Annotated in this window: 39 protein-coding genes and 1 pseudogene (1 of these 40 running past the window's edge); 11 read left to right on the forward strand and 29 right to left on the reverse strand. The window is 71.8% G+C overall.

All coding sequences use genetic code 11. The annotated features are described in order from the left end of the window. Positions 1-180, reverse strand: partial view of a phage tail sheath family protein gene (locus tag ACIRSU_RS05825; RefSeq protein WP_403789462.1) — the start only. The gene continues 1407 nt to the left of window position 1, outside the view; 180 of the gene's 1587 nt are visible here — the first part of the coding sequence; it begins with the start codon at positions 178-180; the stop codon falls past the left edge of the window. Between the two features lie 211 nt (positions 181-391). Here ACIRSU_RS05825 and ACIRSU_RS05830 point away from each other — a divergent pair, with 211 nt between their 5' ends. Continuing rightward, a complete protein-coding gene (locus ACIRSU_RS05830) occupies positions 392-4378 on the forward strand; it encodes a hypothetical protein (protein ID WP_403789463.1) in 3987 nt (1328 codons plus the stop codon). A gap of 3 nt (positions 4379-4381) precedes the next feature. Here ACIRSU_RS05830 and ACIRSU_RS05835 read toward each other — a convergent pair whose 3' ends face one another. From ACIRSU_RS05835 to ACIRSU_RS05855, 5 genes and pseudogenes are all read right to left on the reverse strand, one after another. After that, positions 4382-4936, reverse strand: a complete 555-nt coding sequence (locus ACIRSU_RS05835) for an SUKH-4 family immunity protein (protein WP_403789464.1) — start codon at positions 4934-4936, stop codon at positions 4382-4384. A 380-nt stretch (positions 4937-5316) separates the two neighbouring features. Further along, on the reverse strand, positions 5317-7320 hold the full coding sequence (locus ACIRSU_RS05840; RefSeq protein WP_403789465.1) for an AAA family ATPase: 2004 nt from the start codon (positions 7318-7320) through the stop codon (positions 5317-5319). 8 nt (positions 7321-7328) lie between these two features. After that, positions 7329-7913, reverse strand: a pseudogene (locus ACIRSU_RS05845) (DUF4255 domain-containing protein); the annotation flags it as partial. Positions 7914-7920: 7 nt separating this feature from the next. Next, positions 7921-9939: a VWA domain-containing protein gene (locus tag ACIRSU_RS05850; protein WP_403789466.1), complete on the reverse strand. Its 2019-nt coding sequence runs from the start codon at positions 9937-9939 to the stop codon at positions 7921-7923. Positions 9940-10087: 148 nt separating this feature from the next. Next, positions 10088-10717 (reverse strand): response regulator transcription factor, encoded by a 630-nt coding sequence (locus ACIRSU_RS05855; protein WP_403789467.1) that lies wholly within the window; start codon positions 10715-10717, stop codon positions 10088-10090. A gap of 248 nt (positions 10718-10965) precedes the next feature. On the opposite strand from ACIRSU_RS05855, the gene ACIRSU_RS05860 reads away from it, so the two are divergent. Next, entirely contained in the window at positions 10966-12309 is a 1344-nt protein-coding gene (locus ACIRSU_RS05860) for a hypothetical protein (protein ID WP_403789468.1), read from the forward strand. A gap of 21 nt (positions 12310-12330) precedes the next feature. Here ACIRSU_RS05860 and ACIRSU_RS05865 read toward each other — a convergent pair whose 3' ends face one another. From ACIRSU_RS05865 to ACIRSU_RS05895, 7 genes are all read right to left on the reverse strand, one after another. Beyond that, the gene (locus tag ACIRSU_RS05865; protein ID WP_403789469.1) at positions 12331-13161 is read right to left on the reverse strand and encodes a DUF4157 domain-containing protein; all 831 of its coding nucleotides are present in this window, start codon (positions 13159-13161) and stop codon (positions 12331-12333) included. Between the two features lie 159 nt (positions 13162-13320). Further along, on the reverse strand, positions 13321-15501 hold the full coding sequence (helR, locus tag ACIRSU_RS05870; RefSeq protein ID WP_403789470.1) for an RNA polymerase recycling motor ATPase HelR: 2181 nt from the start codon (positions 15499-15501) through the stop codon (positions 13321-13323). Between the two features lie 120 nt (positions 15502-15621). Further along, positions 15622-16608 (reverse strand): methylmalonyl Co-A mutase-associated GTPase MeaB, encoded by a 987-nt coding sequence (meaB, locus tag ACIRSU_RS05875; protein WP_403789471.1) that lies wholly within the window; start codon positions 16606-16608, stop codon positions 15622-15624. Between the two features lie 4 nt (positions 16609-16612). Continuing rightward, positions 16613-18787, reverse strand: a complete 2175-nt coding sequence (scpA, locus tag ACIRSU_RS05880) for a methylmalonyl-CoA mutase (protein WP_403789472.1) — start codon at positions 18785-18787, stop codon at positions 16613-16615. Beyond that, entirely contained in the window at positions 18787-20604 is a 1818-nt protein-coding gene (locus tag ACIRSU_RS05885; protein ID WP_403789473.1) for a methylmalonyl-CoA mutase family protein, read from the reverse strand. The genes scpA and ACIRSU_RS05885 overlap by 1 nt, the downstream gene beginning before the upstream one ends. 92 nt (positions 20605-20696) lie before the next feature. After that, positions 20697-22058, reverse strand: a complete 1362-nt coding sequence (locus tag ACIRSU_RS05890) for an SMI1/KNR4 family protein (RefSeq protein WP_403789474.1) — start codon at positions 22056-22058, stop codon at positions 20697-20699. 117 nt (positions 22059-22175) lie between these two features. Next, positions 22176-23204 carry a DNA gyrase subunit B gene (locus ACIRSU_RS05895; RefSeq protein WP_403789475.1) on the reverse strand — a complete coding sequence of 343 codons (1029 nt, stop codon included), beginning with the start codon at positions 23202-23204 and terminating at the stop codon, positions 22176-22178. 106 nt (positions 23205-23310) lie between these two features. Between ACIRSU_RS05895 and ACIRSU_RS05900 the strand changes: the two genes are divergently transcribed. Further along, on the forward strand, positions 23311-24156 hold the full coding sequence (locus ACIRSU_RS05900; RefSeq protein ID WP_403789476.1) for a hypothetical protein: 846 nt from the start codon (positions 23311-23313) through the stop codon (positions 24154-24156). Here the strand turns inward: ACIRSU_RS05900 and ACIRSU_RS05905 are convergent. Next, entirely contained in the window at positions 24050-25156 is a 1107-nt protein-coding gene (locus tag ACIRSU_RS05905; RefSeq protein ID WP_403789477.1) for a LacI family DNA-binding transcriptional regulator, read from the reverse strand. The two genes, ACIRSU_RS05900 and ACIRSU_RS05905, sit on opposite strands and share 107 nt — an antisense overlap. Before the next feature lie 184 nt (positions 25157-25340). On the opposite strand from ACIRSU_RS05905, the gene ACIRSU_RS05910 reads away from it, so the two are divergent. Beyond that, positions 25341-27647, forward strand: coding sequence for an RICIN domain-containing protein (locus tag ACIRSU_RS05910; protein ID WP_403789478.1), 2307 nt, complete (start codon positions 25341-25343; stop codon positions 27645-27647). 4 nt (positions 27648-27651) lie between these two features. Here ACIRSU_RS05910 and tatA read toward each other — a convergent pair whose 3' ends face one another. Continuing rightward, positions 27652-27843: a Sec-independent protein translocase subunit TatA gene (gene tatA / locus ACIRSU_RS05915; protein WP_403789479.1), complete on the reverse strand. Its 192-nt coding sequence runs from the start codon at positions 27841-27843 to the stop codon at positions 27652-27654. Between the two features lie 91 nt (positions 27844-27934). On the opposite strand from tatA, the gene ACIRSU_RS05920 reads away from it, so the two are divergent. Continuing rightward, positions 27935-28162, forward strand: coding sequence for a hypothetical protein (locus ACIRSU_RS05920; protein ID WP_403789480.1), 228 nt, complete (start codon positions 27935-27937; stop codon positions 28160-28162). Here ACIRSU_RS05920 and mgtA read toward each other — a convergent pair. From mgtA to ACIRSU_RS05940, 4 genes are all read right to left on the reverse strand, one after another. After that, positions 28141-30753: a magnesium-translocating P-type ATPase gene (mgtA, locus tag ACIRSU_RS05925; protein WP_403789481.1), complete on the reverse strand. Its 2613-nt coding sequence runs from the start codon at positions 30751-30753 to the stop codon at positions 28141-28143. The genes ACIRSU_RS05920 and mgtA overlap by 22 nt on opposite strands. Next, positions 30737-31105, reverse strand: coding sequence for an ArsR/SmtB family transcription factor (locus ACIRSU_RS05930; protein WP_403789482.1), 369 nt, complete (start codon positions 31103-31105; stop codon positions 30737-30739). The genes mgtA and ACIRSU_RS05930 overlap by 17 nt, the downstream gene beginning before the upstream one ends. A gap of 58 nt (positions 31106-31163) precedes the next feature. Beyond that, positions 31164-33035, reverse strand: a complete 1872-nt coding sequence (locus ACIRSU_RS05935; protein ID WP_403789483.1) for a potassium transporter TrkA — start codon at positions 33033-33035, stop codon at positions 31164-31166. 133 nt (positions 33036-33168) lie between these two features. Next, positions 33169-37446 carry a phosphatidylinositol-specific phospholipase C domain-containing protein gene (locus ACIRSU_RS05940; RefSeq protein ID WP_403789484.1) on the reverse strand — a complete coding sequence of 1426 codons (4278 nt, stop codon included), beginning with the start codon at positions 37444-37446 and terminating at the stop codon, positions 33169-33171. 238 nt (positions 37447-37684) lie between these two features. On the opposite strand from ACIRSU_RS05940, the gene ACIRSU_RS05945 reads away from it, so the two are divergent. Continuing rightward, positions 37685-38956, forward strand: coding sequence for an NAD(P)/FAD-dependent oxidoreductase (locus ACIRSU_RS05945; RefSeq protein WP_403789485.1), 1272 nt, complete (start codon positions 37685-37687; stop codon positions 38954-38956). Positions 38957-38960: 4 nt separating this feature from the next. On the opposite strand, the gene ACIRSU_RS05950 is transcribed toward ACIRSU_RS05945, so the two are convergent. From ACIRSU_RS05950 to ACIRSU_RS05970, 5 genes are all read right to left on the reverse strand, one after another. After that, on the reverse strand, positions 38961-39158 hold the full coding sequence (locus ACIRSU_RS05950; RefSeq protein WP_403789486.1) for a hypothetical protein: 198 nt from the start codon (positions 39156-39158) through the stop codon (positions 38961-38963). A 564-nt stretch (positions 39159-39722) separates the two neighbouring features. Continuing rightward, positions 39723-40637, reverse strand: a complete 915-nt coding sequence (locus ACIRSU_RS05955) for an alpha/beta fold hydrolase (protein ID WP_403789487.1) — start codon at positions 40635-40637, stop codon at positions 39723-39725. Positions 40638-40783: 146 nt separating this feature from the next. Next, positions 40784-42517, reverse strand: a complete 1734-nt coding sequence (locus ACIRSU_RS05960) for a LuxR C-terminal-related transcriptional regulator (RefSeq protein ID WP_403789488.1) — start codon at positions 42515-42517, stop codon at positions 40784-40786. 43 nt (positions 42518-42560) lie between these two features. Continuing rightward, positions 42561-43514 (reverse strand): NmrA/HSCARG family protein, encoded by a 954-nt coding sequence (locus tag ACIRSU_RS05965; protein ID WP_403789489.1) that lies wholly within the window; start codon positions 43512-43514, stop codon positions 42561-42563. Positions 43515-44067: 553 nt separating this feature from the next. Continuing rightward, a complete protein-coding gene (locus tag ACIRSU_RS05970; RefSeq protein ID WP_403789490.1) occupies positions 44068-47082 on the reverse strand; it encodes an NB-ARC domain-containing protein in 3015 nt (1004 codons plus the stop codon). Positions 47083-48289: 1207 nt separating this feature from the next. Here ACIRSU_RS05970 and ACIRSU_RS05975 point away from each other — a divergent pair. Continuing rightward, positions 48290-48604 (forward strand): hypothetical protein, encoded by a 315-nt coding sequence (locus ACIRSU_RS05975; RefSeq protein WP_403789491.1) that lies wholly within the window; start codon positions 48290-48292, stop codon positions 48602-48604. Beyond that, complete coding sequence (locus ACIRSU_RS05980) at positions 48601-48780, forward strand: integrase (protein ID WP_403789492.1); 180 nt, start codon at positions 48601-48603, stop codon at positions 48778-48780. The genes ACIRSU_RS05975 and ACIRSU_RS05980 overlap by 4 nt, the downstream gene beginning before the upstream one ends. Before the next feature lie 61 nt (positions 48781-48841). Here the strand turns inward: ACIRSU_RS05980 and ACIRSU_RS05985 are convergent, their stop codons facing one another. From ACIRSU_RS05985 to ACIRSU_RS05995, 3 genes are all read right to left on the reverse strand, one after another. Then, entirely contained in the window at positions 48842-49471 is a 630-nt protein-coding gene (locus ACIRSU_RS05985; RefSeq protein WP_403790180.1) for a restriction endonuclease, read from the reverse strand. Positions 49472-49524: 53 nt separating this feature from the next. Next, the gene (locus ACIRSU_RS05990; protein ID WP_403789493.1) at positions 49525-49818 is read right to left on the reverse strand and encodes a hypothetical protein; all 294 of its coding nucleotides are present in this window, start codon (positions 49816-49818) and stop codon (positions 49525-49527) included. A gap of 318 nt (positions 49819-50136) precedes the next feature. After that, a complete protein-coding gene (locus ACIRSU_RS05995; protein ID WP_403789494.1) occupies positions 50137-51228 on the reverse strand; it encodes a magnesium and cobalt transport protein CorA in 1092 nt (363 codons plus the stop codon). A 211-nt stretch (positions 51229-51439) separates the two neighbouring features. Here ACIRSU_RS05995 and ACIRSU_RS06000 point away from each other — a divergent pair, with 211 nt between their 5' ends. Further along, complete coding sequence (locus ACIRSU_RS06000) at positions 51440-52597, forward strand: winged helix DNA-binding domain-containing protein (RefSeq protein WP_403789495.1); 1158 nt, start codon at positions 51440-51442, stop codon at positions 52595-52597. An 88-nt stretch (positions 52598-52685) separates the two neighbouring features. Here the strand turns inward: ACIRSU_RS06000 and ACIRSU_RS06005 are convergent, their stop codons facing one another. After that, positions 52686-53486 (reverse strand): LuxR C-terminal-related transcriptional regulator, encoded by an 801-nt coding sequence (locus ACIRSU_RS06005; protein ID WP_403790181.1) that lies wholly within the window; start codon positions 53484-53486, stop codon positions 52686-52688. A 190-nt stretch (positions 53487-53676) separates the two neighbouring features. On the opposite strand from ACIRSU_RS06005, the gene ACIRSU_RS06010 reads away from it, so the two are divergent. Together ACIRSU_RS06010 and ACIRSU_RS06015 are read left to right on the forward strand one after the other, a co-directional pair. Further along, complete coding sequence (locus ACIRSU_RS06010) at positions 53677-55443, forward strand: AMP-binding protein (RefSeq protein WP_403789496.1); 1767 nt, start codon at positions 53677-53679, stop codon at positions 55441-55443. Further along, the gene (locus tag ACIRSU_RS06015; RefSeq protein WP_403789497.1) at positions 55440-57062 is read left to right on the forward strand and encodes an AMP-binding protein; all 1623 of its coding nucleotides are present in this window, start codon (positions 55440-55442) and stop codon (positions 57060-57062) included. Before ACIRSU_RS06010 ends, ACIRSU_RS06015 begins: the two co-directional genes overlap by 4 nt. Here the strand turns inward: ACIRSU_RS06015 and ACIRSU_RS06020 are convergent. Beyond that, positions 57004-57612 carry a GNAT family N-acetyltransferase gene (locus ACIRSU_RS06020; RefSeq protein WP_403789498.1) on the reverse strand — a complete coding sequence of 203 codons (609 nt, stop codon included), beginning with the start codon at positions 57610-57612 and terminating at the stop codon, positions 57004-57006. The two genes, ACIRSU_RS06015 and ACIRSU_RS06020, sit on opposite strands and share 59 nt — an antisense overlap. Positions 57613-57671 lie beyond the last annotated feature (59 nt).

A 57671-nucleotide genomic window follows, 5' to 3' on the forward strand; every position in this document is an offset into this window, starting at 1 on the left:
GACGAAGCCACCGAAACGACTCACGAACTGGCTCCAGTTCGTGATCAGGGTCGGCTCGTCGAACGGCCCCTTCTCCGCGAAGCCGACGAAGGCGGCGACCGAAGTGCCCACCCCTTCGATGGGCCGGGACCCCGATTCGACCTCTTCGACGTAGACGCCGGGGGACAGGTACGACGGCATACGGCGCGCTCCCTCCTGGAATGACGGCCATTCTTGTGACGCCGACGATCACCGGGAACGGAGGGAGGGCCGCCGGGCGGGCATGGCGGGCTGCCCGATCGTGCAAGGCGCCGGGTCCGGTCGTCCGCACGCACGGCCTGGGTACGGGGCGGCCGGCCCCGGCACGCTGACGACACCGCGTACGCCGTCGGCACGGGCCCCGGGAGGACGGATGAAGGACGTCCCGGAGAAGAAGCCCTCGATGCAGAAGTCTTCGACGCAGCAGACTTCGACCCAGCGGCCTTCGACGCAGCAGCCCTCGACGCAGCAGCCCTCGACGCAGCGCCCGGAGCGCGGGACCGCGCGGCCCGGCGACTCGGGTGTACGAAGTCTCCAACGGCTCCAGGGAGCGGCGGGCAACGCGGCCGTGGCGCGGCTCGTCGCCCAGCGGTACACCGCCCCCGTGAAGACGCCGCCGTCGGCCGCGCCCGGGTTCCGCCGGGTCGGGGCCGACGTGGCCGCCAAGAAGCGGACCCTGGCCGCCCACGCCCCCGCCGCCACCGAGTCGAAGTCGGCGCAGGACGCGGCAGTGGCGCCCCCGGACGACAAGGAGGCGCAGGGCAAGGCCGCGAACGCGGAGAAGATGAACGCGGCGAAGCCGGGCGAGTTCAACAAGGCCGCGTTCATCGAGGCCGTGAACAAGGCCATCGACGCGCAGGCGCCGAAGAACCTCGACGAGGCGGACAAGTTCTCGTCGTCGGGGAAGGCCGAGAAGGTCAAGGGCGAGGTCGACGGCAAGGTCAAGGACGGCAAGAGCGCCTCCGCCAAGGACATCGAGACGACGACGAAGGCGCCGCCGGACACCTCCGCGGCCAAGGACAAGCCGGTCACCCCGATGACCCCCGACCGGCCGCCGGCCAACCCGGGCGCGCCGAACGCGGCCGACGCGGTGCCGGACAAACAGCCCGCCGCCGTCACGGACTTCTCGCAGGGTCCGGCGGAGAACGACAAGGCGATGGCCGACGCCGAGGTCACGGAGGAGCAGCTCGCCAAGGGCAACGAGCCGGAGTTCGACCAGGCCCTGAAGGCGAAGAAGACGGCGGAGGCGGACTCGGCGGCGGCGCCGGGGAAGGCCCGCGCGGGCGAGCAGACGCAGCTCACGACGGCGAAGGCGGGCGCGGCGGCGGCGGGCACACAAGCGATGAACGCGCTCACCGCGACCCGGGGGGCGGCCGGGAAGGCCGTGGACGGCGGCAAGGGCGAGACGAAGTCGAAGGACGAGCGGAAGCGCGCCGAGGTCACGGGGAAGCTGCAGAAGGTCTTCGACGCGACGAAGAAGGACGTCGAGGCGACGCTGACGGGCCTCGACAAGAAGGTCGACGACGCCTTCACGGCCGGGGAGAAGGCGGCGCGGGACGCGTTCACCGCGGACCACAAGGCGCGGATGAAGAAGTACAAGGACAAGCGCTATTCGGGCTTCTTCGGCAAGGCGCGGTGGGTCAAGGACAAGTTCGCCGGAATGCCGAAGGAGGCGAACGACCTCTACCAGGAGGCCCGGAAGCTGTACGTCTCCAAGATGCAGGCGGTCATCTCCTCGGTGGCCGACCTGATCGGGGCCGAACTGGGCCGCGCGAAGGCGAGGATCGCGCAGGGCCGGGCGGAGCTGAAGGCGGAGGTCGACCGGCTGCCGGGGGACCTGAAGCAGTTCGGTCAGGAGGCGGCGAAGGACTTCGCCGGAAAGTTCGACGACCTCGAGTCGTCCGTGAACGAGAAGTCCCAGCAACTGGTCCAGGACCTGGCGAACAAGTACACAGCGGCGCTGAACGCGGTCGACGAGGAGATCAAGAAGCTCCAGGAGGCCAACAAGGGCCTGATCGACAAGGCGAAGGACGCGATCGTCGGCGTCATCAAGACCATCAACGAGCTCAAGAACCTGCTCCTTGGCATCCTCGCGAAGGCCGCCTCGGCCATCATGAAGATCATCAAGGACCCGATCGGCTTCCTGGGCAACCTGGTGCGGGCGGTGGGCGCCGGCCTCCATCTCTTCATCACCAACATCGCCGACCACCTGAAGAAGGGCCTGGTCTCCTGGCTCCTCGGCACCGCGGTCAAGGCCGGCCTCACCCTCCCGGAGCGCTTCGACCTCCGAGGCATCATCTCCCTGATCACCTCCCTCCTGGGTTTGACCTGGGCCAACCTCCGCACCCGCATCACCAGCAAGGGCGTCCCCGACCAGGCCCTGACCGCCGTCGAATCCTCCCTCCCCCTCGCCCAGGCCCTGGCCAAGGAGGGCCCGGCGGGCGCGGTGAAGGAGATCGAGGCGGAGGTCGGCGACCTCAAGTCCACGATCCTCTCGAAACTGACGGAATACCTGATCCCCACGGTCATCGTCGCCGGCATCACCTGGATCCTCTCCCTCCTCAACCCCGCCTCCGCCTTCGTCCGCGCCGTCAAGGGCATCATCGACATCGTCTCCTTCGTGGTGAACCAGGGCGCCCAGATCGCCGCCTTCGTCAACTCCGTCCTCGACGCGGTCATCGAAATCGCGAACGGCGGCGCGGCAGGCGTCCCGAAAATGGTCGAAACGGCCCTGGCTGGCAGCATCCCGGTCCTGATCGGCTTCCTGGCCTCACTGCTGGGCATCGGCAACCTGGCGAACAAGGTGAAGTCGGTGTTCCAGTGGGTGGCGAAGCCGGTGAACAGGGCGATCGACAAGCTGGTCGACTTCATCGTGAGGAAGGGCAAGGCCCTCTGGCAGAAGCTCAAAAGCAAGTTCGGCAAGGACAAGCCCGCCCAGGACGGCAAGCCGGTCACACCGCAGCAGAAGGAGAAGGCCCTCGACGCCGCCTCGACCGAGGCACACCGCCGGCTCGCCGGAGGCGCGTCTGGTGCGGACATGCACGGCATCCTTGAGCAGGTCTACCGCAAGTACCAGCCGCAAGGCCTGTCCTCGCTGCGTCTGGAGCGTACCGCCGAGCACGAGTTCCAGGTAGTTGCCACGGGTAGCCCGGCCAAGGTGAAGAAGGGCCTGCACGCGAAAGCGCCGCAAGAGGCCGAGGGCGACGAGAGTGCGCTCCCGCTCGGTCCGCAACTGGAGAGCGACTGGCAGGCGCAACAGCAGAAGAAGGCCCTGCAGGCGCAGCTCAAGGTCAGCGACGAGGCCCAGCACGACCTGCAGAACGTGCTCAACGCCACGGTGGAAAAGAAGCAAGAGCAGGGCAGCGCCCGCAACGACACGACCTGGGCGCGCGGCGTCCTGAAATACCAAGTCCCAGAGAAGGACGGCATCCAGGTACGCCTCGGTGCCAGCGGCGCGCGGCTCATGGACCACAGCGACGTGCACGATGCCAAGGGAGCCCACGCCGAGGAACAGGTCACCCTCCACCATCGGGAGGTCGACCTCCCGGCCATCACGGCTGCGCCCCAGGACGTCAAGAACATGTCGATGCGCTACGAGATCAGCAAGAGTCCCTGCGTCAACTGCGCGACATTCATCGCCGACTTCCACGACCGGAACTTGAGCCCCAAGAGCAGTTCGAGGGTGAAGACCACGGTCGCAACCAGCTCGCTGTACCAGGGCGAGACTGTGTTCACGGGTGAGATCATGCGGCGCTACTCCAAGATCTTCGAGAAGTTCGCCAGGCCCGAGAAGGTGCTCCTGCTCGCCGACTACAAGCAGGAGCTCCAGGCGAAGATCGACGCCGAGATCAAGCAGGATGGCGAGGCGACGACGAAGATGATCAAAGATGAGAAAATGCGATTCTCCGGGTCGCCGGGCTCCCACACGGCGAAGCGGGGACAGGCTTATGCCGATCGCAAGGCTCAGTGGCAGGACATCCCCGTCCAGGGTGAGGACGTCCGACCCGATTGGTTCTACATCCGGAACACCACCGACCACGGCCGACTGGGCCTGGCGATCCTGCGGGCGCACGGAATCACCGTCACCCCGCTGGGCGGCGCCGCACTCGGCCTCGGCCACCCCAACCCGACGGACGCGGCCGACCGCCCGCTGACTGAGGAGGAGGCGAAGGCGATGTCACAGACTGACCGGGACAACCGCGAATTGTTCCTCAACGACCTCAACGCCAGAGGCAAGGTCATCGTGGCCGAGATCAACAGGATCGACGCGAAGCTGACCGAGGGTATGGGCAACTCCCCCAAGCAGAGCGAAATCCACGACAAGTGGGTGGAGGAGCATGGGTACGTCGGCTCGCGGTAGGCCCTACTCCGCGGCGATCGAGCGCAGGCTGAACAACAGCAGCAGCTGCCAGTACTGGACCGGGCTCTCAAGCGACGGCGGGTCGATCACGCTGATCTTGGGGATGAGCGCCCGAAGCGACTCGCCGACCTCCGACTCGTCCCCGGGGTGCAGGTCGGCCAGGAGCAGTGAGACCTGGTACAGCGTCTCGACGAACAGCTCGAGCGTGCTGTTGATCAGAGCGCCGTTGCGCTTCGCGTCGCCCGGCTTGTACCAATAGATACGGCCGTCGTTGCCCGACAGGCAAGTGAGGCCCCCCATGCCGCTGGCGACCACCAGGTCGTCCCCGAAGTTCACCCGCTCCTCAGCGACGCTCGAAAAGATCGAGGCCACCGTACGCGGCTCGCCGGCCGAGATGTCGCCGAAAACCAGCAGATCAGTGAACATCTTCGGCAGTCCGACCTCGGTCAGGACGCGCCAGTCCGCCTCGCCGGAGCCATGCCGCCTGGCCACCTCGGGCGGCATCCGCATGACCCAGTCGTCGCCGAACGCATCGACCATTTCCTCGTGCGTGACCATCGCGGGCTCCTCAGCCGGGTGTCGTCCGAATCACGGTAGCAACTCCAGCCCGCGCTGGTCGGTCGCTCGAGGTTACGCGGATCGGCTGCGCCTTGCTGACTGAAACAACTTCTGAGGCGACCACACCTGACACTGTCGACCTCGACGCCCCCGCCAATCACCGAACTGGTGCCCGCGTCCCTGCGGGCCTCGACGCCCTCCTTGCCCTGAACGGCAACGGCGTCACAATCCACTACGCCGCCGACATCCTCGCCGAGCAAATCGTGCACATCTGCCGCCCGGGCAAGCCGAGATCGGTCGAGTGCTCGCCGATCCCAGGTTTCCGACCGCCGCTCCCGAGGCGCCGGCGCCGCCTCCCATGGCAGGTGGGCGGGACGACATTACCCGCTTGCCTGCAGCAACTCCGCGTACCGCCCGAACTCCGACTCCAGCGTCAGTCGTCCCAGCTTCTGGTACTCCCGCTGCACCGCATGGATCAGCATCCCCATCGTCACCGCCCCACCCGCCTCCGCCGCCAGATACGCCGCCGTCACCGCGATCGACCTGATGTTTCCTCCCGCCAGTTCGAACGCCTCGGCGCAGAACTCCAGGTCCAGGTCGACGCCCCTCGGCAGGTGGGGGCCCAACGACCGGTCCCACAGCAGCAGCCGCTGAGGGGGGTCGGGGACCGGGAAGTCCACGATGAGATCCAGGCGGCGGGTGAAGGCGTCGTCCAGGTTGGCGCGGAGGTTGGTGGCGAGGATCGCGAGGCCGTCGAAGGACTCCATGCGTTGGAGGAGATACGCGGACTCCACGTTCGCGTAGCGGTCGTGGGCGTCCTTCACCTCCGAGCGTTTGCCGAAGACGGCGTCCGCCTCGTCGAAGAGGAGGACGCCGTTGACGCCCGCCGCCTCCGTGAAGATGCGTTCGAGGTTCTTCTCCGTCTCGCCCACGTACTTGTCGACCACCGTCGCCAGGTCCACCGTGTACAGGTCGAGCCCCAGGTCCGCCGCGATGACCTCCGCCGACATCGTCTTGCCGGTGCCGGAGTCGCCGGCGAAGAGCGCGGCCACGCCGCGGCCGCGGCCGCCGCCCGGGCGCATGGACCAGGTGCCGAGGACGTGGTCGCGGTGACGCGCGCGCGAGGTGAGTTCGCGGAGTTGCGCCGAGGTGTCGGGCGGCAGGACCAGGTCGGTCCAGCCGACCGTCGGCTCGATGCGGCGGGCCAGCCGGTCCAGGCCCGCCGCGTTCTGGGCGCGGGCGCCGGCGCGGACGTGCGCGGCGGTGACCTCGCCGCCCTCCAGGCGGGCTGTCTGGACGGCCGCCCTCGCCGAGCGGACGACCTGCTCCGGGGTGAGGAGGAAGGGGGACAGGAGGGACTCGACGTCCAGCGGCACCATTACGCCCGCGCTCCGCGCCCACAGCTCCGCCCGCGCCCCCGGCTCCACCCGCGGGGCCCGCACAAGCAGCGGGGGCCCGGACGACCAGCCGGCGTCCCACGGCATCCGGCCCACCAGGAGCAGCGGTACGGGCGCCTCCGTCAGGGCCCGCAGCAGCGCGGGCCGCTCCCGGGCCACCGCGTCCAGCGGCGCCGCCACCAGGCCCGCCCCGGTCAGCCGCGCCTCCCGCACCAGTGACCGGATCGCCTCCGCAGGCGCCGGGTCCTCCGCGAGCCGGGCCAGGTCGACTCCGAGGGTCCGCCGTCCGGCCGCCGTGAGCGCGGAGGCGGCCAGGGCCGTGCCCGCCCCGCCTCCCTGGTCCTCCTGGAGGTAGACCAGCCGGACACCGTCGCCGAGGACCCGCGCCAGGGCGGCAGGGTCGCCCACTCCCCGTAAAGGTTCCAGCGGCGCCACGTGCTCCGCGAGCCGCGGGTCAGGGGTGTCGTCGCCGAGGAGGTGCGCCGTCACCCGGTCCGGCACCCGCAGCGCGCGGCTCAGGAACGGCCGGTCCAGGTCCTCCATGAGCAGCAGTCCGCCCGCCCGCAGCGGCGCCCGCGCCCCGAGCCGGGCCCGCGCCTCCCGGTCCGCCGCCGGCACCCCGCACAGCCCGAGCGCGAGCCCGGTCGACGGCCGCCGCCGCGTCACGTCGTCGTTCAGATAGCCGTAGAACGATTCGAAACGGTCGTCCAGGTCCGGCAGCAGGGCGATCAGGAGGATGTCGACGTCCAGGGGCGTCAGGCCGAACTCCTCGGCCAGCCGTGCCAGCAGGCCCTCAGACGGCGGCGGCAGCGGCGGCTCCGCCGGCAGCACGCGCGGTCCCGCGAGCAGCCGCTCCACCGCCTCCTCCGTCAGATACAGGCCCCGGAACGCGTCGTCGGGATCCGGGTCCACCGCCCGGCGCGCCTCCACCGCGCGGCGGATCCGCAGCTCCAACTCCTGTGCGCGGGCCAGTAGTTCTGCCGTCACTCCGCCGTTCCTCCACGAGGTTTCTCGCCGACCCGTACGTCCATGCCGCCGTCGCCGACCGGCGGGCCCGCCTCGTACCGCGGCGACGCCGTCAGCGGCACGCTCACCACCAGGTCGAGCGAGGGCTTCAGCTCCCCGCCCAGCGCGCTCCACACGTCCGCGAAGGACCGGTCCTCCGGCGGCGGCAGCGCGATCGACATGGGTACGGGCGCGCCGATCTCCTCCAGGGTGCCGGTCAACCGGGCCGGCGGCAGCGCGTCATAGCGCAGCAGGCACGCCAACAGGGAGGAGAGCAGCCGGTGTTCGTCCTCCGGGCGCTTGGTCCAGGCGGTGATCAGGTACGAGAGCTTGAAGAAGCGCGGCGGGCGGTGCCGGGCCACCACCGTGCCTCGCTCGTCGTACTCGTTGTGCAGGCCGCGCGAGCGGCGCTTCATGTCCTCGCGGATGTCGTACAGGTACAGGTTGACCATCGGCGCGTTGACCTTCGCCGCCCACTCGCGGGTGGGCGCGTCGAAGACCACCGCCACCTGACCGCCGCCCAGGACCTCGGCGCGGATCAGCGACCGCAGCACGTCGTCGACCTCGTGGATCACCGGACCGTCACCCCCGCTCCGCGAAGTCCGGTGGCTGCAGGGCGTGTTGGACGACGAGTACCGGGGCCTCCAGGCGCGGCAGCCGCGGCACCTCCGCCCACAGCTCCCGCGGCCCGAGCCGGTCCCTGCGCAGTACGAGCACCTGCGCCTCGAAGGTGCCGTCGGGGTCGATCCGTACCGGAGAGGTGTCCGCCGTGAGACCCACCGACCACACCAGGCGGGCGGTCTCGCCCGGCGGGTAGTCCGCGCCCCGCACCACGACGGTCTCGCCGGGCCGGAGGACGCGCGGGGTGACGTCGAGCCGTGGCTGGAGCACCTGCAGTCGGGCCCTGGCCGCGTTGTTGCCGTACCTCGGGTCGAGCAGCGCCCCGCGCACCCTGCCCCGTACGTCGCCGGTCAGCGCGGAGCCGTACGTCGCCGTCTGCGTCACCGTGAGCCGTCCGCTGGGCGGGATCGAGCAGGGCGCGGCGGCGGTGCAGCGGCCGACGGCACCGAGCAGGCGGCCCGGAGACTCCGGCCACGTGGTGTCGAGGACCACGCCACGGGCCGGGTCGGGGCCGGCGTTGGTGAGCGTGTACGTGGCGACGGTGGCGCGGCCCGTGTACGTACGGGCCGGGGCGAGGCTCAGGGTGACGGCGAGGTCCGCCGACGGCGGCACCGGCGGCGGCAGCACCCGGAAGACCGCGGTGTCGGTCCCGGTGTTGCCCGCCTTGTCGGTCGCGGTGCAGGTGACCGTGGTCTCGCCGACCGGGAACAGCGATCCGGAGGCCGGGGTGCACTGCGGCGTGAGCGGGCCGTCCTGGGCGTCGACGGCGGTGGCCGTGTAGTCGATGCGGGTGCCGGAGGCGGAGATCGCGCGGGCCGTGCGGTCGTCGACGGTGACGACCGGCGCGGTCACGTCCTTCACGGTGATCGAGATGGATTCCGTGTACGCCGGGTCGGCGGCGGCCGCGGGGCCGAGGTTCGGCGAGTTCGGTGGCCGGGTGCCGAGCAGGAACTCGACCGTGCAGGTCAGCGTCCGGCCCTGCGGCGCGTCCGGGTGGACGGTGATCGTCTCGGCGAAGTCGGCGACCTGCCCGCTGACCACGTCCCGCACCGGCGGGTCGAGCGCGACGGTCAGCCCCGGGTCGCAGGCGGTGAGCTGGTGGCCCACGCTGGTGGGCAGGTTGGTGAGGCCGCGGACGACGGCCTCGGCGACCTGGTCGGGCACGATCCCGGAGAGCTTGGTGCCGCCGGTGGCCTGGATGATGCGGGTGGCGTTGTCGGGAGTCGTGTGGTCCTGGTAGCCCGGGTCGCCCGCGTCCCCGGTGCCGTCGAGGCCGTCGCCGATCTTCGTGTCGACGTCGACGCCGACCACGCGGACGTTCTTCTCCTGCAGCGCGGCGATCGTGTCCTCGAGGGTGTGCCCGTTGCTGGGGTTGTGGCTGGAGGCGTCGCCGACGAGGACGATGACGGGGCTGGAGTTCTCGCGGAACACGGTCTGGCCGTCGGCGCCCTGGGAGACGTTCCACAGTCCGTTGATGAAGTCCTCGGTCGGGCCGGGGCCGCCGCCCATCTTGTCGTCGAGGGCGTTCACCCCGGCCTGGATCTCGTTGTCGTTCTGGGTGAGCGCGGCCGTCACGCGGAAACCGGCGTTCGGCGGGTCGCCCAGCTGGTCGCCGTAGGTCGCCACGGCGAACCTGGCGTCCGGCTGGGAGTCGCGGACTCTCTGGACGATCTGGGGCAGGCCGCCGCGTACGTCCTGGATGGCGTCGCCCATGCTTCCGGTGCCGTCCACCAGGAGCACCACCTCGGGCATGGGCGGCACGGGCGGGGTGAGCACCTGTTTGGCCACGGGCAGCGACTGGCCCGGGGCGAGCTCCGCGGTGACGACGGCCGGCGTCACCGGACCGGCCGGACCGTCCTCGGCCGGGCGGAGCGCCGGCACGGTGCCGGCCGTCCCGGCGGCGACCAGCAGCAGCGCGAGGGCGACGATCCGCCCCCGCCGCGGTTCCCCGTTCCACCGGAACGGCGGTGACCAGCGCACAGTGCAGCTCCCTACGCCTCGCCCACGACGACCCTTGCGACCACGCGAGGATCCACCCGCACGCTCCGGATGTCACGGCCCCCGCGTCCCCTGCCGGGGAAGGAAGGACTGCCCCAACGGGCAAGTGTGCGAGGCGGGTTGGCCTCGGTCAGATGAGTCCCTGCCGCATCGCGTACGCCACCGCGTGCGAGCGGTTGCGCAACTGCAGCCGGGTGATCACGGCGTGCAGCACGTTCTTGATGGTGCGCTCCGAGTACGACAGCTTCGCGGCGATGTCCGCCGTGTCGTACCCCTCCGCCACCAGGCGCAGCACGTCCACCTCGCGCGCCGCGAGCCCCGTGAAGTGCAGCCCGCGCGGCGCGAGGACCTGGCCCTGGAGCCGGCCGACCTCCTCCAGGAGGCGTCCCACCAGGTCGGCCGGGAGATGTCCGGCGCCCTTCGCGACCGTGCCGATCACCTGCACCAGATGCTCCGGGGTCGCCTCCGACCGCCGGATCACCCCGGCGACCCCGCACTCCGCGGCGGCCACCAGCTTCTGCTCGTCGATGTCCCGCGTCACGAGCACGGCCCGCGCGGTGCTCGTTCGCCTGATGTGCCGTAAGAGTCGCAGCAGTTCGTCGTCGACGGCGTCCACGACGAGCACCACGACCTCGGGTTTCGGATCCACGTCCGCGCCCCAGTCCGTCACCAGGATCTCGGGCCTGGTCCTGAGCTGACTCGTCACCCCCGCCTGGGATATCGGGTCCTGGGCCCGCAGTGCCACGGCTGTCCGCTCCATGATCTCTCCCCCCGGAGAAAGAGACCGAGCCGGTGTCACGAGGGCCCCGGTGTACTCGGTCGCAAGAGTGAGAACGCGATAGAACGCAGGCAACGCCTGCAGACGTCAACCTCACACGTCGTCAGGTGGCTTGGAAATGCACCTACCCACCCCGGCGGAAACGGAATCGTCGCGAGGGCACGGTATCTGCCCGAAAGTGTTCCTCCCCGGTCGCTGCCGCACGGGCGGGCCGCTTCTACGGTGCGCCCATGAGTCTTACGGCACACCTCGACGCCGCGTCCGTCACCGCCGCACCGGGCGAGGAGACGCGCCTGCCCCTCCAGGTACGCAACTCCGGCTCCACCGTGGAGGAGTACCGCTTCGAGGTGGTCGGGGCCTGCGCCACCTGGACGACGGTGGAACCGGCGACGCTCTCCCTCTACCCCGGAAGCTCGGAAACAGCCACCGTCATATTCCAGCCACCCCGTGATCCCTCCGTGCCCGCCGGCGAGACGCCGTTCGGCATACGGGTGGTCCCGACCAGCGGCCACGCCGAGCCGGTGGTGCCCGAAGGCCGGGTCGCCGTGTCGCCGTTCGCGGAGGTCACGGCCGAGCTGGTGCCCCGTGGCTCGCAGGGCGCCCGGGCCGGCCGGCACAAGGCCGCGGTCGACAACCGCGGCAACGCGCCCCTCACCGCCACCCTCTCGGCCGTGGCCGCCACCGAGCAGACCCAGGTCTCCTTCACCCGCAAGGAGCTGCGGATCGAGCCCGGCCGGGCCGCGTTCACCGAGCTGCGTGTCAAGTCCACCAAGCGCCTGTGGCGCGGCACGCCCCTGACGCACACCTTCCAGGTGCTCGTCACCCGGGCCGTCCCCGAGGGCGAGGAGCCGCCGGCCCCGGTCGTCCTCGACGGCACCTACCAGCAGCAGCCGCTGCTGCCCCGCTGGCTTCCCCGGGCGCTCGTCCTCGCCTGTGTGCTCGTCCTCGCCCTGGTGGGGGCCTGGTACGGGCTGCTGCGGCCGGCCGTGAAGTCGGCGGCACGCGAGGCGATCACGCCCGAGGTCATCGCCTCCGCGACGGCGAGCGCGAGCCCGGGCAAGGGCGGGGGCGGGGCGTCGGGCGGCTCGGGCGGATCGGGCGGCAAGGACGGTGCGCCGAGCCCGGCGCCGCCCACCTCGGCCGCACCGACCCCGTCCGTCACGGGCAGCGCCAAGCCCAAGCCCGTGGCCAAGCCGCCCGCCCCGCCGGCGCCGACCAGCGCCCAGGTCCAGGTGCGGGACGCGGTCGGCGGCGGCGCCGAGAGCGGCACGGCCCTCACGGTGGCGGACGGCAGGACCTTCCGGCTCACCGACATCGTGGTGCAGAACCCGCAGGGCGACGCGGGCACGGTCGTGGTCCGGGCGGGCGACCGCCGGATCCTGACCCTCGCCCTGGAGAACTTCCGTGACTCCGACTACCACTTCGTCACCCCGGTCCTGGTGTCCGCCGGAGACGCGGTCACCCTGACCGTGGACTGCCGCAAGGTCGGCCGCCCGGTCGGCGCCCCGCAGCCCGACCGGTGCTCGACCTCGCTGTTCCTCGGCGGCACCCTCCAGGGCAACAAGTCCTCGTGACACTCCGAGTCTGACGGGCGGTCAGGATCCGGGCGCCGGCTCTTCCTCCTCCTCGGCGCCCGAATCCGCCTGTCGCTGCACGAACGAGCCCTGCACGTCCGCAGGTTGCTCGTCCTCGTCCTCCGTCGCCGCCCGCTGCACGGAGGGGCCCGCGGGGGCCGCGGGAGCACCGGCCGGCGCCGTCTCGGCCACGGGCGCCGGGGCGGCCAGGACCCGGTCCGCGTTGGCGACCGCCTCCCGCTCGTGGCGGTCCGAGGGGTCGCTCACCCGGATCCCGCCCGGCGCCTCGGTGCCCTCGACCGGGCCGCTGCGCTGCTGGATCACATGGGTCAGCTCGTGCGCCAGCGTCGTACGGCCCTGCGGCGAGGCCGGGTCGTACGCCTCCCGCTGGAACACCACGTTGTTGCCGACCGTGTAGGCGTGCGCCCCGATGCCCTTGGCGGAGGCGTCGGCGGCCGAGTCGGTGTGGATCCGTACGTCGGAGAAGTCGGCGCCCATCCGGGACTCCATGTCGGCGCGGGTCTCCGTGTCGAGCGGCTGCCCGCCCGAGGTGATCACGTCGTGCACGGGGGAGCGCTCGTCGGCCCGCTCCTCCGTCTCCCCGGCCGCCGCCCGGCTGCGCTGCACCATCGCCCCGACGGCCCCGTTGCCCACGGCCCGCTGGAGCGCCCCGAGCCCGGACGCGCCGACGACGTCCGTACGGCCGGCCGCCGCGGCCTCGTACAGCCGGGCCGTTCCGGGGCCGGCGCCCTCCTGTTCGTGCTCGTGCCGGTGCTCGTGGTCGGCGTGCTCCAACTGGTGGTCGCGCTCCGGCTGGTGCTCGTGGTCGTGGTCGAATTCGTAGGCGCTCATCGTCGGCTCCCCGAGGACAGAGGACAACGGAAGGTGGTCACCGCCGGGGCCGGCCGGCCCCGGCTTCCAGCCTCGCCACCCGCCGCTGCCCCGTCCAGGTCCCTCCCGGGCCGCCGGGGGCAGGAAGCGCTGCCCGTTCGCGCACCACCACGCGTGCCGTCAGGCGCTGGTGAGCACGACCAGCCGCTGCGTGGCCCGAGTCATCGCCACGTACCGGTCCACCGCGCCCTCGATGCCCGTGCCGAACCGCTCCGGGTCGACGAGCACCACCAGGTCGAACTCCAGGCCCTTCGACAGCTCGGGCGTCAGCGACCGGACCCGCGCCCGCTCCCGGAAGTCCGGCGCGCCGATGACACACGCGACGCCCTCGGCGTGCTCCGCGAGCCAGCCGTCGAGCACCGCGTCCAGGTCGGACACTGGGCCGTGCGTGACGGGGATGCCGCTGCTGCGCACGGAGGTCGGCACGTTGGCGTCGGGGAGCGCGGCCCGGATGGCCGGCTCGGCCTCCGCCATGACCTCCTCCGGCGTGCGGTAGTTGATGCCGAGCGAGGCCACCTCGATCCGGTCGAGGCCGACCCGGTCGAGCCGCTCCCGCCACGACTCCGTGAAGCCGTGCCGGGCCTGGGCGCGGTCGCCCACGACGGTGAAGCTGCGGGACGGGCAGCGCAGGAGCAGCATCTGCCATTCGGCGTCGGTGAGTTCCTGCGCCTCGTCGACGACGATGTGCGCGAACGGACCCGCGAGCAGGTCGCGTTCGGCGTCCGGCAGTTCGGAGTCGTCGACCAGGCTGACCTTCGCGTCCTCCCCGCGCAGCATGGTCACCAGGCCCTCGCCGTCGTCACCGTCGGCACCGGAGGAGGACACGGCCTGGATCAGGTTGTCGACGACCTTCGCCATCTGCTCGCGCTGCGCGGCCAGGGCCGCCGCCCGCCGGCGCTGCCGCAGTCCCGCCTCCGGGTCGCCGAGCCGCTGCCGCGCCGCGTCCAGGAGCGGCAGGTCGGACACCGTCCAGGCGTGCGGCTCCGCGCGCTGCAGCTTCCGTACGGCGTCGGGGCCGAGCCACGGCGCGCACAGCCGCAGATACGCGGGTACGGACCACAGGTCGCCGACCAGGTCGCGCGGATCGAGGACCGGCCACGCGGCATGCAGGGTGCCGGCCAGCTCGCGGTCGGCGCGCAGCGCCCTGCGGAACAGTGCCTCCGGCACCTCCACGTCGGGCCCGGCGAGGCCGATCTTGTCGAGCAGGATCGTGCCCAGCTCCTCCCAGATCCGCTCGCGCGCCTCGTTGTGCGGGGTGCCCGGCTCCGGCGCCCCGAACGCCTCGGCCCAGTCGTCGGCGGTCACCCGCACATCGGACCACGGGGTGCTGACCGTGATCGTCTCGGTCGGCGGCTCCTCGTAGAACCGCACGCCCACCTCGATCGCGTGCACCATGCGCGCGTCCGCCTTCAGCCGGGCCACGTCCGGGTCGCTCTCCGGTACCGCGTCCGCGCCCTCCGGTACGAGGTCGCGCACCGTGCAGGTCCGCACGCCCTCCTCGCCGAGGCTCGGCAGGACGTCGGAGACGTAGTCCAGATAGGGCTGGTGCGGGCCGACGAACAGCACGCCGCCGCGCCGGTGGCCGAGCCGCGGGTCGGAGTAGAGCAGATACGCCGAGCGGTGCAGCGCGACCACCGTCTTGCCCGTGCCGGGGCCGCCGTCGACGACCAGGGCGCCGCGCGAGCCGGCCCGGATGATCGCGTCCTGGTCGGACTGGATGGTCGCGAGCACGTCCCGCATCTTCGCCGAGCGGTTCCCGCCGAGGCTCGCGATGAAGGCCGACTGGTCGTCGAGCGCGGCATGCCCTTCGAGGCCCTCGGCGGTGAACACCTCGTCCCAGTAGTCGGTGATCCGCCCGCGGGTCCAGCGGTAGCGGCGGCGGCTGGCCAGGCCCGACGGCCGGGCGTGGGTGGCGGCGAAGAACGGCTCGGCGGCCGGCGCGCGCCAGTCGAGCAGCAGCCGGCGCCCGGTGCTGTCGGTGAGCCCGAGCCGGCCGATGTAGACGGGCTCGCCGCCGTCCGCGCCGACCACGCGCCCGAGACACAGGTCCAGGCCGAAGCGGCGCAGGGTGCGCAGCCGGGCGGAGACGCGGTGGATCTCCTGGTCCCGCTCCAGCGCCTCCCGGCCGCTGCCGCCGGGCGCCCGGCGCAGGACGTCGAGCTGCTCGGACAGCTCGGCGACGGCCTGCTCCAGGCTCTCCGCCACGGCGGCGAAGTGCTTCTCGTCGGCGGCGATCAGAGCCGGGTCGTTCTTGGCGGAGAGGTCGTCGGACAGGGCGAAAACGCTGGTGAGGGCGGTCATGGTGGTTGATTCTGAGCCACGAGGGGGGCCTTGCGGCAAGGCCCCCCATGCGCTATACGTTAAGAAGGGCGAGGAACGGTGGACCGTTCTCGCCCTTCGTGTTGTCGCGCTCGCACCGGGCTATGGCCGCCCGTCCCCGAACGCCCCCAGGATCCGCTCCGCCGCGAGCGTCGCCGTCAGCTCCCCGTCCCGCACCTGCCGCTCCACCTCCGGCGTGAGCGCCCGTACGGCCGGATCGGCGTGGAGCCGCGCGAGCAGCTCGTCGCGGACCATCTGCCAGGTCCAGTCGACCTGCTGCTCCCGGCGCCGGGCGGCGAGCCGGCCGGTCGCGTCGAGCAGCGTACGGTGCTGTTCGAGCCGCGCCCACACCTCGTCGAGCCCGGTCGACTCGCGGGCGCTGCAACTGAGCACCGGAGGCGTCCAGACGGCGTCCCGGCCGTGCATCAGCCGCAGCGCGCCCGCCAGTTCGCGGGCGGCGGCCCGGGCCTCCGGCGCGTGCGCGCCGTCCGCCTTGTTCACGGCGACCACGTCCGCGAGCTCCAGGACACCCTTCTTGATGCCCTGCAGCTGGTCGCCGGTGCGGGCGAGCGTGAGCAGCAGGAAGGTGTCGACCATGTCGGCCACGGCCGTCTCCGACTGCCCGACGCCGACCGTCTCGACGAGGATCACGTCGTACCCGGCGGCCTCCATCACCACGATGGACTCGCGGGTCGCCTTGGCGACGCCGCCGAGCGTGCCGGCGCTGGGCGAGGGCCGCACGAAGGCGGCCGGATCCACCGCGAGCCGTTCCATCCGCGTCTTGTCGCCGAGGATCGAGCCACCGGTGCGGGTGGAGGACGGGTCGACGGCGAGGACCGCGACCCGGTGCCCGAGGCCGGTGAGCATGGTGCCGAAGGCGTCGATGAAGGTCGACTTGCCGACGCCGGGCACGCCGCTGATCCCGATCCGCCGGGCCCGGCCGCCGTACGGCAGCAGCCGGGTCAGCAACTCCTGGGCGAGCACCCGGTGCTGGGGCCGGGTGGACTCCACGAGGGTGATGGCGCGCGCCACGAGGGCGCGCCTGCCGTCCCGTACACCCTGTTCGTACGTGTCGATGTCGATGGCCATGGGATCAGGCGTCGTGCCCCAGGCCGGCCGCGAGCCGGCGCACCAGGTCCGCGGCCGCGTCCGGGATGACCGTGCCGGGCGGGAAGACCGCGGCGGCGCCCATTTCCAGGAGGACCGGCACGTCCTGGGGCGGGACGACCCCGCCGACCACGATCATGATGTCCTCCCGGCCCTCCGCGGCCAGCTCGTCCCGCAGCGCGGGGACGAGCGTGAGGTGGCCGGCCGCGAGGGAGTTGACGCCCACGATGTGGACGTCCGCCTCGACGGCCTGCCGGGCCACCTCGGCCGGCGTCTGGAAGAGCGGGCCGACGTCGACGTCGAAGCCCAGGTCGGCGAAGGCTGTCGCGACCACCTTCTGGCCGCGGTCGTGCCCGTCCTGGCCCATCTTGGCGACCAGGATGCGGGGCCGCCGGCCCTCGGCCTCCTCGAAGGCGTCCACCAGGGCCCGCGTGTCGTCCACGTTCGGGGACGCGCCTGTCTCGTTCCGGTACACGCCGGAGATCGTACGGATCTGCGCCGAGTGCCGCCCGTACACCTTCTCCAGGGCGTCCGAGATCTCGCCGACCGTGGCCTTCGCGCGGGCCGCGCGCACGGCCAGTTCGAGCAGGTTGCCCTCGCCGCCGGCGGCCCGGGTGAGGTCGTCGAGCGCGTCCTGGCAGGCGCGCTCGTCGCGCTCGGCGCGCAGCCGGCGCAGCTTGTCGACCTGCTGGGCGCGCACGGAGGAGTTGTCGACCTTGAGCACCTCGATCTGCTCGTCGCCGTCGACGCGGTACTTGTTCACGCCGATCACCGGCTGCCGGCCCGAGTCGATACGGGCCTGGGTGCGGGCCGCGGCCTCCTCGACGCGCAGCTTCGGGATGCCCGCGTCGATGGCCTGCGCCATGCCGCCGGCCGCCTCGACCTCCTGGATGTGCTGCCAGGCCCGGCGCGCCAGGTCGTACGTGAGCCGCTCCACGTACGCGCTGCCGCCCCACGGGTCGATGGTCCGGGTCGTGCCCGACTCCTGCTGGATGAGCAGCTGGGTGTTGCGGGCGATGCGCGCGGAGAAGTCCGTCGGCAGGGCGAGCGCCTCGTCGAGGGCGTTGGTGTGCAGCGACTGGGTGTGGCCCTGGGTGGCCGCCATCGCCTCCACGCAGGTGCGGGTGACGTTGTTGAAGACGTCCTGGGCGGTGAGCGACCAGCCGGAGGTCTGCGAATGGGTACGAAGCGAGAGCGACTTGGGGTTCTTCGGGTCGAACTGCCTGACCAGCTTCGCCCAGAGCAGCCGGGCCGCCCGCAGCTTGGCGATCTCCATGAAGAAGTTCATGCCGATCGCCCAGAAGAACGACAGGCGCGGCGCGAACGCGTCGACGTCCAGGCCCGCTTCGCGCCCTGCCCGCAGGTACTCGACACCGTCGGCGAGGGTGTACGCCAGCTCCAGGTCGGCCGTCGCGCCGGCCTCCTGGATGTGGTAGCCGGAGATGGAGATCGAGTTGTAGCGGGGCATGTTCCGCGAGGTGAAGGCGAAGATGTCGGAGATGATCCGCATCGACGGCTTCGGCGGGTAGATGTAGGTGTTGCGGACCATGAACTCCTTGAGGATGTCGTTCTGGATGGTCCCGGCCAGCTTGTCGGCGGAGACGCCCTGCTCCTCCGCCGCCACGATGTAGAGCGCGAGCACGGGCAGCACCGCGCCGTTCATCGTCATCGACACCGACATCCTGTCCAGCGGGATGCCGTCGAAGAGCTGGCGCATGTCGTAGATCGAGTCGATCGCCACGCCCGCCATGCCGACGTCGCCCGTGACCCGCGGGTGGTCGCTGTCGTAACCGCGGTGTGTCGGCAGGTCGAAGGCGACCGACAGGCCCTTCTGGCCCGCCGCCAGGTTGCGCCGGTAGAAGGCGTTGGACTCCTCGGCGGTGGAGAAGCCCGCGTACTGCCGGATCGTCCACGGCTGGTTGACGTACATCGTCGGGTACGGGCCGCGCAGGAACGGCGCGACGCCCGGGTACGTCCCGAGGAAGTCCAGGCCCTCCAGGTCACGGCCGGTGTAGAGCGGCTTGACCGGGATGCCCTCGGGCGTCTCCCACGTCAGGTCGGCCCCGTCGGACGCCCGCTTGAGGGCGGCCCGCCACTCCTCGGCGCTGCCCGCCGCGGACGGGGACCCGAGGCCGATCCCGGTGAAGTCGGGGATTCCCATCACGACACTCCCATGCGGTCGAGGGCGGCGGAGAGGACGGCGACGGCGTCGCACCCCGCGAAGACGTACGAGTCGACACCGGCGTACGAGGCCGGGCGGCCGGCCAGCGACACGTGCCCGGCCCCGGCGGCACGCAGCGCGGCGGCCTCGGCCTCGGCGCGCTCCTCGTACAGGGCGTCGCTGGAGCACAGGCACGCCTCGGTGGCGCCGCTGTCCGCGAAGGAGCCCTCGGTGACGGGCTCGATGCCGCCCGCCTGGAAGAGGTTGGCGGCGAAGGTGAGCCGGGCGGTGTGCGCGGCGGCGGAGCCGAGCGCGGCGAGGTAGACGCGCGGGCGGGCGCCGGTCGCGGCGAGATGGGCGTCGGAGCGGGCGCGCAGCGCCTCGTACGCCTCGTCGCGGCGGACGCGGGGGAGACCGCCCGTCGGCGCGGCGGGGGCGGGTGCGCGGACCACCGGCTTCTCGCCGAGGTGCGGGAACTCGCTGACGCCGGTAACGGGTTCGCGGCGCTTGGCGAGCTGCCTGGTGCGCGCCTCCCAGGTCGCGGCGAGCCGCTCGCCGAGCCGGCCCGAGCGCAGCGCGGCCGCCTGGCCGCCCGAGCGCTCGATCTCCTGGAAGAACTCCCAGGAGGCGTGGGCGAGTTCGTCGGTCATCCGCTCCACGTACCAGGAGCCGCCTGCCGGGTCGATCACCCGCGCGAGGTGCGACTCCTCGACGAGGATCGTGGAGGTGTTGCGGGCGATCCGGCGCGCGAAGGCGTCCGGCAGGCCGAGCGCGTGGTCGAAGGGGTGGACGGTGACGGACTCGGCGCCGCCGACCCCGGCGGCCAGCGTGGCGACCGTGGTCCGCAGCATGTTCACCCACGGGTCCCGGGCCGTCATCATGACGGGCGAGGTCACCGCGTGCTGCAGCTGCGCCCCGGCCGCCGGAGCGCCGCAGGCCTCGGCGACCCGCGCCCACAGCCGGCGCGCGGCGCGCAGCTTGGCGATCGTCAGGAACTGGTCGGCGGTGGCCGCGTACCGGAACTCCAGCTGCCCCAGGGCCTGCTCGACGGTCAGTCCGCCGTCGGTGAGCGCCCGGAGGTATGCCACACCGGTGGCGAGCGAGCAGCCAAGCTCCTGCGCGGCCGAGCCGCCGGCCTCGTGGTACGGCAGGGCGTCCACGGTCAGGGCGCGCAGCCCCGGGTACGACTCGGCGCTCAGCCGGGCCAGCGCGACCGTGGCGGCGAACGTGTCGCCGTCGTACGCCGAGCCGGTCCGCGCCTCGGTGCCGAGCGGGTCGGCGCCGAGGTTGCCCCGGGCGGTCTCGGGGGCCACCCCGCGCCGCTCGTAGAGGCCGAACAGCTCCGCGGCCGCGGCGGCGGTGTCGGCTCCGGCGTCCAGGACGACCGGCGCCAGGTCCAGGTACACGCCCTGCAGCGCTCGGTCGAGGTCGGCGACGGGGATCCCGCCGGCGCCGACGGCCAGCCACAGCGACGTGACGCCGTTCTCCAGGTCCGTGAGCACCGCCTCGGCGTCGGCCACGGCGTGCCGCTGCCGCACGTCCCAGCCGCCGGCGGTGTTGCCCTCGGCGCGCCCCGCCCGTACGAACGGGGCGAATCCGGGCAGTCCGGCGTCCGGCGCCGCGTCCCCGGCCGTGTACAGCGGCCGGGCACTCAGCCCGTCCTCCAGGGCGCTCGCCAGCGCCTCTTCGGCGTCGCTCTCGGGGACGTCCCTGCCCGACCTGCTCAGCACGCCCGCCACGAGGCGCTGCCACTGCGCATGGGTCGCTGCGGGGAAGTCGGCGGCCAGCGAAAGGCCGTCGTCAGGCAGCACAGTCATGTCCGGATGCTAGCCAGATGCACAAAGGAGCAGTACGCCGATCAACTGTGACCTTGACCTCCTTGATTGCGCGCGGGACTCCGTGCATACGGTCAGGCCGCGGGGCCCAGGTCGCCGTCGAGGAGCGTCTGCGTGATCCGGGGCCGGTTCCGGAGCGCCAGGATCTCGTTGGCGAGGTCCACGACCGGCAGGTGGTCCTGGTCCCGCACGTCGACGGCGGCAGCCTTCAGGCCGCGCGGGACGGCTCCGGCGTCCAGGAGGGCGCGCCATTCCCGCGCGCCGAGTTCCAGGAACTCAAGACCGGTGAGGCCGGAGACCTCTAGGGGGTCGGCCAGCGCGCCGGGCGAGGCGGTCAGCGTGCGCAGGCGGGGCAGCCCGGCGAGGGGCGCGAGACGGAACGGCGCTCCGTCGCCGTCCGGGGCCTCGACGGTCAGGACCTCCAGGGCGGGATGGGCGGCGGCCTCGACGGTCTCCAGACCCCCGGTGCCGACCCTGGCCACGGCCGGCCACTGGTCCCCGCGGCTGCCAGGACCTTCCTCCCGCAGCCGGCCCAGCACGAAGTCGGTGAGGGAGTCGGCGACGAGTTCGGCGCCGAGGCTCTGCTCGTGGTCGACCAGGACGACCTGCCCGAGATGTCCGCCGGGGCCGGGTGTCAGGTCGATCGCGAACGTGTCGCCGCCGTTGCTGCCGAAGCCGATCCAGCCCGGTGATCCGGCCAGAGCCTGCACCGCGGCGTCGGGTGTGGTGCGGACCGCTGTCGTCGCGCCGAGGTCCCAACCCGGGTTCCGGACCGCCGCGTCGACGATGTCCAGTTCGTGCAGGCCGGAGAGTTCGCAGCCGACCGCCGCACCCGCGCCGACCGCCCCGTCGAAGTCGTCGCCCCACTCCACCCGCGCCACCCGGTAGAGCACCTTGAGCTCCTCGGGCAGTGTGAGCCCGAGGCGCGTCTCGGCGGCGGCGATCTCCTCCTCCGTCACGCCGACGGCATCGGGCAGCCGTTCGCGCAGCGTCCGCTCCAACAACTCCGGATCCGCCGACGGCGCCGGCACCGCCCCGGGCACCGGATCGGGACGGCGGAGCCAGGGCTCGGGAACAGCGCCGTCGACCAGGACAAGGACCCCCAGGTCCGGGTAGCCCACAGCCGGTTCCACGACCGGACTCGGCCAGACCAGCCCGAGCGTGGTCCCCCCGTCCGGCCGGACCTCCGCCCGGAACGCGACCTCCTCGACGCCGCCGCGCGCGAGCCCCCGCTGTATCTCCTGCACCGCGGCCCGCGCCGTCGCCGACGTGCTCCCCCGATGGGCAAGACTCCAGCCGTACCGACCCACGCGCCCCGCCACCCGGGCCGACCGGCCGGCACGCCGCTCCGTGTCCTCGCCCAGCATGAGCCGCAGCACGGGCTCCCAGGTCGCGAAGGCGTGCAGCGACGACGAAGGGAGTGTCTGATTCACCATGCGACAGACCGTATGCGGAGCCACTGACAGTGAGGTGAACGAGAGTGGAGGGCCGCGGGACCCCAGGGCCCGTCGGGCGGATCGTGGCCGGGGCCGCCCTGCTCCGCCGGACACCCCCTAGCCCTGGCGGGCGGCCCGAACGATCCGGCCCACGACGGCCGCGGCCTGCTCCGGATGCCGCCCCAGCCATGCGCCGAGTTCCTCCCGCACGGTCTCCGCGACGCGGTCGCGCACCGCGGTCCCGCCGAGCGCCCCGTGCGTGGCACCGTGGAACTCGGGTGCGTCCAGCTTCACCGACACGACCGCCGTGAGGCCCACGCCGACGTGCGCGGCGCCCGGTCCGGGATCCGCCGGGCCGATCAGCCGCTGCTCGCGCGCGTACGCGCCGACGGCGGCCGTCATGCCGTCGCGGAAGCCCTCCTCATGCGTGCCTCCTTGAGGGGTGGGCCTGCTGTTGGCGAAGCTTCGGATCTGTTCCTCGGGGGAGTCGCTCCATCGCAGGGCCACCTCGACCGTGCCCGCCATGCGCGGATCGTCGCGCTCGAAGCCGATGATGCCGGGCTGTGCCCCGGCCCTCCCGCCCAGGAACGCGACGAAGTCCCGCGCGCCGGCCGGGTACCGCAACCGCTCCGAGCGCAAAGCGCCGCCCGGATCGCGTTCGTCGGTGAGTGTGATGTCCAACTCTCGGTTCAGGAACGCCAGTTCTCTGAGGCGCTCCCCGAGTGCGTCGTAGGAGAACTCGACGGTCTCGAAGATCTCCGGGTCGGGGCGGAAGGTGATCTCGGTTCCGCTTCCGCTCGCCGGACCCGCGGCGGCGGGCGGGGCGAGCGCGACGCCTCGCGCGTATTCCTGGACCCAGCGCGTCCCGCCACGCCGCACCTCGGCCCTGAGGTGACTCGCCAGGGCGTTGGTGACGAACGGCCCGACGCCGAAAAGCGACACGGGCACGTCATGGCGGCCGCGCGGCCGCGCCCCGGCGTAGAACGTGGTCAACAGGGCTTCCAGGTCGCGCCCGTCGGATTCACCATCGGTGTCCGCGTCATCGGCCACGCGTACGCCGCCGTCGGTGAGGAGGGTGACCGCGACCGAGCCGGCGCGGCCCGCGACGACCTCGTTCACGGCCCCGAAGTCGGACGGAATCCGCATGCGGTGGCAACCTCGCGTTCCTTCCCCCACCCGGGCGAGTGATCAGCCCCCGCCAGGGTCCGCGGGAGCGCTCCGCCCGGGCCCCGCGTACCTAGACTCCCGTCACATGTCCCTCTGGCTGCTCAACCACTTCAGCACCTTCACCCTGACGGTCTGCACCGTCGGTGCCACGGTCGTCCTCGCCGTCGTCGGCAGCCTGCTGCTCCGGCGCCGGTACCCGTCGCTGGCGGAGGGGGAGCACAACGACATGGTCGGGGTGACGCTGGGGATGTTCGGAGCGATCTACGGGATCATCCTCGCGTTCGTGATCGTCACGCTCTGGACGCAGCTGGACAACACCCAGACCATCGTCGCCACCGAGGCCACCGACGTCGCCCTCATCGCCCGGGACGGCGCCGCGTTCCCGGCCCCCGTCCGGGAGAACCTGGACAGCGCGCTCAGTGGTTACGTGCACGCGGTGGTGGACAAGCAGTGGCCCAGGATGCGGGCGGGGCAGCCGAGTTACGGGGCCACCGAGAGCTATCTGGTGAACGCGTTCGAGGTGCTGCAGACGTACGACCCGAAGGGGCCGCGCGAGGAGGTGTTCTACGAGCAGGCCGTCGGCCACCTCAACGACGTCGCCGGGCAGCGGCGGGCCCGACTGAACATGGCCGAGCAGGAACTCCCGCCGCTGCTGCAGATCCTGGCGTTCGGTGGCGCGATCGTGCTGATCCCGCTCACCTTCCTCTACGGCATGCGCAAGCTGCGGATCCAGTTGCTCTTCGTCGCCTCGGTCGCCGGGCTCATCGGCTTCAGCCTGCTCCTGGTGGTGGTCCTCGACCGCCCGTTCGCCGGCGACCTCAGCGTCAGCCCGGCGCCGTACACGGAGGGAGCGCTGGCCCGCTACTGGGATCCGGCGCGGACGGGCGCGGGCGACGTGGGGCCGGTGGCCGGGAAGCCCGTACACCGGTGACCGGAGGCGCGACCGCCGTACTGTCGCCCTTCACCAACTCCGGCAGGAGCAGCCGCGGTTCACGGGCCGTGGGGGCTGCGTTCCCGGTCGTCCGCAGGAGCAACTCCACTGCCTGCCGGGCCATCTGACGCTTCGGCAGCACCACGCTCGTCAGCGGAGACCGGGACAGCAGGCCCTCGGGCGTGTCGTCGTAGGCCACGACCGACAGGTCCTGCGGCACGCGCAGTCCCGCCGCGCGGGCCGCCTCCACGGCCGCGGCCGCGAGCACGTCGTGGGTGGCGAAGAGGGCCGTCGTGTCCGGGGCCGCGCGCAGGGCCGCGCGGGCCGCCGCGAGGCCGCCCTGGAAGGTGGGGGCGGCGGCGGTGTGGACGGCGCTGTCCGGCACGGCGATGCCGTCCTCGGCGAACGCCCTCCGGAAGCCCTCCACCCGTACGGTGTGCGCGGGGCTGGCCAGGACCGCAACGCGCTCGTGCCCGAGCTCGCGCAGATGGCGGCCGGCCAGGCGCCCGCCGTGCGTGTAGTCGAACGTGACGACCGGGAACCCCTCGGGCAGCGCCGCCTCCCACGCGCACAGCACCACAGGGAAGCGGGCGCCGGCCAGCAGCGGCAGATGGTCCGTCAGGTCCTGGTCGCCGGCGATGAGGAGGGCGTCGACGGAGCGGCTGGTGAGGCTCGCCAGATGGCGGCGGGCCCGCTCGCCGTCGAGCCGCGTGGTGCACAGGAGCAGGTGGTGGCCGCGCTCCTCCAGGGCGTCCTCGACCTCCTCGACCACCTCCGCGTAGAACGGCGTCGAGACGGTCGGCACGAACAGACCGACCGTGCGGGTGCTGCCCGTCGCCAGCGAGCGGGCGACCAGGTTCGGTACGTAACCGAGCTCGGCGATCGCGGCGCGCACCCGCGCCTCGGTGGCCGGGCGGACGCCGACGCGCCCGGTCACGACGTTGGACACGGTCTGCTTGGTGACACCGGCACGCTCCGCCACGTCCTGCATGGTCACCATGGCGCGCCCCCGTCCTGCCCCGGTCGAACCGCTCGCACGGGCTCGCAACGTAGCCCCGACCGATCTCGTGGTCAAGAACGCCCGCCCCCTTGTTTTACCGGTCAAAGAACCCCTAGGGTCCGTGCCACCAACGGCGCCGCGTGGTCCGCACGACTTCGAACACCCCCTCCGACAGGGAGTACTCGTGACAACTCCGCGCAGCACATTCGCGGGCAGGCTGACCGGTGCGCTCGCCGCCGCGGCGCTCGCCCTCGCGGCCGGCGGCACGCTCGCCACGCCGTCCTCCGCCACGGCCGCGTCCGCCACGGCCGCGTCCACCGGCGCCGGCAAAGCCGCCAGGACGGGCACCGCCAGGACGGACACCGCCACGTACACCGTCACCGTGGGCGCCAAGGGCTCCTGGACCCACCCCGACGACACCCCCGCCGCCCCCTACGTCGACAAGGACGGCACCTTCTACTTCCAGCAGTCCCACGCCCTCTACGGGGCGAACGACTCACGCCAGTGGAACTTCTTCACCGGCAGCACCATCGACACCGCCGCCCGGTCCGGCGCGATCAGCGACGCGGTCGACCCGGCCAACTCGAACAACCGCAACAACGACACCACCTGGCGCTGCAACAACAGCCCCACCGGCGTCGAGTCCACCCAGGCGCCCGCCGGCAGCGGCTACGCCCACCGCAACTACTGTGACCTGGCCGGGGTCTGGGTCGACCCGGACACCGGCGACTGGTACGGCCTCGTGCACAACGAGTTCACGCCGCAGCCCTTCGGCGACGGCATCCACTACGACGGCATCGACTACGCCGTCTCCACCGACCAGGGCCGCACCTGGACCGTCAGGGACCACGTCATCACCTCGCCGTACAGCACCAGGCGCGGCGACACCACCGCGTTCCCGCAGCAGACGTACCACTACGGCACCGGTGACCCGCGGCTCTTCGTCGACACCGCCTCCGGCTACTTCTACGCCTTCTACGGCTCCCGGATCGTGAACAAGGGCGGCGGCTGGGCCGCGTTCTACGGCCATGTCGCCCGCTCCCCGATCTCCTCGAAGATGGCCCGCGGCTCCTGGCGGAAGTGGTACGGCGGCGCGTGGACGCAGCCCGGTGTCGGCGGCCGCGAGAGCACCATGGTGCCGGTCGGCGCGAGCAGCACCACGGGGTACGTGCCGCCGGCGAAGGAGTACGACCCCGCCAACGCGGGCACGGTCAGCCAGCAGGTCGCGGCCGGCCTGACGCCCCCGACCTCGCCGCTGTTCGTCATGGACATCACGTACAACGCGTACCTCGGGCTCTACATCGGCGAGCCGCAGGCCGTCGACCAGAGCGGCAACGCGCCGCAGGAGCTCTACGCCACCGACGACCTCACCACCCAGAAGTGGTTCAGGCTCGGCGACACCGGCAGCTACAAGACGGCCTCCTGGTACCGCTGGTTCCTCGACAGCGGCAACCGGACCGCGTCCGGGATCGTCGGCCGGAACTTCCGCGCGTACTGCTCCTTCGGCTGCTCCGGCGGCTCCAGCAGCGAGTACGTCAATCTGAGCATCGACACCAGCGCGCCCGCCGCGCCCGTCGACACCACCAAGACCTACCGCATCGCCAACGCCGACGGCCGGGTCCTCGCCCAGGCCGCCACGGGCAGCCCGGCCACCACCTCGCTGCCCGCTGCCACCGGCTCGGCCCTCGAGTCCTGGACCTTCATGGCCAAGGGCGACGGCTCCTACCGCATCGCCAACGCCGCCAGCGGGCAACTGCTCGGCGTCGACGCCTCCGGCACCGGCGGCCGCGCCTGGGGCGCCAAGCCGACGGTCGGCCCGGCGGGCGCGGGCGGCTCCACCGTGGGCCAGGAGTGGTTCGTCGTCCGGGGCGCCTCGCCGACGGACAACGCCGCCACCGGCACGTACAAGCTCGTCAACCGCTACAGCGGTCTCGTCGTCGGCCTCTCCGCCGACACCTCGCGCACCGCCGAGACCACGCCGGTGCGCAGCTGGACCAACAGCACCGGAAACGCGGTGGGCGGCAGCCGTACGGCGGGGGAGCAGGCGCTCACGCTGACGGTGACCGGCACCGCCACCACCCACCTGAACGGCGTGCACACCCTCACCACCGGCGGCAAGGCGCTCGACGACCCCAACAGCAGCACGGCCGACGGCACGCAGCTCGTCACCTGGAACGCGAACTCCGGCGCGAACCAGAAGTGGACCTTCACCCAGCAGTCCGACGGCACCTACGAGCTCAGGAACGGCGCCTCCGGACTGTGCGCCGACATCGACGGCGGCTCCACCAGCGCCGGCGCCCGCGTCATCCAGTGGCCCTGTCACGGCGGCGCCAACCAGCGCTGGACCGCCACCCGGCTGTCCTCCGGCGCCTACACCCTCGCCTCGGCGAAGAGCGGTCTGCTGCTGACCACGGCGTCGACCGCGAACGGCGCCCTGGTCACCCAGCAGCCGGACACGGGCGGCGCGCTGCAGCAGTGGACGATCGGCTGACGGGTCAGTTCTCCGGTGCGGCCGACGGTCCGGTCGTCGTGCCGTCCTCCCGCATCGCCCGGGTCTCGCTCTTGAGGATGCGCAGTGACTTGCCGAGCGAGCGGGCGGTGTCCGGAAGCTTCTTCGAGCCGAACAGAAGGATGAACGCGAGCGCGACGAGCAGCAGATGCCACGGTTCCAGTGCGTTGCGGAGCACGTGAGCCACCTTTCCTGAGCTTGAGTGACGGCACCCCATGATAGTTCAATAGTTGCGCAAGCTTTGAAGTCGCGACGTGGGGGTGGACGAGATGACGGACCAGGAGAGCGCGCTGCTCGTCGGCGGGCCCGCGAGCGGCCTGCGCGTGACGGTGACCGGCCGGCCGCGCATGCTGCTCGTGACCTACCCCTGCGCGGTGGATCCGGACTGCCTCGAGGTGAGGGGCGAGGTGAAGGTGGACGCCGTGCACGTCTACCGGCTCGACCCGCATCCGGCCGACGGGCCGCCGCGCTACGGCTACGACCCGGCGAGTCCGTAGCGCCTCCGCGCCACCCGCAGCGCCACCGCGTACAGCGCGAGCACGGCCGCGAGCAGCACGTAGTACAGCGACGGCAGCGGGGCCATCGCCAGCATCGGGCCCAGGGGGGTCAGGGGCAGCACGAGGCCGACCGCCGCCAGGGCGGCGGCCGCGCGGCGGACCGGGCCGGGCGGCGCGCCGTCGCCGCGGGTGCCGCGCAGCACCACCATGACCAGCGCCTGGGTGAGCAGGTTCTCCGTGAACCAGCCCGCGTGGAAGAGCTCCTGGGCCCGGTCCGACGTCCAGGTGCTGAGGACGAGCACCGCGAAGGTGGCCACGTCCGCGACCGCGTTGAGCACGCCGAAGCCCGCGATGAAGCGCAGGAAGCCGCGGTGCCGCAGCCGGACCGGGCGCCGCAGCGCGGCCGGGTCGGGGCGGTCGTAGGCGAAGGCGAGCTGGGCGGCGTCGAAGCACAGGTTCTGCACGAGGACCTGGGCCGGCAGCATCGGCAGGAACGGCAGCAGGAGCGCCGCCGCGAGCATCGCCGTGACGTTGCCGAGGTTCGACGACAGCGTGACGCGCAGATACGTGGCGATGTTCGCGCCGCAGAACCGGCCCGCCGCGACCGCGTGGTCGACCGCCGCCAGGTCCTTCTCGGCGAGGACCACGTCCGCAGTCTCCCGTACGACGTCGACGGCGCCCTTCGGACAGATGCCGACGTCCGCCGCGTGCAGCGCGGGCACGTCGTTGGCGCCGTCGCCGAGGAACCCGGTCACATGGCCCGCCGCGCGCAGGGCGGCCACGATCCGCGCCTTGTGCTCGGGGGCGCAGCGCGCGAAGACGGTCGTACGGGAGAGGGCCTCGGCGAGCTCGGCGTCGTCGAGCCGGTCGACGTCCCCGGCGGTGAGCACCCGGCCCGGATCGAGGCCGAGTTCACGGCAGGTGTGCGCGGCGGTGCCCGGATGGTCGCCGGTCAGGATCCGCACCGCGACGCCCCGCTCGGCGAGACTGCCGAGCGCCGCGGCCGCCGTCGGGGCGAGGGCGTCGCGCAGCACGACGAAGCCGAGGAAGGCGAGGCCCCGCTCGTCGGCCGGCGTGTACTCCCGGCGGCGGGCCGGGCGGTCCGCGAGCGCCACCGCGAGCAGCCGGGCTCCCGTGTCCGCCTCGCGCGCCGCCCACGCGAGCAGCCGCTCGCGCTCGGCCCCGTCCAGGGCGCACCGTTCGAGCACCTGCTCCACCGCGCCCTTGACCACCAGGATGTCCGTGCCGAGCCGGCCCGGCCGGCGCACGACGGCGGTCGCCAGGCGCCGTACCGGATCGAAGGGCAGCGCGGCCACGCCGTCGCAGTCGTCGAGCGGGTCGTCCAGCGGGACCTCGCCGCCCGCGACGGCATCGGCGGCGTCGAGGACCGCCTCGTCGAGGGCGTCGGGAGCGGGCAGTTCGGCGAGCTGGAGCGTCCACCAGGCGTTGACGCCGGCCCAGCGCAGCACCTCGGGCGCGTCCCGGCCGTGCGCGTCCACCGCCCGCACGACGACCGGCCGGTCCTGGGTCAGGGTGCCGGTCTTGTCCAGGCAGAGCGTGTCGACCGCGCCGAGGTCGTGCAGCGCGGGCAGCCGCTTCACGATCACCTTGTGGCCGCGGGCGAGCCGGGCGGCGCCCCGGGCGAGCACGGTCGTCACCACGACCGGCAGCATCTCCGGCGTCAGCCCGACCGCCACCGCCACCGCGAAGGGCAGCGTCTCCAGGCCGCGCCCGTGCAGCGCGGCGCCGGCCATGAGCACGAGCGGCGGGGTGAGCAGCATGAAGCGGATCAGCGTCCAGGAGATGCCGTGCACGGCCTGCTCGAAGGCACTGTCCCGGCGCCGCCGGGCGGCCCGCTCGCGCACGTGCGCGGAGGCGGAGCGGGTGCGGGCGCCGGTGGCGACGACCACGGCGGTCGCGCTTCCGTACGCCACGCTGCTGCCGAGGAAACACAGGTGCGGCCGGTCGAAGGGGCCCGCGCCTGCCCCGTCCGGCGCGTCGAGCGGATGCTTGGCGACCGGCGCCGACTCGCCGGTGAGCGCGGCCTCGTGGACGCGCAGACCACTGGCGCGCAGGAGCCGTACGTCGGCGGGCACCAGGTCGCCGGGGCCGAGCCGGACGACGTCGCCCGGCACCAGCTCCGTCGCCGGGATCTCCCGGGGCGGCGGCGCCGGCCCGTCGGGCGCCGGGCGGCGCAGCACCGTCGCGGTCGCGGCCACCGACTCGCGCAGCGCGGCCATGGCCCGGTCCGCCCGGTGCTCGCCGGTCGAGCGCAGCAGACAGCTGACCACGACCAGGGCGAGGACCACGGCGCCCGTGCCCCAGGCGGCGACGGCCGTCGATATCAGGCCCAGGCAGAGCAGCACCGCCGTGAACGGGTCGCGCAGCGCGCGCAGGAAGCGCCGCGGCCGGGACACCGGCCGCCCGGCGGGCAGCACGTTCTCCCCGTACCGGGCGAGCCGGCGCGTCGCCTCCTCGTCGGTCAGGCCGCGCGGTCCGCTGTCGAGCCGGCGCAGCAGCTGGAGCGCGGTGAGCGAGGTGAGCGCTTCGGGTGCCGGGGCCGGTGCGGTCGTCTCAGGCACCGGTGCCATGGCGCCGTACCGGTGTGCGGGCGCTGAGCTGGCCCACCATCACCCGTACCACCGCCACCACGTCGGGATCGTCCACGGAGTAGACCTGCCGCCGGCCCTCGCGCCGGGAGCCGACCAGGCCCGCCAGCTTCAGCTTGGTCAGGTGCTGGCTGACGGCCGGCAGCGCGCCGCCGACGCGTTCCGCGAGCCCCGTCACATCGCTCTCGCCCTGCGCCAGCGCCCACACGATGTGCAGCCGCGCGGGCGAGGAGAGCAGTCCGAAGGCGGCCGCGGCCTCCGCGAGCACCTCGGCCGGAGGATCCGCGAACCCGTCCGCGGCTCCGTCTGCGGCCCCGCCCGCGACTGCCGCCACCCCTGCGCTCCTCTTCCGGCCCGAATCGAAGCCCCAAGTCTACGGGGGGACGCGCCGCCTACTGCTCGGCGAGGACCACCACCGCGTCCTGCGGGCCGAGGACCAGCGGGGCCGTCTTCGACGGGTTGAGGAAGATGCCGTAGGTCGGCGGCTCCTCGCTGTGCCGGGCGAGGCGGTAGCCGATCGCCGTCTCGCCCTCGCGCCGCGCCGCCTCGACGACCGTGGCGAAGTTGGCCTCGGCTCCCGGCACCACGTAGTCGGACGCCGGCTTGAGGTAGATCTCGGAGCCCTCCGGGTTGAAGAGGTCGACGAAGACGTCGTACAGCGCACGGTTCTCGGTCAGCTGGGTGAGCAGCAGGCTGATCACCTTGGTGCTGACGATGAAGTCGTCGGCCTTGGTGACCTGGGCGACCTCGCGGTTGGCGTCGTCGTTCATCTCCGTGACGATCGAGTAGGGGTCGCCCAGCGCGTCCTCGATGTCGCGCAGGTGGAGCAGGGTGACGAGCGTCCGGTCGTCGGCGGGGCCGGGGGCGACGGTGTCGTCGGAGAGGACGACGATGTGCCGGTAGCCGCCCAGGTCCAGGGCTTCGAGCGAGGAGCGGCGGGTCGGCTCGCAGTACTTGTAGCCCACCGTCAGGTTCGTCACCGGCTGGTCGAGCGCGGTCTCGGGGCGGCGCGGCGCCGCTATGTCGAGGGTGGAGCCGGGCTGCACGAAGCTGTCGAGCAGGGTGACGAGCTTGGCCGTGCGGGAGTTCTCGCCGATGAGCAGCGTGCGGTCGAGGGCGGGCGGCTGGGCGGGCGCCGAGGTGATGGCCTCCTCGACGACCCGGGGGCGGGTCCGGGCGGGCCGGATCAGCAGGTCGTCCTCCGCGATCACGAGGAGCTCGTCGCCGGCGTGGACGACGGTGTCCATGGCCGGATTGACGAGCACCTCCCCGCCCCTCCGGCGCAGCCCGGCCGGCGCCCCGATCTCGAAGGCGTGCAGGGCCTCCCCGTACGTCTTCCCGACGAGGGCCGGTTCCTCGCGGAGGTAGAACTCGTTGCCGACGAAGCTCAGCAGCTCGTTGAAGACGCCGGACAGGCCCGTCTGGCGGTGTGCCTGGGCGATGAGGCGTACGGCGATGTCCTCGGCGTCGATGACGAGCGCGCCCTCACCCGCCGCGAGCCGGGCCGCCGCGAGGTTCTCCGAGTCGTGCACGGCGGCCACGATGTGCGGGCGGGCGCCCCGCCACGTACGGCTGTGCAGGAGCAGCAGGACCTTGATGACCTCGACGTCCCGGTCGTGGCCCACGGACGGCAGCACCATGACCGACTTCGCGGTGTCCGGGCTGACCAGTTCCAGGTCGGTCCGCACGAGCGGGTTGCCGGAGCGGCAGATGACCCGGGTGCTGCCGGTGTCCGGGATCCGCGCCCGGATCGCGTCCTCCATCGCGACCTTGTCGCGGTCGGCGAGGATCACCACGCACGAGCGCCGCTCGCTCTGGTTGGCCTCGACCAGCTCGGCGACCACGGTGAAGACCTGGTCCGACCAGCCGAGCACGATGGTGTGCCCGCGCTCGATCAGCTGCGAGCGGCCCTTGCGCAGTTGGTCGATCTTCTGGTTGAGGCCGGTGGTCAGCACACCGATGAGCGCGCTGACGATGAAGATGCCGCCGATTGTCACGGCGAGCATCAGCCCGAGGAAGACGGGGCCGCCGGTGTCGCCGCCCATGGTGCCGGCGTCGAGCGTGCGCAGCAGGCTCATCCACGCGACGCCGAGCCAGCCGCCGTTGTCCTCGGCGTCGGTGTCCGTGAACGCCACGACCAGCGTGGAGACGAGGGTGATGAGCAGCAGCGAGGCCAGCGCCAGCCAGCTGATCAGCGCGGGTGTGCCGCGGTCCATCGTCCCGTCGAACCAGTACCGAAACCGGGTCCGCAGCCTGTCGCGCACCGCCGATCCTCCCCCGTGAATGCCGTGATGGGTCCCGGTGATCATTCTTCCACCGGGGTCGGACAGCTCTCGGGCCGGTACCGGGTGCGGCCCGCCGCTTCCGCGACGGGCCGCACTCATGGCCTTGGCGCGGCTACGGCGTCGGGCCTAGCTGCTGCCAGGCGTCGCTCGCACCGGGCTCGTCATCGGCCCTGTTCCACCACTTCGCGCGCCAGTAGAACCCGTTCCACGACACCGTGGAGGCCCAGGCGCCCGTGGTGTCCCCGGCGACGATCCGGGTGCCGGGGGAGGTGCCGGAGTCCTCCGGGGCGGCGAGGTAGGCGGGGGCCGCCCACCAGTCGTCGCCGTCCGCGTAGGCGGCGAGCCCGTACGCGGTGCCGTGCACCGGGCCGCCCGAGACGGTCCGGTCGAGCAGCGGCCTGCCGGCGGTCGCCGGATCGGTGCTGAGCGGGGCGAGCCGCCACCACTGGTCCACGCCGCCGTCGCAGTCCCGCACCGTCAGGGCGGAGCGGGCCGTGGTGGCGCCGAGGCACTGGTCGTGGCCGCTGCTGGCGGAGGTGATCCGGTACCAGCCCGCGCCACCGTCCTCCCGCACGTCCCACAGCTGGTTCTGGTTGCCGTCCTGCTTGTCGACCAGGTGCGCGTCGCCCCAGCCGCCGGGGTGGTCGAGGACGTTGCCGCTGTTGCGGTCCTCGATGATCCACTTGTCTCCGGTCCGCCAGAACGCGAAAGACGGGTTCGGGTTGTAGGCGTGGCGGCTCCACGGCGCCGCCTGGCAGGCCGTGCCGTCCGCCGGCGCCGGCGGGTCGATCACGCTCACCCCGCGCCGGGCGTCGCCGGTGGAGCCGTACTCCTGTCCGCCGACCTTGAAGGTGACGTTCGCGGGGCCGGTGATCGGCAGGTAGTACTTCACGTCGATGTCCTTCGACCTGCCCGCCGGGATGTCCTCGCAGTAGCCGAGCTTCAGCGTGAGCCGGTGGAAGTCCCCCTTCAGACCGCCCGCGTTGGAGCCGGTGTGCCCGGCGGTCAGCCCCTTGAGCTCCTGCCAGGACCCGTCCTTGACCAGCGCGGACGTGGACGTCGGCAGGTCGAGCGCGATCTCGGTGCCCTGGATGAGGGGCTGCCCGGACTTGTTGGTGATCCGCAGCCTGGGCTGGAGCGGGTACAGGTCCGTACCGTAGTCGACCAGTTCCGCCGTCACGTCGAGGACCTGGCGGGGCAGCGCGGTGGCACCGGCGCGCTCCGCCCCGTACGCGCCCGCGCCGCGCAGCGCCGTGTCGAGCCGCGTCGTGAGGTCGTAGCCGATGCCCCATTCGCCGCTGTCGCGCCGCGTGTAGTCACCGGCCAGCTCCCACACCATCACGCCGCCGATCCCGCGGTCGGCCACGTACGCCGCCTTGGCGTCGACGGACTGCTCGTCCTCGGTGGACAGGAACGTCCGCGTCGTCCCGTTCCACAGCCACGGCGCCTTCAGGGTGTCGTCGTAGTGGCGCTCGTAGGAGCCGGCGCGCGGGGCGGCCGGATCGATGCCGTAGTTCCACAGATAGGCCGGCGCCTTGCCGTCCTGGAGGTTCTTGGCGTGCCACATCGGGTTCGAGCCGGCCGGGACCTCCTGGCCGTAGGCGTCCCGGTCGTGCCAGATGTTGTCGACGCCGGTGGCGCCGTCGCCGCACGCCTGCCCGCCCAGACCGGTCCCGGGCAGACACCGGGACTGGTCGCCCTTGGCGCCGCCCCACAGCCCCGCGCCGACCCCGCCGCTGACGTTCCGCCATCCGCGCGTGTAGTAGGGGATGCCGAGGTTGATGCGGCCCGGCTGGAGCGCGCCCCGGTAGTAGTGGTACGCCCAGTCGGTGTTGAAGTAGCCGGTCTTCCCGAACTCCGGCGTGCCGTACACGCTGCCGCCCGTGGCGTTCGCCAGCTCGGCGTCGCGGCCGTCGTCGTACAACGGAGCCTGCGGGCCCACGTAGTCGTTCCAGGAACCGTGCAGGTCGTACGTCATGACGTTGACGAAGTCCTGGTACCGCAGCGCCGGCTGGGCGTCCGTGCCGCGCACCAGATAGCCGGAGCCGGAGGCTGCCGACGTGAGCAGGTAGTAGCGCCCCTGGGCGCTGCCCGCCCGGTCCAGCTTCGCCCGCAGCGTCCTCATCAGCGCGTTGTAGCCGTCCGGCAGGCCCTTGCGCTGGGCGTCGGTGATCTGCGACCAGTCCGTCGGGTTGCCGGTCTGGGGCAGCTTCGACGGGTACTCGTAGTCGATGTCCACGCCGTTGAAGCCGTACCGGCCGAGGAAGTCGACCACCGAGTCGGCGAAGGTGTCGATGCCGGCCTGGTTCACCGAGCCGTCGGCGTTCGTCGCCATCCGGTAGAAGCCGGCCGTCTCGGCCCAGCCGCCCACCGAGATCAGGGTCTTCACGGCCGGGTGCGCCCGCTTGTACCGGGTCAGCAGGTTGAAGTGGCCGCGGTACGGCAGCGAGGCGTCCATCTCGGCGCCGGCCACGCCCGGCCAGGTGAACGAGGTGGCCTCCGGGCCGACCGCGATCCGGTGCGACGGATCCACGTGCGCGAAGGCGTAATTGATGTGGCTGACCTTGCTCCACGGGATGTTCTTCACCAGGTAGCGGGCCTCGCCGTTGCCGCCGGTGCGCCATCCGGTGAAGTACCCGACCACGCGCCGGCTGCGCCCGTTGCCGAGCCACTCGCGGCCCTCGCCGTCGTACACGTCGCAGTAGCGCGGGCTGGTCCCGGGCACCGGCGTGAGTCCGTCCGGACGGCAGTCGCCGCTCGCGGCCGGCTTGGTGCCCCGGTCGTCGGGGCTGGTGTCCACGGGGTCACCGGCGGCCGTCGGGTCCCTGCCGGGCGGGGGAGTGACGGGGTTGGCGGGGGTGCCGGGGTGGTCGGTGTCGTTGCCCGCGCAGGCACTGAGCACGAACTCCGAGTCGTCGTAGGCGTCGAAGACGGTCAGACACTGGCCGGTCGCCGCGTTCCTGAGCCAGGTGCCGGCGAACGTCCACTGCTGGTTCTTCCCGTCTCCGCAACTCCATTGCCGTATGCGTCCGTTCGACACGTCCGCGTCCAGGCACTTGCCGCTGTGGCCGTTCACCATCCGCGACCGGTCGTCGAACGACCACTGCTGCTGAGTCCCTTGGCCGCAGCCCTGCTGGCGCACCCGGCCGCCGTCCCGGCGGCCGTCGCCGTCGGCCGGATCCACCTCCACGCACCGGCCGCTGAACCGGGAGCGTACGGTGCGGTCGTCACTGGTCGCGAAGCTCCGCCGGTCCTGGCTCTTCCAGCCCACCGGCACCGGCCGGCCGTCCTGGCCCGGGTTGCGGTTGATGATCTGGGCGACCAGACCGCCGCCGGGGTAGTCCATCATCAACACGCCGGTGTTGTAGGCGATGTCGGCGTGGTCGAAGTAGTCGTACGCCCAGTGGTTGACGCCCCAGTAGCCCCGCCAGCCGCCGGCGGTCTGGTACGGGAAGCCGCCGGCCAGACCACTGCCCGGATCGCCGGCGCCGTTGAGCCAGGTGTAGTACAGGTGGTCCGGGTCGGTGTCCTCGCTGGCCACCTCGATCTTCGTCCGGACGCGGTCCCATTTCCACTTCGCGTCCGAGACGGTGAACTCGTAGGCGTCCTCGACGAGGCGCTCGCTGTTCCCCGAGTTCAGCCCCCAGCCGTTGATCGTGCCGCCGCAGGCACCGCGGAAGGTGTTGACGACGATCTTCCCGCGGACGTCGCCGATCCTCGGCGGTGCCGGCCTCGGGGTTCCGTCGGGACGCGGGACCGACGGGCCCCAGAAATACTGCTTGTACGCGACCTTCTCCGTGTACTTCCTGAGCTCGGCGTCCATCTCCGCCGCGGCGTCGTCGCCGCAGGAGCCGCCTTCCTTCTTGAAGCTCACCAGCACCGTCTCCGAGGGATGCGCGGCGAGCCACTTCGTCAGCGGATCCAGCACCCCCTCACCCAGCGCGTGGTGCTGCCCGGCGATGCCGTGGTACAGCCACAACTTGTCGTCGGGATCGGTCCCGTTGGGATAGACCCGCAGGTCGAGGGCGCGGATACCGGAGTTCAGCTGCTGCGTCAGTCCGGTCTGCGAATCCGGCGGGAACCACTCCTGCGCGGTCGCGAGATCCCCGCCGTAGTAGGCCATGGTGTCGTGGGTGCCCGGGATCGACATGAACGCCAGCGGCGTGTCGTCCGGCACGGTCCTCATCCAGTCCGGGTTCGACGTCGTGCCCAGGCTGTTGTAGTACGCCCAGCCGTACGAGCCGTCCGCGGAGGCGGCCTGTGCGGGAGCCGCCTGCCCGATCACGGCGACGAGCCCGGCGAGCAGGGCCGCCACCAGCCCGAAGGGAAGAAGGGCGGGGCGGCGGGGTCTCGATGTCCGGCCGGATGATCTGCGCGGCCTGTGAGCCATGGATGATCCTTTCGACATGCGCGCCGATGTGGGTGTTCTCGCCGGAAAACGTTGTCAAGGAGCGTTCAACGAATACTCAACGTCGGGTTACCGCCGCCGTTTCGCGCCGCCTGGCCCGGTTCCGGTCGCGGAGCCGGCCGCCACTCTTGACAAACGGTCATGCTCCTGACAGCAGTTGGTCTCTACACCGAACAGAGCCGCACTCACCGCAGCACACCCACAGGGGGGCGATCAGCGCATGACCAGGCCTGAGAGCACGGGACACGACTACGACGTCGTCATCAGCGGAGCGAGTCTCGCCGGCAGCGCCGCCGCGATCCTGCTCGCGCGCCGCGGCGTCAGGGTCGCACTGCTCGAACGGCGCTCGGACCCCGAGGCGTACAAGGTGCTGTGCACCCACTCCATCACGGCCAACGCCTACCCGGTCCTCGACGAACTCGGCCTCGTGCCGGCGCTGGAGAAGGCGGGCGCGGTCCGCAACGAGGCGCGCTGGTGGACGCGTTGGGGGTGGATCGAGCCGCACGCCGCGAAGGCGGGACCCGAGCTGCCCTACGCGTACAACGTCCGGCGCAGCACCCTCGATCCGCTGATCAGGTCCCTGGCGGCGCGGACGCCCGGCGTCGAGCTGCTGCTCGGTTACCAGGTGACCGGTCTGGTCCGGGAGGCCGGGCGCACCGTGGGCGTCCGGGCGTCGGGCCCGGAGGGCGAGCGCGAGATCCGGGCCCGGCTGGTGGTCGGCGCCGACGGCAAGGACTCGGCCGTGGCGAAGTACGCCGAGGTGCCGACGCGGACGCACGAGAACGCGCGGTTCGGCTATCTCGCGCACTTCCGGGACCTCCCGCTGCCCGGCGGGATCGGCCAGACCTGGTTCCTCGAACCCGACATGGCGTACGCGTTCCCGAACGACGACGGGGTGACGGTCCTCGCCGTACTCCCGGGCAAGAAGCGGCTGCCGGCCTTCCGGGAGGACCTGGAGGGCAGCTTCCACGAGTTCGTCCGCGCCCTGCCCGATGCGCCGCCCATCGACTCCGCCGAGCGCGTCTCGAAGATCATCGGCACGGTCGACTACCCGCTCGTCACCCGCGAGCCGACCGCGCCGGGCCTCGCGCTGATCGGCGACGCGGCCCTGACCGGCGATCCCCTGTGGGGAGTCGGCTGCGGTTGGGCGCTGCAGTCCGCGCGGTGGCTCGCGCAGGCGGTCACCCCGGCCGTCACCGGCCGCGGCGACCTCGACCAGTCCCTCGCCGCGTACGCCCGCACCCACCGGCGCCGACTGCGCGGCCACCAGTCCGTGGCCGTCGAATTCGCCGCCAGGGCCCGCCCGTTCAACCCGGGGGAGCGGCTGATGTTCTCGGCGGCGGCGCGCGACGAGGCGATGGCGCGGCACATGTACCTGTTCGCGTCCCGGCTGATCGGTCCGATGCGCTTCCTGAACCCCGTCGCACTGGCCAGGGCCGTGGCCGTCAACCTCAGGCATCGCGGCGCGGCCGCGTCACCGGCACGGCCGTGATCCCTCAGCGCCCGCGGGCCGCCAGGCGGTCGAGGTGCCTCTGGACGAGCTTGGCGAGCGCGGGCCCGTGCTCGTAGCCGAGCGGGGCGAGCTCCGGGGGCAGCACGTAGCCCTCGGGCATCGGCCCGTACGTCTGCTCCATGAGCTGCCGGTGGGCGTCGGCGAGCAGACCGGGCCAGTCGCCGGTCAGCGGCGGGCGCACGCAGCGCCGCGTCCAGGTTCTCCAGCCGGCGCCGCGCGTCCAGGAACCGCTCCTGCGGCAGGGAAACCACCTGTAACGCCCGGTCGTTGTCGAGCGGCCGGTAACCGGGTACGCCGGCGGGGGAGACGCCCTCGACGGGCAGGCCGTGCCGCGCCCCGACGGCCCGCACGGCCAGGAGCGCCGACTCGTCCAGCGGCCCGGACACCGCGTTGAGCAGCAGGTACGTCCCCGCCCCGTAGCCGTCCGGCCGCGCCGCCGTCCCGGCCTGCTTTTGTACCGCCGCGCGCCAGGCCGGCCAGCGCGCCGCCGCCTCCACGGCCATCCCCAGGCGGCCGTGCGCCAGGCCGACCAGCGCGCCGCCGCCTCGTGCCCGCGTCCGTCGCGTCCGCGTCGGTCACGTCCGCGCCGGTCGCGTCCGCGTCGGTCACCTCGACATCCGTCACGCCCACGTCCGTCGCGTCCGCGTCGGTCGCGTCCATGTTCCCGTCCGTCACAGCGTCCCGTCCCGTCCCGTACGCACCGGCTCACAGGCTTCCCCCGGCGCGCGAGGTCACACGCCCGGCGTCAGAGGTCCCCGGGGACCCTCGACGTGCCCATCGCCGTGCGCAGCGCGTCCAGGAACGCTCCCGGCTGTTCGGCGGCCGGGTCGTCCCGGCAGTCCTCGATGACGTGCAGCGGCCAGCCGTACCGTTCGCTCGCCGCCCGCGCCGTCCGCAGGCGTACCTGGAGGTCGTGCCGGCCGTGGATCAGATCGGTGGGGACGCCGATGCGCGCGAGGCCGGCGGGCGGGACGGGCGGCACACCGACCCGCGGGATCAGGCTGCGCAGGGCCGCCTGCACGCCCGGTGTCCTGGCCCGGTCGAGGGCGTAGTCGAGGAGCGGCTCCCAGTGCTCCCCGGCCTGTTCGCCGACCCGGTCCATGTCGAGGAAGCACCGGTCGAAGAGGCGGTCCCGGCTCTTCGCGGTGGGCCGGGCGACGAAGCGCATCATGGGCACCGCGAAGCTCGGCGCCGGCCGGAACCAGCCGAGACCCAGGGTGTCGACCAGGACGAGCCGGGCTGGCCGGTCGCCGTGCCGCACCGCGTACCGCACGGCGATCGCGCCGCCCAGCAGATGGCCGACCAGCACGGGCGGCTCCGCCCCGCAGGTCCGGTCGATCAGCTCGTCGAGCCAGGCCACGACCCCGTCCGAGTCGAGGCGCCCGTCCCGTACCTCCGACGCGCCGTGGCCCGGCAGGTCGGGAACGATCACCCGGTGGGTCCTGACCAGATCGGGGACCACGTTGAGCCAGACGGCGGCGAACTCGCCCTGGCCGTGGAGGAGCACGATCGGCGGCCCGTCACCGCCCTCCAGGACGGCGGTGTCCACCCCTGCGGCAAGGATCCGCCGCTCGGTCAGCGGCATGGCGGCCGTCAGCTGTGCGCGCGTGTCGTGGGTGTCGTGGGTGTCGCGTGTGTCGCGCGTGTCGTGCGTGTTCATGTCGGCCTCCCTGCTCGGTGCCTGTTCCTGCTCTCTGCCGACGAGGCCAGGATCCGAGCCCGGCGGGGGCGTCCGCATCGGGCGCACGCACCAATCCGCCGATGCGTGACGTATGGGTGTTTCTCCGTACCTCGACGCGGGCGGGGTCACACGAGGTCGTGCTCGTACGCGTACGCGGTGGCGGCGGCCCGCGAGGAGACGCCCAGCTTGGTGAACATGTTGCTCACGTGGCGGGCGACCGTCTTGTCGCTGATCACCAGGCTCTCCGCGATCTCCCGGTTCGACGCGCCCGTCGCGATCAGCCGGAGCACCTCGATCTCGCGCGGCGTCAGCCCTCCGGGGCCCGGGCGCCCGGCCCGGTTCGCTCGTCCCATGAGCCGCCGCACCTCATCGAGGGCCGGCTCCGCACCGAGCCGCTCGAAGACCTGGCGGGCCGCTTCCAGCTCCATCTCGGCCGTGTCGTCGTCGCCGACCTGGCGGTACGCCCGCGCCAGTCGCAGTCGCACCCGCGCCGCCTCGTAAGGAGCCCCGTTCTCGTGCCAGGCGGTCCACGCCCGGCGCAGCGCGATGCACGCGGCGTCCGGTTCGCCGGCGGCCAGCAGCACCGCCCCGTGGGCATGGGCGGCCACGGCCCGCAGGTACGGCGAGTCGAAACCGGCGGCGAGCTTGTCGAGCTCGTCCACCGCCAGCTGCGCGTTCTCGACGTCTCCGGCGGCGAGCTCGATCTCCACACAGCCGGCCAGCACCCTGGGCCGCTCCTCCGGCCCCTCGGTCTCCAGGAGCGCGCGGCGGACGGCGGCGGCCGCGTCGCCGGGCCGGCCCTGCTCCACCCTGAGCAGGGCGAGTCCCGGCTGCGCCGGATGCCCCAGGGCGCCGGCCTCGCGGTAGCAGCGCTCGGCCCGGACGTACTCGCCACGCAGCCGGAACAGCTCGGCGCGCTGGTACAGCGCCATGCCGAGGACCGGGTCGCCGGGCGGCACGGACAGGTGCTCGCACGCCCGGCGCGCCTCGTCCATCGCCTCGGCCCACTCGCCGCCCAGCTGCATGATCTCCGAGCGGTGCACCATGCACTGGCCCCGGTAGGGCCGGAGGCCCTGCTGCGCGGCGCACCAGCGACTCAGCGCCGCGGTCCACTCCCGCATGCGGCGCAGGTCGAAGACGCCTCGGCAGGCGAGGATCACCGCGCAGTAGACGATGCCGGCCGTGATCGGCGAGACCTCTCCCGTGGTCACCGCCACCATCGTCTCGTCCAGCATCACCACACCCTGCGCCACCCGCCCCTGCGCCATCAGCGACTGGCCCTGCCCCAGCCCGCCGAGCGCCCGCAGATCGGCGTCACCGAAGCGGTCGGCGATCTCCGTGATCTCCACGAACGAGCGCCTCGCCGCCTCCGCGTCGCCACCGTCCAGGGCCCGCAGGGCCGGGGGAACCCGCAGATATCCCTGCTCGGCGCAGTCGAGCGCCGCGTCGTCGAGGACGCGCTGCGCCCGGGCCAGCCAGCCGCCGCCGCGGGCGTGCTCTCCCTGGAGCAGCAGCGTGAGCCCGAGCCAGAACGCGCACCGCGCGGCCGAGGCCGTAGCGCCCTGATCCCCCGGATCGCCGTGATCCCCCGGATCCCGGTGTTCCTGACCCCTCTGAGATCCCTGGTCGCTCTGAAAGCCCTGATCCCCTTGGCCCAGGAACGCGCGATGGGCCCGCTCCCAGGCCCCGGTCGCCGCCTCCACAGCACCGGTCAGGTACGCGGCCCGCGCCAGCCGGTCGAGATCGTCGGCCCCCAGCGGCGCCCGCAGATCGGCGGCCGACAACTGCTCGTACGCGTCCCGCCACGCCAGTCGCTCGTACGCCTCAAGCCCCTGCGTACGTGGATCAACGGTGCCCACGAGCGCTCCCGCCGGCGAGGAGTCCGTACCGGCAGCGTACGCGTCACGACCACGCGGTGCGGAGCTGCTCGTGGTGGGCGGCGAGCCAGGTCGCGAAGTCCTGGAGGGCGGGGTTGAGGTCGCGGACGGCGGTGAGGTCCCGGGCCGCGGTGACGCGGTGCTCGCAGTCGGCGTAGTACTGGAACATGTTGCCCGTCTCGTCGGCGCCGGGGAATCCCTGCGCCCGCCATTCGTCGGGGGTGAGCGGCTGGTAGCGCACCGGCTCGCCGACCGATTCGGTGAGCGCCGCGGCCATGTCGGCGACCTTGAGATGCTCGCCGGCGATGCTGACGGTGGCGGCGATGAGGTCGGTCCCGCGCCGAAGGACGGCGAGAGCGGTCCTGCCGATGTCCTGGACCGCGATGCCGGAGAGCCGCTTGTCGCCCATGGGATAGGCGAGCCGGTGCACGCCGTCCTCGCCGCGCTGCGGAGCGAACGAGCCGAGCAGGTTCTCCCAGTAGAACGTCGTGCGCAGGAACGTCGTCGGCACTCCCTCCTCGGTGAAGAAGTGGTCCGCCTCCGCCTTGCCGTCGAAGTGGGGCACCTTGTAGTGGTCCTGGAGGGTCGGCATCCGCTCGTCGTCGAGGGGAACGCAGTCGCGGGTGTCCTCCAGCGTGGACCAGATCGCGTGCTGCACCCCCGCGTGCGAGGCGGCCCGGGCCACGGCCTGGGCCTGGGCCTTCTCGCGTTCGGCGGACATGTGCTCCCAGAAGTTCGTGACCACGAACGCGCCGTACGCGTGCTCGAAGGCCGGCGCCAGACTGGCCTCGTCGTCCATGTCGGCCCGGACGACCGCCACACCCAGCCGCTCGAGCTCCCGCGCCGCGTCGGATTCCGGGTGCCGGGTGACGGCACGGACCTCGAAGTCCCCGTCCCGGTCGGCCAGGACCGCCCTGACGAGACCACCGCCCTGCCGCCCGGTGGCACCGATCACCGTGATGATCCTCTTGTCGGTCATGATTCGATCGCCTCGCACGTCTTCCCCTGCGCGTTCCCTGCCTGCGCCTGGGCATGCACACGCGCCTGCACACCTCACCCCTAAGCCGCTGACCTGCGAAAATCGACTGGAGAGCTGCTCTGAGCTGCGGCGATCCATCCTTCAGGTCATTTCGCCGTGCTGCCGCCGGATGCGGCCGATTTTTCCCAGCGGCTCCCCAACGGGGCTTCATCCTCAGCATATTGTCCCCGTGGAGAGTCTCGGAGGGGACTCGCCGCTGGCCAGTGGGCGACTGCGCACGGTGGGCTACACCACATCGACTGGCCGTCTCCCGTTCTGCGTCCTGCCGGGGTCGCTCGGCCTGGCGGCGAGCCCATTCCGGCTGCGCAACCGGGCGGCGTCCCACGGACGCGACCCGCACCGGGTCGTGCGACTCGTGCTGGGTCGGCGGCCCCCGCCGCTCAGTGCGGTGGAGGCGTAGCGCGGCCCCATCCGTGGCGAGAGCATCGTTCGTCCAAAGCTGTGCCTCGGATGGGGCTGTCGAGCAGCGGATTCCCAGATGAACTTCTGCGGTTCAATCCGAAAGGGCTGCAGTGGCTGTCATGGCAGCCATGGAGGCGATCAGCCGCCACCCGATCTCGTGCGCTGGGTCGAGTAGGGACTTGTCCGCTCCTTCAAGCGCTGCAAGGAGCGTCTTGATTTCGGTCCGGTCGCCACCATCGACGGCGCCCAGGAGTTGGAGCACCAGTAGCTTCAGCGGCTGGTCGGGCTCTCTTGCCAGACGTTCCCCATCGGGATGGTTGATGATTTCCACCAGCTTGCGGAGCACGGGAAGGGCCGCGGTGTCGTTCTGGATGAAGGCCATGCCGACTTGCAAGCCGACGTTGTGGACGGCGGTCGCAATGGGCATGGGGTCCAAAGTCGAAGTTGTCGCGAAGCCGGCGAGCTTCGCGAGCTCGGCCTCAGTTCCGCTCCAGCACTTCTGGAACGCCAGAGCCTCCGCCAACAGGGCGATTACGTTGATCCGCATTGCCAGGGGAAGCCGAGGATCGCTCAGCAATGTCCGGCACCGTTGCTCGATCTCGTGGTCGGGCAGGTCCCTGCCACTCAAGGCCTGCGTGATCCGGCCGATCTCGGCAAGGAACTCGGAGACGGCCGTGTTGGGGAGCCGTTCGGCAAGCGTCTGCAGGTCGGTGATCAGACCGGCCACCGGCTCGCCCGGCACCTCGCGATGTGTTGCTGCACGGAGCGTGACCAGGACATTGGCGACCGGGTTGACCGCGTCGATCGGGCGAGATTTCGCGATCTGCTGGGCAAGTTCGTGGATGCGCATCAGGTGCGGGAGCAAGTCGTCCAGTCGTGCACCCTGCTTCCTCATCAGATCAACGAGGGGCACCCGTGTTTTGAGTTCGAGTACCGGTGCCGGGACCGTGCGGTCCATGAGGATGGCCAACTCCGACTCGAAGGCGATCCGGGCTTCGTCCAGACTTCCCGTACGGAGGTGAGCCGTTCCGAGGTTGCCGTACAGGACGGCGAGATCGTCGGAGGTGATCCCGAGCCGAAGGGCGTGCCCGGCGAGGCATTGTGCGTGAGGGACCAGCTGGTGCATGCGGTGTTCGTCCTCGTCGTCGATGAACTCCGCGAGCCAGCCCTGGGTGTGAAAGGCGGCGCGGCTGAGGATCGGCTCCATGCTGCCGGAGCCTTCCAGCCGTCCTCGTACGACATGCTGCACGATCTCATTGATGCTGATCGTCTCGTCGAGCTCGTCGTTGTGATCCGGCCCGTCTTGATGTGGGGCGCCCGCACTGAGTGGTTCGCCTCGTTGTACGAGGGACTCGCTCCGCAGGGCGCGGTGGATCTCCAGCACGCTGAGAGAGTTCCGAGGCGACTCGACCATGACCATCGGCCCCTTCAGGCCACTGCGTAGCGCTGACTCTTTCGATAGCACGGCCGCAGCGACCATGAGCTGGAGCGGGATTTGGCGGGAGGCCATGTACGAGGCAGCGATGATCGATGCGAGTGCCGCACTCGATGTGTCCTGCTCCCGCTCGTCTTTCGCAGCGCGGCCGATCCGCTGCAGTGCCACCAGGATGGCCGAGACCAGCGTGCGAGGGTAATCGGCTGGGACCGACTGCTCGTCGTCCAGCGCTCGATCACGGATAATCTCCAGGTAGCGCGGCGCCTCCGCGAGTCCGAGCCCACAGCCGGCCAGGTAGCCACAGGCCAGCTCGATGGCCAGAGGCCAGTGCTCCAGGTTCCGCACCAGCTCGGTTGCCGTCTGCTCATGCGTCTCGCTCCACAGGGCGTTGTCCGCGGACAGGCGGAGTCGGACCAATGAGACGGCCTCGTCGGTGGTGAGCTGTGCGACGTTCACCCGCCGTGGGTGGGTTGCCCAGCTACTCTGGTTGGTGGAAGTGATGATCACGTGGCCCCGTCCACCGGTGGGCAACCAAGGGAGGAGTCGGCGACGGTCCGATGCGTTGTCGACGACCATGAGCCATCGGCCTGGGAGTGCGCTCAGGAGGGCGCGCACCCTGTTCCGCAGGACCTCGGAGTCCATGTTCGCCTGCTCGTGCTGCGGCGCGAGCCAATCGTGCAGGATGCGGTAGGAGGCAACCAGAGCTGCATCGCTTTCCGCATCGAGCCAGAAGATCTGGTCGTACGAATCCGCGACGTCGTGGGCATAGGCGGCAGCGGCACTGGTCTTCCCGATCCCGGACAGGCCCAGCACGGCACAGCTTCGTACCACTCGGTCCTCGGGTGACTCAGTGAGCGCCCGGTGCAGGCTCGCCATCAGTTCAGGCCTGGGTAGATCCGGCTGTGAAGGGACGGGCCCGACCATGATGCCCCAGTCGAAGTTCCCCAGGTCGTGGGCGAGGTGAGTGGACTCTGTCAGCAGTTCGGAACGGAATTCATCCAGGGTCAGCACACCGTCGAACTCACCGCAGGCCCTTCGGAAGATCTCCGACACCAGGTGATTGGTCATGCGCCCTGCCGAACGCAGGCCGAGGCCGCTGCGCTGCTTCGAACGAAACCTCCTGATACGCTCCCGCAGGTGTTCGCGCAGCTCATGAGGCTCGCGGGAATCCGGCACGATGCGAGCGCGACTCAACCGTGACAACTCGTCGTGGTTAAGGCTGTGCAGGTTCTCTTCCTGCTTCGGACTTCGCTCCAGAAGCGTGGCCAGCTTCAGTCGCAACTCCTCAGGATCGGTCAGGTCCAGGAGGCGGTTCAGGTGAACGGCCTTGGCATGCAATCTCATATTCGTGATCAAGCTGTAGGTCTTGGCCCTCGGCCTGGCCTTGATCATCCGCACGAGTACGGCAAAGGCGGCCGGGGCGGACAGCTCGGTGCCAGGGCCTCCCGATTTCACTTGTGCCGCCAGCACGGGGGAACTGCCGTGACCCACCAAATCGAAGTCGATCGCGTCTGTGTCGTGGGCTGCCTCTCCGATGGTGCACGTTGGTTCGATTAGCGCCGCACTTACACCTGGGCGCAGCCCCTCAGCGGTGGCCAGTAGCTCCTCAAGCGTGACCAGATATTGGTACTGAAATCCGAAGGCAGCAGCCTGCCCCCCACGCTCCGCCATATCGGCTGTTCCTTCCCTAACGGCAAGCCCTTGCTGGTCGTTCAAGGCTAAGCAGAGCCGCTGACAACGCGGTGTGTCCTGAGAGGATCACGCGAGACGTGGGAGAGTCGGCTGCGATCAGGCGCACCCGAAGGACTGTTGATCATCCTCAAGGGCATGGTTTGAGGCACACCCTTGCGGCCGTCGTGAGGAAGAGGCACGAGCCGCCTGGAATGCCTGCGCTCGGGGCCTGGTTGGTAGGTCGCCCTTGCGCATGATTGCACCCGCTAGCGGATAGCTGGAGGGCGTCGGGGAAGACATCTGCGCCGGCCGTATCTCAGGCCGAAGGCTGGGCCTTCCAAGAGCGGGCCAGAGACTCGTCCCACGCAGACTCGGCGTCGTAGTCGAAGGACGCTGCCCTGCAGCCCCGGTTGCGGGCAGGATTGCAATGGACCCAATTGTCTTCGCCAGGACCCAGCTCGATGGGCTTCCGGCAGTTGCGACACTTTGACCGCTCGGTGGCCGAGCTGATGCTCTCTGCCAACTCGTCGATGCGCTCGAGTAGCTCCCGCGCAGTCATCTCGGGGTTCTCTGTGGCAAAGAGGGCGACCAAGCGGCGGGCGCTCTGGACCGTGGAGGCGTTCAAGGTAGTGAATCCCTTCTTTGGCTGGATGTGTGGCGAACCCATCCGATCCTGCCCGACACGGGCTGAGCATGCCCTGGCTACGAGAGATCCCTTCGGGGCAGGGGTAGACGAGACCCACCTCTGTCCCAAGAGGCAGGCAGGAGCACGCGTGCACGAGGCCATGGCGGCAGGTCAAGCGTCTCTATTGCGTCGCGTCGCAGCTCTCGCAGCGGCTCACAGCCACCCGCTCGGGGTTGCCCTGGGTGGCGTGGAGCGGGTTTGAGGGCGAGAGGCGGCGCCATGCCCCGGGGGACGGGGCGGGGACCCACCCATAGCGGGGCGGCTGGATGTCGGTCGGGACGATGTGCGTGCAGCCGGGCAGGTGGGCCTTGCCGCTGGCGTGGATGATGATCGCAACCGCCGGCCAGCCGTCCCATTCGCTGGTGGGTGCGCTACTGCGCGGTGCGCTGGGAGCGCAGTCTGCGCAGTTGTGCATCTCGTGGCGTTCGCAATACTGCATCGCTCTCTCCCCGTCAGGTCCGACAAGCAGCCTACTTGTCCCGACCGTGGTGCCAGTCCGTTTCCCGAAGGCTGGCCGCCGACATGATGGGCCGTCAGGGATGGGGCATTCCGCCTTCGGTGGCCGCCGAGCTGCGCGCACATTTCCTGCAGCATCCGGCCATTGAGGTCGAGCTGCCCTGGGGTGGCCCCGAACCCGATCGGGAGAGGCGCTCCTTCCCGCTGCTTGTGACCACGACCTTCGGCAACGCGATCCGCGCCAACATCTTCAACGACGAGGTGTGGAAGCCCGCCCTCGCGAAGGCCGGCGTGATCCCTGTGAGGGAGAAGCGCCAGCGCTGGAAGGCCTCCCGGAAGGACGGCTTCCACGTGCTCCCCGGCACACCTACGCCTCCGTGATCCTCGAGGCGGGCGAATCCGTCGTCGCCCGGTGGCTCGGCCACTCCAGCCCGACCATCACGCTCGATCACTACGCCCACTTCATGCCCGAGGCCGGCGGCAAGGGTCGCGCGGCAGTCGACGCGCTGCTCGGCGCGGCCCCTCAGTACGTCCCAGAAGACCTCGCCCTTGCCTGAGAACGGGTGGCACAGCACATGCTGCGCCACCTGTTCTCGTTGGTGGGTCAGGCTCTGCGTTTCATGCCGCTCGACGCCAGGGCAGGCGGGACCGCCGTGCAGGTAGTCCGAGCAGTTCGTGCAGCGCCTTACCCTTGTGTGCCCATTGATCGAGTCGGTCGCGGTCGACCCAGTGGACTCCGTGACGGTCGCCCCAAGCCATGGCGTCGCGGGTGAAGGAGCCGTTGGTGACGACGACGGCGTGGTCCGCCTTGTGCGCGGGCCCTGCGGTGCCATTCACCTCGTACATGACCGACGAGCCGACCTTGCCGCCGACGCGGGTGTGCTTCGCCTGCACGACGATCCGTCCGAGGGGTACCAGGGTGCCGATCACGTCTGCAGCTTGGTCCCCGCCGCGGCCCACCTTCGTGGCGGCCCAGCCGTCGCGGACGAGGAGATCGCGCAGCGCGTACTCGAACTGCTGGTCGTCCATGGCGTCCAACTCGGCCAAGGCGATGCGCAGACGAGCCAGCCTCTCGCCATCCGCGCGGTTCCGGTGGGAGCGCCGTATTCGGAGGCAAGCCAGGCCGGTGGCGAGGACGAGACCGATCAGGACCAGTAGTGGCCGGCTCTCGACGGCCTTCGTCAGGAGGCGCGATGCGGCCTGTACCAGGGCGACCGCGAGCGCGAGGGCGACGGCTGCCGCGCCCAGTAGGTCTGCGGTACCGCGCGGTCGCCACCGGCTGCTTCGCCGCCGCCGGGCCGTCACTGCCCGCCCGCGGGCGCGGAGACGGCGGGCTTCGGCGTGGGCTGCTGTTCGGCGGAGCCGTCGCCGAGCCCGAAGACCTGCCCCCAGAGCCACACCACCGCACACAGGCCGGCGATGGCCCAGACGCTCAGACCCTTCACGGCCTTCGGGCCCGGCTTGCGGCGGAGGTGGCTGCGTACGCGCACGTATCCGTCCGGAACCTTCGGCATGCCGATTCCCTCCCCATCGGTCCGCGCCGTGCGGACCTCCAGGTCGGTTGTAGCGGCGACCACCGACAGAACCTGATGCACCGTCATGATCGTTCGGGCAGCAAGGGTGCAAGTCGGCCATGTCTTCGGGAATGTCCAAGCGACTGCACAGCCCGCTGGCCTGCGTCGGAGCTTCTCGGTCGGGTGCCACGCTGCGAAATCGCAGGGTTCGCCGAATGGCCATTTTCTGCGGAGCGCGGTCAACGGCGACTGCGCCGGGCGCCGCCCCCATTGCGGCGACGACGCCGAGTCGGAGCGACCCCCTGCCGCGCATCCTCCCCAGATTCTCCCCACGGGGCCTCAGGGGGCACAATTGTCGATTTGCTCGCGTTAAATCGATCAAGCGTAGGAGGTGGCTCACTACAGCCAGTCCCGTTTCTTGAAGATCACGTACAAGCTCGTACAGACCACCGCCATCAGCAGGATCGCGAAGGGATATCCACCCGCCCAGTGCAGCTCCGGCATGGTGTCGAAGTTCATGCCGTAGATGGTTCCGACGAGTGTGGGGGCGAACAGGATGGCGGCCCACGAGGAGATCTTCTTGATCTCCTCGTTCTGCTCGAAACCCGCCTCCGCCAAGGCCCGCATCTCCGCGTTCTGTTGCTGGGTGACCAGGGTGGCGTTGACCGTGAGGATCTCGGTGAGGGCCTGGCGGAAGCCGTCGACGCGTTCGCTGGTGTGCGTGACGTGGTCGGCGACGTCGCGGAGGTAGCGCTGGAGTTCCTCGTCGGTGCCGTATTTGGCGAAGCCGGCCATGAGGCCGTGGAGCATGCCTACCAGGGGGCGGGTGGCGCGCTGGAACTCGACCATCTCGCGGGAGAGTTCGTAGATGCGGCGGGAAACCGCGGGGTCGCCGCCGAAGACCTCGGTCTCGATCTCGTCGATGTCGTTCTGGACGCCGGCGACGACCGGGGCGTAGCCGTCGACGACCGCGTCGAGGATGGCGTAGAGGACGGCCTCGGGGCCGAGGGCGAGGAGTTCGGGGGTCTGTTCCATGCGGCGGCGCACGGCGGAGAGGTCCGGGGCGGCGCCGTGGCGGACGGTGATGAGGAAGTCGGGGCCGACGAAGACGTGCAGTTCGCCGAAGTCCACCTCCTCCGGGGCGTCGAGATAGCGGGCGGCGCGCAGGACGACGAAGAGGGTGTCGCCGTAGCGTTCGAGCTTGGGGCGCTGGTGGGCCTCCATCGCGTCCTCGACGGCGAGCTCGTGGAGGTCGAACTCGGCGGCAAGGGAGTGGAGTTCGGACGCGGTCGGGCGGTGCAGGCCGATCCAGGCCATGCCGTCGGGATGCTCGCGCAGCTGGCGGAAGGTCTCCGCGAGGGTGGCCGGGGAGGAGACGTGGCGGCCGTCGCGGTACAGGGTCGCCTGGACCACGCTCGGCCGGTCGGGTCCGGGATCCGCGGGCGGCTCCGCGGCGTGGTGCCGGGCCGTGCTCGGGCGGCGGTCGGTCATCGCTCGGCCTCCTGGAAAGTCGGGGAACTCCCGGGTTCGCAGGATATACGGGTGGAAATCGGGCCATCGTGCCGACATTCCTGCCGCGGCACCGCGGCCGGTCCGGCCGCCAAGCGGACAGGATCGGATCTGACCTCGATGGGCCCGCCGGGCGGGTCCGGCGCGCCCAAGCGGACAGGATCTGACCTCGATCGGCGTTAGCGTGCCGTCCATGGCCCCCAAGACGACGCCTCCGCTCCTCTCCACCCGCGCCCTCAACCGCGCCACCCTCGACCGCCAGCTCCTGCTGCGCCCCGCCCCGCTCGGCGCCGAGGAGGCCGTCCACCACCTTGTCGGCCTCCAGGCGCAGAACACCAAGCCCCCGTACTACGCGCTCGCCGCCCGCCTCGACGGCTTCCGGCCCGAGGAGCTGTCCCGGCTGATGGAGTCCCGCCGGGTCGCCAGGATCGTCTCGCTCCGCTCCACCGTCCACACCCACACCGCCGCCGACGCCGTCCCCCTCCGCCGGCTCGTCCAGGACGGAGCCGTCGACCGCGAGCTGAAGATGTTCCGCAAGGGGCTCACCGGCGTCGACCTCGACCGGCTCACCGAACTGACCGCCGCCTACGTCGACGAGCGGCCCCGCACCCCCAAGGAGCTGCGCGAGCACCTCGGCGCGGAGTGGCCCGACGCCGACCCGCAGGCCCTCGGCATCGCCGCCCGCTGCCTGCTGCCGATGGTCCAGGTCACGCCGCGCGGGCTGTGGAGGAGGAGCGGGCAGGTGGCCCTCACGAGCGCCACCCACTGGTTCGACGAAAGGGAAAAGGGCGAGTCCGGTGGGGCCGGTGGGTCCGGTGCGTCTGGTGCGTCCGGCGCCGCCGACCTCGACCTCACCGTCCTCCGCTACCTCCGCGCCTTCGGCCCCGCCTCCGTCAAGGACATGCAGACCTGGTGCGGGCTCACCCGTCTCCGTCCCGCCTTCGAGCGGCTGCGGCCGGACCTCCTCGTCTTCCGCGACGAGCACGGCACCGAGCTCTTCGACCTCCCCGACGCCCCGCGCCCCGACGCCGACACTCCCGCGCCGCCCCGCTTCCTGCCCGAGTACGACAACCTGCTGCTCTCCCACGCCGACCGCACCCGCGTCGTGCCCGCCGACCACCGCACCCGCACCTGGACCGGCAACCAGGCCCACCGCGTCTTCCTCCTCGACGGATTCCTCGCCGGGATCTGGCACCTGGAGGAGGGCAGGGAGCGGACCGTCATGACCGTCGAGGCCTTCACCCGGCTCACCAAGGCCGAGCGCGCGGCACTCACCGCCGAGGCCGAGCGAACCCTGCGCCTGCTCGCACCCGAGGACATCCCGTACGAGATCCGGTACGCGGCCACGTAGAGCAGCCGCGCCGGCCCTCAGCCTCTGGGGCAGCCGTCCCCCAAGGCAGTGTCGCCTCAGGGCAGCCGTCCCCCAAGGCAGCGTCCCCTCAGGGCAGCGCCCCCGCCCGGCGCGCCGCCACCACCGCCTCCAGGCGCGTGTGCGCCCCCAGCTTCCGCATCGCCGAGCGCAGATAGCCCTTCACCGTCTCCGGGCGCAGCCCGAGCCGCTCCGCCACGACCGCGTTCGTCGCACCCGACGCCACCGCCGCCAGGACGTCCGTCTCGCGCGGGGTGAGCGTGACCCCGGAGGACGACCGGTCGCCGGCGCCGGAGGCGTTCTCCAGGCGCCCGCACACCGCCCACAGGCGTTCCCGCAGCTCCGGGTCGGTCACCTTCGGCGCGAGCTCGCGCAGCTCCCCGTACGCCTGCCGCATCTCCTCGCGCTCGGCCATCAGCCGGCGCACCTCGTCCTGTACGGCGAGCACCTGCTCCACGTCCCGCGCCGCCGCGACCGCCGCGTCGAAGACGCGTTCGCCGATGGGCAGGGCGTCGCGCAGCGCCCCGTACAGGACGCCCCGTACCTTTCGCCGTACGACGAGGGGCACCGCGATCACCGAGCGCAACCCCTCCGCGGAGACCGGGCCGTCGTACTCGTGCGTGATGTGCCGGGCCGAGGCGTAGTCGGTGACCGCGCACGGCCGGGACAGGGCCAGGCACTTCCCGCCGAGGCCGGAGCCGGTCGAGATGACGAGGCCGCGCAGGGCCGGCGTCACCGCGCCGTGCAGCTCCGCGATCCGCATCGCGGAGCCGTCGTGGAGCAGCCCGCCGAACGCCACCTGGAGCCCCGTGGCGCGGCGCAGCCGCAGCAGGGCGTCGCGCAGCTCCGCCGATTCGGCCGCTTCCGGCACGGGTTCCGACACGTGCCCCGGGGCGCGCTCAGAGACATGGTCCGAGACGTGCTCAAGGGCCTGCTCCGGCACGTTGTTCTCCTTCGTCGCGGCCTTCACCCCCGAACGGGGGTAGTGAGACCTGGGTCACTGATTACACGATGTCCGAGGCCGGTCCCGCAACGGATCGGTCCCGCCACGAGGAGGACGCATGACCACGACGAGCGCGACGGAGGCGACGGAGAGGTTCCGGGCCGCCCGCGACTTCCTGCTCCAGCACCGGGAGGACTACGAGACGGCGTACGCCGGCTTCGCCTGGCCCCGCCCCGACCGGTTCAACTGGGCGCTCGAATGGTTCGACGTCATCGCCGCGGGCAACGACCGCACCGCGCTGCACATCGTCGAGGAGGACGGGCAGGAGACGAAGCTGAGCTTCGCCGAGATGTCCGACCGGTCCAACCGGGTCGCGAACTGGCTGCGCGCCCAGGGCGTGCGGGCCGGTGACCGGATGATCGTCATGCTCGGCAACCAGGTCGAACTGTGGGAGACCATGCTCGCCGCGATGAAGCTGCGCGCCGTCGTCATCCCCGCCACCCCGCTGCTCGGCCCCGCCGACCTGCGCGACCGCGTCGACCGCGGCCGGGCCCGGCACGTGCTGGTACGGGCCGAGGACGCCGCCAAGTTCGACGACGTGCCCGGCGACTACACCCGGATCGCCGTCGGCGGCGAGGTCGGCGGCGAGGTCGGCGGTGACGGAAACGGCGCGAGCGACGGCACCGGCGGCAGCACCGGCACCCGTACCGGCACCCCCTCCGGCTGGCTCGCCTACGAGCACGCCTACGCCGAGTCGCCGGCCTTCGAGCCCGACGGCGTCACCTCGGCCGACGACACCCTGATGCTCTACTTCACCTCCGGCACCACCGCCCGTCCCAAGCTCGTCGAGCACACCCACACCTCGTATCCGGTCGGCCACCTCGCCACCATGTTCTGGATCGGCCTCAAGCCCGGCGACGTCCACCTCAACATCTCCTCGCCCGGCTGGGCCAAGCACGCCTGGTCGAACCTCTTCGCCCCGTGGAACGCCGAGGCGACCGTCTTCATCCACAACTACAGCCGCTTCGACCCGGCCCGCCTGATGGCCGAGATGGACCGGCACGGCGTCACCAGCTTCTGCGCCCCGCCCACCGTCTGGCGCATGCTGATCCAGGCCGACCTCGGGCAGCTCGCCACCCCGCCGCGCGAGGTCGTCGCCGCCGGCGAGCCGCTCAACCCCGAGGTCATCGAGAGCGTCCGGCGCGCCTGGGGTGTCACCATCCGCGACGGATTCGGCCAGACCGAGACCGCCGTGCAGGTCTCCAACAGCCCCGGTCAGCGGCTCAAGGAGGGCTCGATGGGCCGGCCCAGCCCCGGCTTCCGCGTCACCCTCGTCGATCCGGTCAGCGGCACGCCCGACGTCGAGGAGGGCGAGATCTGCCTGGACCTCGCCGCGCGCCCGGTGGGCCTGATGACCGGCTACCACGGCGACCCGGAGCGTACGGCCGAGGCCATGGCCGGCGGCTACTACCGCACCGGTGACATCGGCGCGCGCGACGAGGACGGCTACATCACGTACATCGGCCGTGCCGACGACGTCTTCAAGGCCAGTGACTACAAGATCTCGCCCTTCGAGCTGGAAAGTGCCCTGCTCGAACACGAGGCCGTCGCCGAGGCCGCCGTCGTCCCCGCCCCCGACCCGCTGCGGCTCGCCGTCCCCAAGGCGTACGTGGTCCTCGCGGCCGGCTGGGAGCCGGGTCCCGACACCGCCAAGGCGCTGTTCGCGCACTCGCGTGAGGTCCTCGCCCCGTACAAGCGGATCCGCCGCATCGAGTTCGCCGACCTGCCGAAGACGGTCTCCGGCAAGATCCGCCGCGTCGAGCTGCGCAATCTCACGGCGGAGGGACAGACCGGCACCGAGTACGTGGAAGGAGACCTCGCATGACGACCGGGACCGCGGGCCTGTCGGAACTCTCGTACGCGCACGGGGTGTCCGACACGCCCCTCCTCGGCGACACCATCGGCGCCAACCTCGACCGCGCCGTCGCCACCTGGCCCGAACGCGAGGCCCTGGTCGACGTTCCGACCGGACGGCGCTGGACGTACGCGCGGTTCGGCGCCGACGTCGACCGGCTGGCCGACGCGCTGCTCGGCAGCGGGGTGACCAAGGGCGACCGGGTCGGCATCTGGGCGGTCAACTGCGCCGAGTGGGTGCTCGTCCAGTACGCCACCGCCCGCATCGGCGCCGTCATGGTCAACATCAACCCGGCCTACCGCGCCCACGAGTTGGAGTACGTGCTCCGGCAGGCCGGCATCACGCTGCTCTTCGCCTCGCTCACCCACAAGACGAGCGACTACCGGGCGATGGTCGAGCAAGTGCGCGGCAACTGCCCGGAGTTGCGGGAAGCCGTCTACTTCGGCGACGCGAGCTGGGACGAACTCCTCGGCCGCACCGCGCCGGAGGGCGTGGTCCCGGCCGGACTCTCCTGCGACGAGCCGGTCAACATCCAGTACACCTCGGGCACCACCGGCTTCCCCAAGGGTGCCACCCTCTCCCACCACAACATCCTCAACAACGGTTATTTCGTGGGCGAGATGATCGCCTACACCGAGCAGGACCGGATCTGCATCCCGGTGCCCTTCTACCACTGCTTCGGCATGGTGATGGGCAACCTCGCCGCCACCTCGCACGGCGCCTGCATGGTGATCCCGGCCGCGTCCTTCGACCCGGCCGCCACCCTGCGCGCGGTGCAGGAGGAGCGCTGCACCTCGCTCTACGGGGTGCCGACGATGTTCATCGCCGAGCTCAACCTGCCCGACTTCGCCTCGTACGACCTCTCCACGCTCCGCACCGGCATCATGGCGGGCTCGCCGTGCCCGGTGGAGGTGATGAAGCGGGTGGTCGCCGAGATGAACATGGCGGAGGTGTCCATCTGCTACGGCATGACGGAGACCTCCCCGGTCTCCACCCAGACCCGCCGCGACGACGACCTGGAGCGGCGCACCGGCACCGTCGGCCGGGTCATGCCGCACGTCGAGGTGAAGATCACCGACCCGGCGACCGGCCTCACCGTCCCGCGCGGCACGGCCGGCGAGCTCTGCACCCGCGGCTACAGCGTGATGCTCGGCTACTGGGACGAGCCCGCGAAGACGGCGGAGGCGATCGACGCCGGCCGCTGGATGCACACCGGCGACCTGGCCGTGATGCGCGAGGACGGCTACGTCCAGATCGTCGGCCGCATCAAGGACATGATCATCCGCGGCGGTGAGAACGTGTACCCGCGGGAGATCGAGGAGTTCCTCTACGGCCACGCCAAGATCGCCGACGTGCAGGTCGTCGGCGTCCCCGACGAGCGGTACGGCGAGGAGATCCTGGCCTGCGTGATCCCGCGCGACCCGGCCGACCCGCCGACCCTGGAGGAGATCACGGCCTTCTGCCGGGACCGCCTCGCGCACTACAAGATCCCGCGCCGGGTGGAGATCCTGGCCGAGTTCCCGATGACGGTCAGCGGGAAGGTACGGAAGGTGGAGCTCCGGGAGCGGTACGGGACGGCGGAGCGCTGACGCGGACCGCCGCCACCTCGCGGCGCATGCAGACACGGGGCCAGGCGGCCAGACCGTGGGCCGCCTCGGCCAGGCTGATCTCGCGCAGGCCCTCGGTGAGCGCGGGATCGCCCTCGTCGAGGCGGCGGAAGCCGAGCCGGGCGTAGTACGGGGCGTTCCAGGGGACGTCGGCGAAGGTCGTCAGGGTCAGCGCGCTCAGACCCTGCTCCCGGGCGGCGGCCGCGAGATGCTCGATGAGCGCCCGCCCGACGCCCCGCCCGGCCGCGTCCGGGTGCACCGAGACCTGCTCGATGTGCGCGGCACCGTCCACCGTGTCCGCCAGCAGATACGCGACGGGCCGTCCGCCCGCCCCCTCGCCGCCGTCCCCGCCCGACTCCTCCACCGCCACCCACGCCCGGCCCGCGCTGCGATAGCCCTCCAGGACGTCCAGCGGCAGCGGTTCGTCGTCGGCGATCTCCCCCATCCCGAGAGGGCGGAACGCCTCGCCCGCGGCGCGTTCGATGTCCTGGAGCAGAGGGAGTTCGGCCGCTTCGGCTACTCGGATGCGCATACGCCAGTATGGCGCGGCGGGGGTGGACGCGGGGCCGGAGACGGCCTGAAGGGGCCGGG

Origin of the sequence: Streptomyces sp. NPDC101160, from assembly GCF_044768205.1 — a bacterium.
GTDB lineage: Bacteria > Actinomycetota > Actinomycetes > Streptomycetales > Streptomycetaceae > Streptomyces.

What these genes read in the sequence shown, in the direction of transcription:
- ACIRSU_RS05830 (WP_403789463.1), top strand. Translation starts at nt 392, where the DNA reads ATGAAGGACGTCCCGGAGAAGAAGCCCTCGATGCAGAAGTCTTCGACG.
- ACIRSU_RS05835 (WP_403789464.1), bottom strand. Translation starts at nt 4,936, where the DNA reads ATGGTCACGCACGAGGAAATGGTCGATGCGTTCGGCGACGACTGGGTC.
- ACIRSU_RS05855 (WP_403789467.1), bottom strand. Translation starts at nt 10,717, where the DNA reads ATGGAGCGGACAGCCGTGGCACTGCGGGCCCAGGACCCGATATCCCAG.
- ACIRSU_RS05860 (WP_403789468.1), top strand. Translation starts at nt 10,966, where the DNA reads ATGAGTCTTACGGCACACCTCGACGCCGCGTCCGTCACCGCCGCACCG.
- ACIRSU_RS05865 (WP_403789469.1), bottom strand. Translation starts at nt 13,161, where the DNA reads ATGAGCGCCTACGAATTCGACCACGACCACGAGCACCAGCCGGAGCGC.
- helR (WP_403789470.1), bottom strand. Translation starts at nt 15,501, where the DNA reads ATGACCGCCCTCACCAGCGTTTTCGCCCTGTCCGACGACCTCTCCGCC.
- meaB (WP_403789471.1), bottom strand. Translation starts at nt 16,608, where the DNA reads ATGGCCATCGACATCGACACGTACGAACAGGGTGTACGGGACGGCAGG.
- scpA (WP_403789472.1), bottom strand. Translation starts at nt 18,787, where the DNA reads ATGGGAATCCCCGACTTCACCGGGATCGGCCTCGGGTCCCCGTCCGCG.
- ACIRSU_RS05885 (WP_403789473.1), bottom strand. Translation starts at nt 20,604, where the DNA reads ATGACTGTGCTGCCTGACGACGGCCTTTCGCTGGCCGCCGACTTCCCC.
- ACIRSU_RS05890 (WP_403789474.1), bottom strand. Translation starts at nt 22,058, where the DNA reads ATGGTGAATCAGACACTCCCTTCGTCGTCGCTGCACGCCTTCGCGACC.
- ACIRSU_RS05895 (WP_403789475.1), bottom strand. Translation starts at nt 23,204, where the DNA reads ATGCGGATTCCGTCCGACTTCGGGGCCGTGAACGAGGTCGTCGCGGGC.
- ACIRSU_RS05900 (WP_403789476.1), top strand. Translation starts at nt 23,311, where the DNA reads ATGTCCCTCTGGCTGCTCAACCACTTCAGCACCTTCACCCTGACGGTC.
- ACIRSU_RS05905 (WP_403789477.1), bottom strand. Translation starts at nt 25,156, where the DNA reads ATGGTGACCATGCAGGACGTGGCGGAGCGTGCCGGTGTCACCAAGCAG.
- ACIRSU_RS05920 (WP_403789480.1), top strand. Translation starts at nt 27,935, where the DNA reads ATGACGGACCAGGAGAGCGCGCTGCTCGTCGGCGGGCCCGCGAGCGGC.
- mgtA (WP_403789481.1), bottom strand. Translation starts at nt 30,753, where the DNA reads ATGGCACCGGTGCCTGAGACGACCGCACCGGCCCCGGCACCCGAAGCG.
- ACIRSU_RS05940 (WP_403789484.1), bottom strand. Translation starts at nt 37,446, where the DNA reads ATGGCTCACAGGCCGCGCAGATCATCCGGCCGGACATCGAGACCCCGC.
- ACIRSU_RS05945 (WP_403789485.1), top strand. Translation starts at nt 37,685, where the DNA reads ATGACCAGGCCTGAGAGCACGGGACACGACTACGACGTCGTCATCAGC.
- ACIRSU_RS05955 (WP_403789487.1), bottom strand. Translation starts at nt 40,637, where the DNA reads ATGAACACGCACGACACGCGCGACACACGCGACACCCACGACACCCAC.
- ACIRSU_RS05965 (WP_403789489.1), bottom strand. Translation starts at nt 43,514, where the DNA reads ATGACCGACAAGAGGATCATCACGGTGATCGGTGCCACCGGGCGGCAG.
- ACIRSU_RS05970 (WP_403789490.1), bottom strand. Translation starts at nt 47,082, where the DNA reads ATGGCGGAGCGTGGGGGGCAGGCTGCTGCCTTCGGATTTCAGTACCAA.
- ACIRSU_RS05975 (WP_403789491.1), top strand. Translation starts at nt 48,290, where the DNA reads ATGATGGGCCGTCAGGGATGGGGCATTCCGCCTTCGGTGGCCGCCGAG.
- ACIRSU_RS05995 (WP_403789494.1), bottom strand. Translation starts at nt 51,228, where the DNA reads ATGACCGACCGCCGCCCGAGCACGGCCCGGCACCACGCCGCGGAGCCG.
- ACIRSU_RS06000 (WP_403789495.1), top strand. Translation starts at nt 51,440, where the DNA reads ATGGCCCCCAAGACGACGCCTCCGCTCCTCTCCACCCGCGCCCTCAAC.
- ACIRSU_RS06010 (WP_403789496.1), top strand. Translation starts at nt 53,677, where the DNA reads ATGACCACGACGAGCGCGACGGAGGCGACGGAGAGGTTCCGGGCCGCC.
- ACIRSU_RS06015 (WP_403789497.1), top strand. Translation starts at nt 55,440, where the DNA reads ATGACGACCGGGACCGCGGGCCTGTCGGAACTCTCGTACGCGCACGGG.
- ACIRSU_RS06020 (WP_403789498.1), bottom strand. Translation starts at nt 57,612, where the DNA reads ATGCGCATCCGAGTAGCCGAAGCGGCCGAACTCCCTCTGCTCCAGGAC.